We start from the raw sequence: 55,865 nt of genomic DNA, 5'->3' as shown, positions 1-55,865 counted from the left end.
GCGGCTTGGGCTCGCGCTATGAAGGCAGGGGTATCAATGCGCGCCACGCCGGCACAGGCTGGGCAGCCACTACCCTTCATGTGGTGCGAAGGCTTTTGCTCAAATTTTCCGTGTTCAGGGCAATTGATAGCAACATTGTGGCTGTTGCCTATATAAATCGTTTTTGAGTAATCATAGCGATGGCCATGGGTTTCTTTGGCCCTAGCAATGAAGGCATGCGTATCAAGGGAGCGGCTTATTGACCCCTTCTCTTGCCCACAAAATCTACACCCAATGCCTTTGCCATGGTCGCTGGGCCGCTGCTCGAAAAAGCCGTGGATTGAGCAGGTAATTACCACTTTAGTTTGTCCATTTACATACACCACCTTCTCGTAGCCGTACTTGCCCACCCCGTGCACGGCCTGAGCCTTGGCAATAAATTCCGCAGTTGTTAAAGCCTTAGACATAGTTTATCAAATATCAACACCAATTTTTAATACAAACGTGCCCACCCTGGGCAGCGCGGCAAGCAACGGCTCTACTTCCCCGTAGCATTCCGTAAGGCCCGCAAAAGGCAGGAAAGGCCGGCAGGAATAGGGCTTCAGTTGCATGTGCAATCGTTCCTCTAAGTCGAACACCCGCCCCGCGCTCCAGCTCCCATACCGCGCCACGGTGCGCCACTTGTACCCCGCGAAGCGCAAGCGGGCGAAGCGGGCGGCTAAATTGAAGGTTATCCCAATTTTGTAGAACGGTTGTTCGCCCTCATTCCCGTACAGCTTTACGACATAGAGCACGGCCTTGCGCCCGTTCTGCTTGCTGAGCCACTGCGCCCGGCCCATGCCGCCCCTGCGCTTCGTGGCGGGGGCGGTTGCTAGTTTGGCCGCTGCCATTACCACGCGGCTATCATTTCAAACGACTGTGTACCGGGCCCGGGCATCAGCTTGCGGGGCGCGGGGCTGAATACTTCAATTGCGGCTGGCTGGGTGGGCAATGGCGTAACGCTAAACACGCGGTCAAACTCATTTACCAATGTCGTATCAAGGATTTTGGCGTACACCTTTTCCGTCATTTTCACGGAAGAGTGCCCCAAAAACTTGCTCACGACTTCCATGCGAATGCCTAGATTCAGCATCATGACGCCCGCCGTTTTACGCCCAACATGGGTTGTCATCTTGTCGGCTGAAAAGCCACACACGGCGCCAATTTCTTTTAAATAGCGGTTGTAGACGGCGTTTGCCGGAACCGGTAGCTCGCCCTTGTACTGGCTTAGCAGCCGCTCCGCTTCTGGCAACAAGGGGATGACGCATTCGTAGCCGTGGTGCATGGTGGATTTCTGGCGGCGCACCCGTAGCAACCGCCGCAAATTGCCTTGCGCGTCGGTTTGGTATTCCGCGTCCCGTGCCACATTCAGCGCATAGAGGTCGGCATACGCCAAGCCTGTCCAGCACTGGAATAGAAAGCAGTCCCGTACCCGTGCCAAGTAGTCTGGCAAGCAAGTGGCGCGCAGAATGCCGATTTCGCCCACGGTCAAATACTTGATTTCTCCCGGCGCAGTCAGTTTGTATTGATACAGCACCATTGGGTTCTTGTCCAAATGTTCCCGCCGCACGCCCCAAGTCAGGACTTGGCTGACGTTTTGCAGGTTCTTGAGCGCCGTGTTCCGCTTGTGGCCCTTCGCTTTCATGAGCCAGTACAGCAGCTTATCGGCCATGTTGATGGTGAACTCTTCGGGCCGTAGCTCGGTGAGTTTGTGGGCCTGCAAAAAGGCGCAGATATTGCCAAACCGCACCTTGTGGGCCGTGGCCGTAGCAGGGCTAATTTCAACGCCCACAAGGCCTTGCTGCTCAGCTAAAAACTGTTGAAACAGTTCTATCATGTTGAGCATGGCCCCGTTGGTCAAGTACACGCGCTGCACCCGCTTGGCGGTGATGGGCTTGTTTTGCCGGTCAAGGTCGGCAACGATGTCCGTGAGTCGGTCACGCATTTTCACTAGTGATTCGTTGGCCGTGCGGGCGGCTGGCGTGCGTCCCAACACGCGGCTGGCCGCTCCGTCCCAATCGCCATAGGTCGTTTCGATACCGGTAGCAACCTCGATTCGGTCCCTTCCCATGACGCTCAAGCGACAATAAATGCTACCGGGGGTGCTGGCCTCCCGTTCCCCCGCGTGGCGGCGCACCTGCTTGCGAAACCAGAACAGAATATTTACCCGCGTTCTCATGATTGTGGCCCCTCTCCAACTTTTGCGGTGGGCACTTCAACGGCGGCGTTCATCGGCCCAGCGGCGGCTTGCTTGGCGGCCTTGCTCATTGCGGCAGGAGCGACACGGGCGCGGCGCGCGGTGCCTCTTTGGCTGGCTTGTTCGCGGGCCAATGCAGCCAGGGCCTTGCCCTGCTGTTCGGCAAGGGTTCGGGTGTAGGCGTCCCATTCGGCCCGGCGCTGGGCACTTTCAGCGTCGCGTTGGACTTCTTGCCGTTGGGCGGCTTGCAAATCGGCGCGGACTTCCAACCCGATTTCGCCCAACGTGGTGTTCAGGTTGTGCTCCAGCCGGGCAATGCGTTTGCCAAAATTCTCGGCCAATAGCTGCGCGATTTCGGTGCCGTCGTTCAAGCACACCGCAATCGTAACGGGGCCGCTCTGGCTGCGAATTGTTACTTCAAATACGCCTTCATCGGAAGCCAACAGCAAGGCAGCCCATTGGGCCACCAGCTTGTTGTAAATCGTTGTTTGGCGGGTAGCCGATTCCTGGCTAAAGTTCTGCTGATAGTCGTACATGGCGGGGCGCGACTAGCAAGCGTGAGATAGACCAACTAACTCCACCGCCGTGCTGGCCATTTCGCCGCCCCCAAAGGGAGCGGCTATGTAGGCAGTGAGGCGGGTGATTTCAAGGGCGGCGGCATCTTTCGTCAGCCGGTTGATACCCAGCAATACCCGCGTTTTGTGGCGGCGGGTAACAACGGCGTGGTTCAGCAAGCAGATAATTTCCTGCTTTTGTTCGCCCGTGGCATAGGTTGCGGGCGCCCGTTCTTCGCGTTCCGCAAGCTCGATTACCGAATTGCGGTACCATTTGGCCAGCGTACTAGTATTCTGGCACTTGGCTACGCTGGCAATAGTGCGGTCAATCTCGGCTTGGGTGGCGTAGGCCGAACCTAAAACCAATTCGAGGATGAGGGCCTGCAAGCCGGTTACCTGGGCTTGCTTGGTGGTGGTTTGGGGGGAGGCTGTTGAAGCAGCTTGACCTGGCATTACATTTTTCATGTAATTTTGTGGTTGGATTGGGGGTTGCGTAGTCCCCACCCTGTAGCGGCTGTTGAAGCGGCCGTTGCGTGAAGGCCAGGCGTTGAAGCGCCTGGCCTTTTTGCGTTCTACTTTGGTGAGGCGTCCCGTTTGGACATAACAAATGTACGCAAAAGTCTAGACATTGCAATGACATAATGAAAATAAACATTATTTTTTATTTGCGAAGTCTAGACATATATTTGCACCCATGGAACCCAAAAAGAGCAATAAGCCGCGAAGCCCGCAAATCAATGTTAAAATGACTGATGAGGAACGGGTACTGTTTTCGCGGGTAGGGCGCGCCCGCGGCCTCAGTATTTCTGCTTTGGCACGCTCCCTTATGCATGAAGAAGCATTGCGCCTCAGCATGTCTATTAATGATACTGAAGCGCAACTAGTAGAAGCGCGTCGTAGAAAGATTAATTTGATTTTGGGGGAAGATTTAAACGACTAACTAAATGTCCCGCCGCACTCCCTTTGCGGGACGCACCCGTTCCCGCCGCGTCACCCGGCGCAAATACCCCGAAGAATGGGCGTGGTGGGCCGCGTCCGGCTGGCAGATGATGGTAGAAGAGGGGGAGGCAGGCGCATTGCGCCTGAACAGCTACAAAGCACTGCGGGGTGCTACCGTGTGGGGCGGTTCGGCTACGGCCGAACAAGCCAGCACAAAGCAGGGAATCAGCCGGTTTTTAGTTGAGACGCTTTACTACCACTTGCACCCGCGCAAGGCCCGCAAGGCATTTGAAGCCACAGGAGCGGTGTGCAGCGAATCGGAGTTGGTGGCCTTCATTCGCCAGCGGCGGCGGAATGTTCAGCAACTAGTACCAAGCTCTGCATTAATTCTTACATAGGTAAGGCTTGAAGGACGGAATTGTTACCCGCTGTAGTTCACAATCTTGGTCGTGCCGTCGGCGTAGGTGAGCAGCACCCTATCGGGTCCGAGCGCGGCCACGGTGGGCGTGTCGGCCATGCGCTGGTTGCTGGCTTCAATGGCGGCCAGGCGGGTATTCATCTGAGCAAAAGCCGCGTTAACCGGCTGTTGGGCTTGGGCCTGCTGGCGCTGATTGTATTCCTGCTGTTGTGCGCGTAGGCGGGCGGGCAAGGCGTAATCGGGTAAGGCTATCGGTTGACGTGGCAACAACGGCGGCGGTAACAACTCGCGCATGGAGGGCGCGGACCAATCAATTTCCCCTGGTTTGCCTTCGTGCAGGGCCTTGAAGAGGGAGTAATAGTCCTTTGTCAATTCCTGGTTGGCTACAAATTCCCCCTTGTGCACCACGCCGGCCTCTTCGTATTTGCCGCCCTTTTCCGTAAAGCCGCCGGTGTAAAAGCTGCCGCCGCCGATTTGGCCGGCGGCTTGGAAGGCTGTAATCTTTGAAGCGGTAAAGGCCCCTACCAACACGGCGCTCAAGGCAATGCCTGCCGCAATACCCGCGCCGGGCAGAATAGCATCGAGTTTAGACGTACCCGCAAAAACGTTGGAAACGGCTGTGATTAGGTTGCCCGCCTGCGTGATGGTGTCAAGCAGCACTTGGGCCTTAGCTGCTTGGCGTTGCTCAATCAGTGCCTCTTTTCGTATTTGGCGCTGCTCTGCAATAGCGGCCCGCGTAGCGGCAACATTTGCGGCACTACCTTCTTCACGGTACTGCAATTCTTGATTAAGCTGGTTTTGCAGTTCGCCAATGGCAGTGGTGGCGTCGGCTGCCTTTTGGGCGGCGGCTTGCTGCTGGGCTTGTAGGATTTGGCTAATTGAGCCGACTACGGACGCTGTTACTTCATCTAATGCCTCCCGTAGCTCTGGGCTATCGGCTTTGCCGAGAATAAGCCGATATAGGTCGAACTTGCCTTCTGACTTCTTCTGCATGGCTAGCAAGCCATCGTATGTGTTTTGGGCTACTTGCAGGGCGTCTTTATTGGCCGTGCTCGGGTCCGAGTCCAGCACGCGCCGCTTGAGGTCGATTTCCTTTAGTGCATACTTCAGCTTTACAGCAAACAAGCCTTGTTGTCGTACTTCTTCCGCTTTTACGGGGTCGGTAAAGTCGAGCGCGGCTGATTCAGCTACCGATGAAGCTAGCTTCTGTTCTTCGTCCAACCGCTTTTGCTCTTGGTCTAGCAGCAATTTGGCCCTCTCCCGCCCGTACCTTTCAATAGCGGCCTTGAGTTGCGCGGGCTGGCTGGCGTATTTATCCTTCTCCTTTTCAAAAGCCAAGGCCAGCGCGTCCAACTGCTTTTGGTCTCCCTCTTTTTGGAGGTCTAATAGTTGGTCCTGCTTTGTGCGCTGAATAGCCAACAGGCGTTCGTAATGGGCATCGTATGCTCCCTGAATAAGCGTGTTCTCTTGCTCTAGTTGTACGGCATCAAATGCATTACCTTGCCCAGCCGCTTTCTTTGAGGCCTTGAGCTTCCGGCTGGATTCGTAAATGTTGGTCAGGTCTAGTTGAAACTGCCGTTCAGATGCCTTTTTTGCGTCATCTTCTTGTTGTTCGGCGGCTTTTAGGGCAAGCTCCTTGTAGGTCTGCTGTTCGCGCAGGTAGGCTTCTAGCAGTTGGGCCTGTTTGTTCTCGCGTTTGTCCGCGCTCTTATCCTGCTTGCCTTGAAGTTCGGCAATTAGCTTATCGGTTTTTTCTAGGTCAGCTTGATACCCGGCCAACCGTTTGCGGTAGCCCGTATCGTCATAGTCATTCGTAGTCAGGCTTTCCAACTGCTTTTGCACTTCGGCCCGGTGGGCTTGCAGGGCGTCAATCGACTTCGTGAGGGCTGCCGTGTTACCCGTTAGGGCGCCGGTGGAAGCAGCCGTAGAAATGCCCAACGCCTGCATAAAAGCCGCCTTTTGGCGGGTTAGCTCGTTGCTTTTATCCTCTTCTGTGTTTAGCGCAATTTGCGCCTTGCGGTAGGCTTCTGTCGCCTGGAACAACTCCCTGACAGCCGGGGAAACCGTTGATATAGCCACCTTGCGGCCGGCAATTTGGTCCAAGGTGTTTTGAGCCGCAACCGCAAGCGGCAAGCCCTGGTTCTCCTTGCGAATATCCGCGCCAAACCCAATGCTGCCGTTGTCATTTATGGCCCGTATGCCGTTACTGCTTTCAACGTTGCGTTGCCGCTCAACATAGAGCCTGCCCAACTGCTTGCGTATCTCAATTTCCGCCTCCAACCGTTTGCGTAGGGCGTCGGCTGTTTTGGCGGCCTGGTCGGCAATCTTTTCCTGCTGTTTTTCGAGCACTATGCGATTGACCAAAGAGGCCGATACCTTGTCAATGGCGGTAGACAATTCATCGTTACCCACCTTTTCAGCGTTGATGTTGCCCAGCAAAGCGGGGTACTCGGCCTGCAATTCTTTGATTAATCGGGTGCGCTCGGCATTGCCCACGTTCAGGCTTGTAATGGCAACTAGCGATTCCTCAAGCTCTACTTGTTCTTGCGCCGTGGCATCGGAGGCTAGTTTTGCCGAGCTCACAAATTCGGCCACGTACTTAATGGCCGGGGCAAAAAATGCGCCCAACTTCGCGCTGCTTTCTTGCAAGAAAGTATTGATGCGGGAAATATTTGAGCCTAGCTGCGTGGCTGCGTTAGCTGTGGCGTCGCCATAGGTGCGCTTGATTTCTGCCGCGAACTTGGGCAAAAAATCTCGCGCCGTGATGGTGCCCTTTTGCAGCATCTTATCAAGTTCGGCCGTCGTGACCCCCAGGGCCTTCGCGGCTTTGGCCGTGGCGTCGGGTAAAACATCCCCAAGCTGGCCTCGCAATTCCTCTGCTGTGAGCTTGCCTTTCGACATAATTTGCTGCACTGCGCGGAGGGCTTGCTCTAGTTCAGCGTCCGACTTTTGCAGCACTTTCGCTTCACCGGCAACCGCCTCAAAAATATCCCGCGTTTCGGCGGCGGTAAAGTTGGCTTCTTTGCCCGCCGTAAATATGCCCGTGTAGGCTTTGCCCAATGTGAGCAAGGGCACACCTAGTGCATCGGCCTGGGCTTTGACGTAAGCGAACTCCCTGCCGCCTTCCCGCACCGAACCCGCTACGCCCACAAGCGTGGCTTGCAAGCCTGAAAGGGCTGCAAAATTGCTTATTCCTTGCTTTATTTTATCTACAACGGCATTGACCGTTACCAAGCCAGCGGCCAACGGGCCTACTTTGCCCAGCAAGGAGCCAAAGAAGCCGCCTGACGAACCCGCGCTATCGTTAGCGGGTTGCTGCCGAGCCGTGGCCGCTTCCTTTCGTGCGGCAGCTTCCGCCTTCACCTGAACATTCAGGTCCTTGGCGGCGGCGGCGGCTTCCTTCGTGGCGTTGGTTTGCAGCCGGCGGGCATCGCGCACGGCCAGCACGGCGGCGCGCTCCTGCTCGGTGGCGGCGCGGTTTTCCAGGATGGCCGCTTTGGCTTCGCGGATGCGGGCGGTATTCTTCTCAATCTCCCGGCCCAAGCGCTTGACCTCATCGGCGCTGCCGCTCGCTTTCTGGGCGGCGGCCAGCTCGCGGTTGGCGGCCGTGAGTTGGCGCACGGCTTCACGGGCGCTGGCCGTGGCGGCGGCGGCGGCGCGGTACTCGGCCGTCGTGCCGGCCAGTTGGTCGGAGTAGGCCGTGGCGGCTTTGGCGGCTTCGGCAAAGGAGTTGGTGGCCACGGCCCCGGACTGGCGCAGGCCCTCGCGCAGGGCCACGTCGGCTTGCCCTATTTTAGCCAGGCCCGCCACAATCTCGGACGGGTCAAAGGAATACAGCTGGCCTAAGTCGGTGGGCATGGCGGGGCGGTTAGTGAGCCGACAGGCGGCGGATGGATTCTTCTTTGTTGCGCTTCATGCGGTAGAAGTCGCGGGCATCGAGTTGCAGGGCGGCTAAGTAGCGGGCGGGGTCGTCCTCGCTGAACCAGCTCAGCAGCGCGGCCCAATAGGAGCTCAGCTGCTCTATTCGCTCGGCTGCGGTAAGGAGGCGGGCGTCAGCCCTGCCGGCGTCAAGGAGTGGGCGTAGCTGCCGTAGCCAGTTTTCATGCAGCGAATGGCTGCGAGCAAGAAAAAACCCGAGTGGACGCCCTCCCACGCGCCGTAGCATTTGGCCTGCATGGCGGCGAAGTCGTACTTGCTGGGGTCTTCTTCCGGGGCGTTGAAGAACATGCCCACGATTTCCACCTCCCGCACCCGGTTGGCGCCGATGATGTTAATGCCCTGTCGGAGCAGCTCCACGGTGCTGGCCGCCTTCACGAAGTCGAGCTTGTTGAAGCTGGCCTTGAGCGTGTCCAGCCCGTCGATGATGCCGGGCAGCTTGGTATCCAGGCCGAACTCAATGCTGAGCCGGTCGTAGAAGCGGGAGCGGCCCGTCAGCAGGCCGTCGAACATGGTGTAGGTGACGCCTTTGGCCGTGAAGCTGGTGGCGTCCGGTTCGGGCGTGATGATTTCCGGGATTATTGGCGTATTCATATTGCGTTCTTCCGGCTATTTTGACTTCCCCAAAGGGGCTGAACATTTGTATAGTGGAAGCACGCCATACGGTCTGCTTCAATGGAGAAATCAAAGGCTCGGCACGGGGCTATGTGGTCCAGTTCCCACCCCGGCTTGCCTGTCCTCCGTCCGTAGTTTTCAACGGTCATACCAGGGCCTAGGAGCGATTTAATATACTGTTCGAGCTGCTTGGCATCGCAGCCTAACAGGGCTCTGGTTTCTGAGGCAGAAATAGCTGCCTTAAGGGCTCTGCCCATTCTTATCTTTAGATTAAAGAAAAGACGAGCAGCAAAATTATTTCGCTGTGGCCCTTTTGAATATGCTGCTGCCTTTTCTGCTACTATAGCCCTTTGCTCGGGGGTACGAGAGTCCCTCAATGCTTTGCGTTGCAGGTATATCCGCTCCTTATTTGCAAGGGCGAAGGCTATGCGTTGCTCCTTGCCACCATTTAAATACCGATGAGCCCTTGCTTCACGCATTTCCGGGGTATTGTTTGCCGCCCGCTTGGCCGCCTCGCATTCTTTGCAGTGCGATTTTATTTTAATCGCGGACGATGAATTACACCCAAACGCCTCGAAAGGCTTGAGTTTTTGGCATTTTGAGCATTGGGCATTGCCGTCAACGACAACCCTTCTTTCGGCGTGACTCGTGCTATTTTTCATACCACAAGATACGACTATTGCCATTGTACAGCAACACAATGTTACTATAATCTTGCCCATTTCGTGATTTTGTTTAACACCATTGCCGTGATTATTGAAAGGGATATGTAGACAAACCAAAGCCCGGCGAAGCACGCCCACCAATACCACGACTGCCTATAGTCTTCGGGCCAATACAAAATCAGGTAGCTCCATGTGGCTATTTGCCCTGTAACACACACAAAGCATCCCCACAGCGGCTTGAACCACTCCTGTTCGTCCAGCTCGGTGCCGTGGGCGTGGCGCCACTGGCGCCGCAGCCAGGCTTGCACCGGGGAGAGCAGCATCCCATCGGCCACCAAAATAGAGGCGAAGCAGACGCCTACCGCCGCCGTGCCCAGCACATGCAGAAAGAAGGTCGTATCCATCAGAGAATCGGCGAAGCAGGTGGCAACAGGCAGGCGGTGCGGTCTAAGTCGAGCGTCGGCAAGGCCGGAAGCAGGCAGGCCGGGGCGTACTGGTAGCGGCACTTTAGTTCCAGGCCCAGCAGCTGGTACGGCGGGTACAGCAGGGGCGTGGTGCCCCCGCCGAAGCTGTAGGCGCTCAGCAGGGCGGCCCCGGCGGGCAAGGTGCTGGTCGTGATGAACAGGCCCCGGTAGTCGCCTGTGTCGAAGCGGCGGCGCACGCTGAGCGCCTGTTCCACTTCGGCCTGCAGGCGGTTCTGCGGCAGGGCGTGGCTGAGCTTGAAGGGATTGAGCCATAGCAGCAGGCGCAGCGTGGCTTCGCGCTGGGTGGCTTGCCCTTGCCCGGTGCTGATTTCGCCGCCGTCCTCAAAGAAGACAATCGAGCCGGTGTGCTCGTCGGGGGTCAGGTAGCGCCCGTCGCGCTCGCACTCGGCGGCCGTGTAGGCAGCGGGCACCGGCAGGCGTTCACTGCGGGGCGTGTCGCCGTCCATGATGGTGCGCTCGTGGACCCGCGCCAGGCCCGTTACCCGGTCCAGAAACGGGAGGGTGGCTTGCAGGCGCTCGGCAAGGTGCTGGGCTAGGTCGGTCGTCATGCGGGCTTAATTGCGGAGGGGGGAATGCACGAGGTAGCCGTCCAGGTAGGCTTTCCACTGCGCGGCTACTTCCGCGTAAGGCGCCAGCAGCCAAATCGAGCTTTCAGTGCTCATAAAAATGACACACTTAGCGTTGCCGTTTTTGAAGTCGTCACCCGCCGGCTCTTCAATCCGGCATACATCCGCCCACAGGATGATGGTCAGGTACTCGAACTCTTCCTGTGTGGACTCGTCGCGGGCAATGCGGGTGCTTTCAAAGTAGGGCTTCATACCTGGAAGTAGCTGTTGATGATTCGGGTTACTTCCCGCTGCGTGACGGCGGCAATCTCGGCCCGCTCGGCAGCGTTGGGAGCCAGAAAGTCGCCGCGCTGCTTGGTGTTGTAGCCCACCTTGTCAGCATCTTCTTGGGTGCTGGCCACGATGCGTGCTTGGGCCACGGCCCCGGATACGCCCGCCGCGCTGGCCTGCAGGCTGCGGAACATGCGGCCCGTGAAGGTGAGGTTCACGTAGGCCGTGGGCAAGCCCAGGGCGTCGCGAAAGCCTTTGTAGGTGCCGAGCTTGTTCTTTTTGATGTAGGCCCGCCCGCCCGCGTTGAACGCCTTGCTGGTGAAGAGAAACGAGGGCACGGGCGTCGTGGAGTACCCCGGCCCGGCCACGCCCTGGCTTTGCACCCGGAACGTGACCAGGGCCAGCGCCGTCTGGGCACGGAGCAGGGCCAGCCGGGGGGCGGCCTGCACGACGCCCTGGCTGGCCTGTTGGGCAAGGTCCTGGAGCGTGGCCATTAGCGCGTCACGGTGGTGGTAGGATGCCAGCCGGACGGCGTGCAAACAAAGCAGGGGTGCTGCACCCGGCCCAGGCCAGCGGCGCTGGTGAGCCACCTGAGGTGCTGCTGAACCAAATCGGCGTAGCGGGCACCGAGGGCGGGCAGGGTTTTGGGTTCGAGCATCGTGTAGCGGCTCACGCTGGCATCAGCCAGCAAATCCACCACCATGAGTTCGGCGGCTTGGTAGAGCAGCGCCTGGGCCACGTACAGTTGCAGTTCGGGGTACTCGCTCACCGCGTAGCACAGCCCATCGGCGGCACCGGGCGCGGTGCATTCTTCGGCTACGCTCAGGGTGAAGCCGAAGCTGCTTGTGGCCGTGGTGATGCCGGAGAGGGAAGCGGCCACGGATTGGCCCCAGGGCCCGCCGCCGCTGCAGGGCGGGCAAAACAGCTTCGTATCAAGCGGGCGCACGCCTTCGGGCAGCAGGGCCTCCAAGGTGTGCGGCTGCCCATCGAGGGGAATGAGGATGCCGGCAACGGCTTGCGCGGGAGCGTTGGTGCTGGTGAGCGTGCCCACGGGCTGCCCGTCGAGCAAGAGCGGCACGGCGGCCACCGTGGCGGTGGCGTCGAGGCGCACGGTGCTGATTCGGTAGGCCCCGAAATCGCGCACCACGGTTTGCAGGGTGAGCCGGGCGAGCGTGAGCGCCGGCAGGGCCTGGCCGTTGCCGGGCTTGCCCAGCACGCCGCGCCGTTCGTAGCGGGCGGCTCCGAGGGCGGCCCGGCCCTGCAGGGCGGTGCGGATGCGCAGGGCGGCCAGTTCGCGGGCGCGGCGCAGGCGGGCGTACAAATCGCTCTTGGGGTTGCCGTTGCTCACCCGGAAGCTGAGGCCCTCCACCTGGTCGAGGTAGAAGCCCGTGGCACTGGCCGTGAGCGCGGCGGCGGCTTCGGGGTCGGGGGGCAGCGGGAAGCAGTCGGAGCCGGCGGCGCTGATGCCCACAAGGGCGGTTAAGCAGGTGTTGTCGAACGGGGCTTGCGGCATGGCACAAAGGTGCCGGCCCGGCCCTACGGCCCGGAAATGCCGGACGCAAAAAGCCCCGGCCGTTGCGGGTCGGGGCTTTTGTTACGGCGCTACTGCCGGGCGGTCTAACCGTCCTTGAGCAGCAAAATGCCGGGCCGAACAGCGTCCACGCCAGCGGCTTTGTGCACGCCGATGTGGGCCTTGAGCTTGCCGGTGTGCACGGTTACGGGGTGGCCGTTGACCATGACGCAGGCCTCCTCAAACACCACGTCGTAGAGCATGTCCGTGATGTTGTTGGATTTGAAGTTCGTCCAGATTTGGCCCTTGGCGGTTTCGCGGGGCGTGCTGGGCAGAAACGACTTGTAGAACAGGCCCAGGGCGCCGGGCTTCACCAGGAAGGTGTCCTCGGCCAGGGCGGCATCGGCAAAGCCTTCCAGGTCAAAGTACTCGCGGAAGAACGCCACGCGGGCCGCGTCGCCGCCGCCTTCGGGGTTGGCCCCGTCGAGGCGGGCGTTGAAGTAGTCCACGAACAGCTGGCCGCCGTCAATCATGTAGGGGCTGCCCATCTGATTGAGGCGGGCCATTTTCACGAGCTGAGCCACCAGCTTGCGGTTGTAGTTGGCCGTGGGCACGGTGATAACACCGTCCGCGCCCACGGTGCCCACGCCGGCAGCGGTGCCGGCCTTGGGGGCGTTGTGGAGCACCTTGGCGCGGGCCAGGGTTTGGGCGTTCACCCAGGTGTCGAGCTTGGCGGCTTTCACCGACAGGAGGCGCGACAACTCGGCCTGGGCGGCGCGCTGCACGGATTCCGGGCCGCCCTGGATGCCCAGCCGGCGCATGGTTTCCTCGCTAATCTGGAACGTGATTTCCTTGCAGATGGGGGCGTCGATGCGCGTGGTGGCCGCCTCGCCTTCCGCGCCAACCAAGGCGCAATCGTCGGTGCAGTCCTGCACGTCGCCCGTGTCCACGCCCCACTGCACGTCCACGAAGTCGGTGGGCGATGCCTGCAGGCGGCCTTGGATGCCGGTGGCACCCGTGCCGGTGCGCTGGTTGGCCTGTACGGCGTTGGCCGTGATGACGTGGGCGGGGTCCGAGAGCAGGGCTTCGGGGTCGGCGTACACGCCACGGGCGTCGGCCTTAACTTCGGTAATATAGAGGGTGGAGAGGGCCATGATGGTCTAAGGGGTGGGCAAAAGGGTGGCTGGCCTACGTAGCCGCCTGCGCCTGCCAGTAGCCCCGCAATTCGGTCAGGGCATCGGCGGGCAGGTTGGGGTCGTTGGCCAGGGTGATGTACTCCTGCTCCGACTTGGGCAGCGCGCCCTTGAAATGCGTCAGCACGGCCGCCCCCTGGCCGGCGGCCACTTGTTCGGGGGTGAGGCTGGCGGATTGGCGGGGCTGGCTGACGGGCAAGTCGAAGCCGGATTCCTCAACGGCACTGCGCACGTAGTCGGCAAAGCTGACGGGGTGGCCGTGGGCGTTGGGCAAATACACGCCGTCTTGCTGCAGGGGCTTAATCGTGCCGTCTTCCCCCAACTCGTACTTGCCGTTTTTGATTTCGGCAATCACGCGGGCCTTTTGCCGGGCGGCTTTCACCGGGTCGGCGTTGAAGTTGGGGTTTAGCTCGGCGAGATGGGCTTCGGCGGCCTGGGCTACCTTGGCGTCCTGCTGCTCCTTGCGGAATGAGTCGATTTGCGCCTGCAGCTTGGTTTCGGCGTCTTTGCTCGCGGTGGAGATGGCCAGCATCTTTTCGTTTTCGGCCTTGGTGAGCGCGGCTTTCACCACGGGCAAACGCAGGGCGTCGTCATCGGAAAGGGCCTGGCCGGCTTTCTGGCGGGCACTGGTTTCTAAGGCATCGAGCGCACTGTCCAAGTCATCAAACGAGGCATCGGCGGCCCCGCGCTTCCGCAGCGCAGCTTCTACCGTGCTGGTCGCTTCTTTCTTGGACGCTTTGTGGCCGGCATCGTACTGGGCCTTGCGGTAGGCTTTGAACGTGTCGGTGAGCGTGGCAATGCCTTCATCGGATTTTGCGGCTTCCGCAACCTCATCGGCCGGTTTGTTTAGCGTGGCGGCCACCACGCTCAGGAGTCGTTGGAAATCTTCCATTGCTCAATAATTGTATTTCAGGGGGCGAAACCGGCCCCAAGCGGGTGTTTTGGGTAAGTTGTTGGTCTTGCCCCGGTAATTTCGGAGCCTTTTGCACTGCTTTAGTCGGCAGATTTGGACTTTTCCACTTTGACGGCCGCCGGCTTCGGGGCCTCGTCTTCGATGGCCGTTACTTCGTACTCGCTGAAACGAGTGCCAAAGACGGCCTTCATGGCGTCGAGCTGGGCCGTGGTGACGTGCTCAGCGGGGGCGGCGCCGTTGCGCAGCTTCACGGTGTGGGCGGGCTTGCTCATGGCTACTTGGCGAGGGGGGCGGGCTTGGCCGGCTTGATGGAATAGCCGCCTTTGTCTTCGCCCAACAGGGACCAGGTGGATGCGGAGAACTCTTTTTCGGTGCCGTCTTCGTGAACGGCGACCACGGTATCCGGGGTGGGGGACTTGGGCATGGGCTTGGGAATGAGGTGAGGAATGAGGAATAAGGGATTCAGCAGCCACAAAGCACCGGGGGCGGCCCTACCGCCGCAAAGCCGGGCCTACCTTTGCGGCCTATGCGATTCAAGGCCGTAACCCGGCGCACCTTCACTGCCCGCTACGTGCGCTCCCTGCTGCCGCCCGTGCACGTTGCGCCCGCGCCGGGCGGGGTGGTGCTCACGCTGGATTTGAGCGCCCTGGTGAGCCGGCTGGCGATGCGCGAGGCGCTGAAGCAGGCGGGGGTGCGGCCGGGCGGGGTTTAGCTGGCCTTGATGCGCAGCACGCCGTCCGGCCCTTCCTCCAAATCGGCCCTCATTCGCAGGGCTATGGCGTTGGGCAGGCTTGATGAACGGCGCCTCCTCTTATATGTTTCGGATTTTACTTGTAATATGTGTTAGCAAGTGTTATCTTTATTGTATGGAAATCAATGAAATATGGCGCGCGGTTGTTGGCTTTGCTGGTCGATATGAAGTTTCGAATGTGGGCCGCGTGCGCTCGCTCCCAAAAGGGCCTCTTGGCAAGATTCGCTACATTGGCGGCCCTGCGCAAACTGGCTATACAAAGGTTTTATTGAGTCGGGATGGGAAGCATCACCACTTTAATATTCACACTTTGGTGGCGTCTGCCTTTATTGAAAAGCCCGCCTCTGAATCGCCTTTATGCGTCAATCATAAGGACGGCAATAAGGCCAACAACTCTGTGAGTAATCTCGAATGGGTCACCTATCAGGAAAACTCAATTCACGCGGCAAAGAATAGGCTTAGCAAAATCGGTTCTGAACACTACGCGGCAAGGTTTACCGATGAGGAAGTGCTTTTGATTAGGGAGGCATTTCGAACAACGTCATCCGTCGAATTAGCTACTAGGCATGGCATTACAACAGGTGCAATGTCTGCCTTAATACAGGGCAGAACTTGGAAACACCTTCCCGTACTGAACTACAACGGAAGAGTTGGGAAGCTATACAACCCTCGTCCCGACTTCGAAGAGGCTGCCCGCAAGGTTCACGGTGCTACCTATGATTACTCGCAGGTCGTATATTTTCGAACGAATGTGCATGTGACTATCATTTGCCCCACGCACGGCGCGTTTAGTCAAACACCAAATACTCATATGCAGGGCAGCGGGTGTCAAAAGTGCTGGGCTGCACGGCGGGCTTCTCTACGTTCGAAGAACTAGCTTACCAGCACCGTCTTCCATCAAGTCAGGGCGGCGGCTTAATGCGATACTGTTGCTGATTGCGTGGAACGTGTGCCGGCACGAATAGCCACCGGCCTGCACCAGCGGCTCGTAGGGGTCGGGCCTGCCGTCGAACTCGCCTGCGGCTTTGTTGCGGTAGCCGCCGTAGGCATCGGCGCTGGTGCCGAACCGGGCTATCTCGGAACGCAGGAACACGCGGCCGTTGCGCACCTTGCAAAAGGCGCGGCTGCTCTTAATCAGGCCGCCTTGATACAGGTAGGCGGATAACCCCAGTTCTTCCGCTGCAACGTGCTGCAGGGTGCGGTCGGCTTCGTTGTAGGTGTCATTGGCCTCCTTGTACAGCCGCTCCATCAGCCCCGTGGCCCCGTTGCCGCCCGTGACGAGCGTTTCGAGCCCTTGCCGGTAAGCACCCAGCCCGACGCCCGTGGCCTGCGCCTGATAGGCGTAACGCAGCAACTCCCGCTGGGCCGTGGTGTCGCCGACGAGCGTGCTCAGGTAGCCGCCGGGCACGGGCACGCCGGCCGCCGTGATGCCGAGCCGGGTTTCGAGCAAGCCCGTCAGCGGCGCCCGTAGCTGCCGGTAGTTGGTCAGTCCCAGGGCGGCAAAGTAGTCGAGCTGCAGGGCCGGCAGCAGCAGCAGCGACTGGGCATAGGCCACGGCCAGCGGCACGGCCACGGCAGCGGTGTACTCGGCCAGGAGCTGCGCAATCAGGGCGGGGTCAGCCAGGGTATCTTCTAAGCGGTTGAGCAGGCCCCGTAGCATTTCCCGCTGGGCCGTGGTCAGGTCGCGGGCTAACTGCGCCTGTAGGGCTTCTACGGCGGCACTGCGGGCAGCGGCGGCTTCTTCGGGGCTTAGCATTAGCGGGCGGGCTTACGCTGTAGCCGCTACCGGGGCGGCGCTAAAGGTGGGGGTGACAAAGGCACCGGGCCGGGCGGCTCCCGTGCTGCTCAGTTCGGCTACCAGGGCCGCGACTTTGGCATCCACGAGGTCCTGCTGCGCCTGCGGGGCCAGGTCGTAGAAGCCGGGGGTAGCGCGTTCCAATTCGTAGAAGATGCTGTCCTGTTCGGTGCGCAGCAGGAACTTGGGCGTGGGGATGGCATTCATGGCCCACAGCTTCAATACGTGCTCATCGGAGAGGCCGATGTAGGACACGAACCGCTGCTTGACGGTGAAGCGCCGCAGCTTTTCGGGGTTGTCGGCCAGCTTGCGGCGGGTGATGTCGATGTACAGCTCCTGCATGAACATGGCATCCAGCCCCGCCTTGGCAGCCCCGTCGTACACGGCAATCAAGTCGGACAGCTCGGGGGCTACCAGCTCGTAAGGGAACTTGTAGACCGCTACCAGCCCGGCGGCAATGTCGTTGTAGCCCGCGATGACGGCGGCGTGGTAGGTGTAGGTGCCGCTGATAAAGTCGCCCATCGGCGCCAGGGCCGTGTTCTTCTGGGCCGCTTCGGCCAGGCGCTCCGTGGCCGTGGTGACGAGAGTGGCCTTGCTGAGCGTGTCGGTGTTGAAGAGCGTGCGCTGGGCCCGGGCTACTAAGTAGTCGGTGAACTTGAGCTGAAATTCGGCTACCTCGATGGGCGGGCGCTCAAAGTGGACCATCTTGGAGAGGTCCGGCATCTTGCCCAACTCCTCCAAATCGCGGGGCAGCGGGAAGGTGACGACCTCCAGGGCCGATTCCTGCACGGGGCTGCGCTGCGTGCCGTGGCACACGCCACAGGTCTGCTGGGTGCTCGGGTCCTTGCCCGCCACGCAGGCCCCGGCGCTCATGGCCGGGCACGGGGGCACGAACATGGACTTGTGCGGGTGAATCGTGCGCTTGAGGTTGATGTCCAGCTCCGAATCCAGGTGCAGGGACTTGACCAGAAAGCAGATGGCCGGGTGCAGCGGGCTCACGTAGGTACGGCCCTCGGTTTCGGCATCAAGCGCGTAGCCCAGCGGGGAAGCGGGCACCCGCCCGGCGCGGTGCTCTAGGATGCGGTACTGCCAGGCCACGGACCCGGTTTCGCTCAGCACCGTGCCGGCTACCGTGGCTCCTTCCGGCATGGTGTTGAGGGTGGTGCCGTTCTCGCTCAGCACGGGCCAGTAGTCCACCGACTCGTTGGCTAGGTAGACGGTGTAGCGCCAGCCGGCTGTGCCGTTCGGCGTGCTCACCCGCACGCGGGCCGTGACGCTGGTGATGTTACCGGCCTGCCGGGTGAAGTCCACCACGGCGCTGCTGGGCAGCAGCACGGGGTAGGGGCGGGCGCGTTCGCGGCGGAAGTCGAAGGCCCCGAACTCGGTGAGCAGCCACGCGTTGGGGTCGCTCATGGCCACGGCCCCGACTACGTGGTCGGCCAGGTAGTCTTCGAGCGGCTTGCTGTGGTAGTAGCCGTCGGTGAGGGTCTGCAGCAGGGCGGCGTTGCGGGAAGCGGCAGCATCGGAGAGGCCCGCGTAGTCGAAGCGGCGTTCCACCTGCGAGCCCTTGAGCCGGCTCACCTGCTTGAACGGCGTGCGCAGCTCGTTCCACACGGCGGGCAGCGTGCTCACGGTCAGGTTCAGGCGGGCGGCAAATTCGGCGGGGCTTTCGCGGGCCACGAAGGGCTGCAGCAGGGTGGCAATCTGCCCGGTTTCGAGCTTCTTGCAAAAGGCCGCGTAATCGACGGTGCGCTGGTAGTCCGGGTGCGTGACATTGCCCAGCAGGCGGGGGGCGGCGCGGGCAATGGCTTCGGCTAGATTCATAGCGGCAAAGGTTAGTAGCAGGCCCTACGGCGTGGAAACAGGCCCTTACTTCCCGTCCCGGTAGGCTTCGTATTCGGCCTTTAGCACGGTACAGATATAGTAATCTCCGATGTCGGAAAAGTGCGCAATCGGCTCGTACCACGCATCCAATTCAGCATCGTAGACGCGCTTTTTGAGCTTGCCGTCAATTGCTTTTTGCACCATCTTCCAATCGTTGATGAGCAGCACGCAGTCCGGGTCTACCTGAATGGAGCACTTGGGTATCTTGCCTTCAAAGAGGGCGTTTACGAAGTTGCGGCGGCGGTCCACGCCTGGGTTTTTCTTGAGCCAAAAGTCCCCACTGCCCGCGTTGAGGCAACCGGCTATCTTTTGTCCGTCCGTGTCGGTGAAGCCCGCCAAGGCGGCCCGCACGTCCTTGAAAACGCTTTCCCCGCGCTGCTCCCCAATCTTGTTATTGCGCAGCGAGGCGTCGCCCGTCAGGTACACGGCGCTGCCGTCCCACTGGCGGGCCTTGCGGTCCTTGAGGAACTGTTGGCCCGTCGATTCGATGCCGCTGTTGGGTGGCTTTATGGCGTACTCCTGAAACACGCGCAACAGGATGCCGCCGCCGGGCTGCGGTTCGGTCTGGGCGCAAAACATGGCGCAATACGGCAGGGAGTTGGCGTCCCAGCTTTGCACGATGTTGAGGCCGGGCAAGTACGGGGTGGGCTTGACGACCTGCTTTTCCTGAAACTTGTGGTAGAACTCGTTGCCCGTGCGCTTGGTCGCCCACTGGCCCAAACACCAGACGTGGTAGCGGTACTCATCGGCCATTTCGCCCGTGAGGGGGTCGAGCGTGCCGTAGGCTTCGTAGGTAGCGGCCCGCTCGGGGGGGCACCAGGGGTTGTTGTGGTACGTGGAGTGGACGACCTCATAGGGCACCTGCACGAGTTGCCCGCTCACGTCCACGGCCAGTTGCCCGCTGAAGGTCAGCTCGTGCGGGTGGCCGGTCTTGTCGAAGAACTTCTGATAGAGCCAGAAGGTGGTATAGTCGCCGGAATGGTCGGGGTTGAAGGTGTAGATTTCCTGCAGATAGGAGCCCGGCACGCTGCTGCGCAGGCTGGTGCTGATGACATCGGCCTTCTTGCCGTCGGCCTGGTTCGCTTCCTCGTACCAAGCGTGGGTGGGGTTGCTCAGCGACTTAATCTTGTCCATGTCGTCCATGCCGAACGGGACGAAGCTGTTGCCGTTGTCGCGGCACCAAATGCCCAGCGGGCTCACGCCCCACTTAAAGAGGTGATGCAGGCCCCAGCGTTTGGCCACGGTTTCGAGCGTGGCCACCTGCGAAGGGCCGACGGTGTTGAGGTAGCGGCGCACGAGCACGCACTTGAAGTAGGGCAACTCCAAGCAGTCGAGCAGCAGCTTGAGGGCCACGAAGTCGCTCTTGGTGCTGTCGCGGCCGCCCCACAGCAGCAGGTGGCGGGTGCGGCTGCGCAGGTAGGGCCAGAAGCGGGGGCTGACGGCATCGGGCCGGAGCGTGAGCTTAAGCCGTTTCTTTTGGGCTACCACCGATGACGATTTCTACTTCCGTGCCTGCGGCCTGCCGGTTATCCTTCTCATAGAGGCCGTGCATCCGGGCCGCACGGTCAATGGCAGCGTCGGCGGCGTATAGTTCTACTTTTGGGCCGAACTCGCCAAAGGAAAGCGACTTAATCCGGCCCCCCTCGCGGGCTTCGGCCAACTTCACCAAATCAAGACGCGCCCGCTTTACCAGCACTGGTGGGCCGGCAATGGTATGGGTAGCCAGCGAATCGTTTTCGAGCTGGAGTTGAAGCCGAATGATGGCCCGGCGGCGCTTACGTTGTTTGAATTTGTGCTCGTCTAATTCCTCTTCCTGTAAATTGGCGCGCTTGGCGTATTCTTCCTCAAATGCTATTTCAACCAGAATCTCTTCGATGTAATCTTGTAGGGGCTGTTGAATCTTGGTTGATTCTTCAACGTTCTCAATCTTAAGAAATTCGTTAACACAACTTTGCGCAATCTCGCTGTTGAGCTTGGTTGCCAAGGCGGCGCTAATGGAGTAAGCAGCCAGCCGTTCATCAATGGCCGCCCGTATCTCGACATTCTTCGACAATCGAGAGCCAATCGAATACGCGTACTCTTCCGAATAGCCGGCCTCCTTTGCAGCTTTTGTGCAATTCCCTGACACGCAGAACGCCGCAATAAACCGCTGCTGACGAGCGGTGAATTTTGGCGCTTCTGCTTCCTCTTCGGGCAAGTCCTGTGGCATCATACGGCTCAAAGGTGCAGCAGCGTACCCACGGCCCCAAAGCCGCCGCTGAACAGCAGGCCCTGCACCCACGGATTCACCCGGCGCGGGGCGGGCTTGCGGCGCGGCAGGGTTACCAGCACCAGCTGCTTGGGTTCGGGCAGCAGGTCGGGCAGGTAGCCGGGGCGCAGGCGCCCGTAGTTCTCGCTCGTGAGGCGCCCCAGGCCAGCGGCCCGGTACTGCGGCTCGTCGTTGAGCAGGACGGCCAGCGGCTCGCGCTGGAGCAGCTTGCGTTCCTGCCGGAGCACGGCCCGTGCCACGGCCACCAGGTCGGGCGTGTCGGCACTGAGCAGGGCCAGCACTTCTTCCTGTTCCTCGTAGCGCAGCTTCTGCAGCAGGGCGGGCACGTCGTAGTCCAGCCGGTCCGTGGCGGCGGCCAGGCGCTTGGCTGAGAGGTTGGGGCCGAACAAGGCCAGCAGCAGGGCGTCCGTGTCGGTGCTCAGCGCGTACAGGTGCCGGGTGTAGAGGGCCAGCAGCCGGCGCTCGCGGGTGTAGGCCTGCGTCCGGGTCAGGTTCGCGGCGCGGGCGGCGGCGTTGGCCTGTTCGGTGCGGTAGGGGGTTTTGCTGCGGGTCGGCACGGGCTTTGGCGGGGTGGGGAAGCGCACCACTGCCCAAAGGTCCCACGGGCGGAAAAGCGAATGGCAGCCCGTGGCCTGCCAAAGTTCCACGGCTGCCGCTGCCAGTTGCTCAGGGCTTAGACGGGCAGCAGGGTAAAGGTGCGGGGCTCGCCGGCCACGGGCAGCAGCAGGTACTTGCCGGCGGGCGGGGCGTGGCCGGCGGCGCGGCCCCGGTACTGGCCGGGTTTGCTCGGGTGTGGGTTGAGCAGGTGGCAGGCGGCGGCGCTGAGCTGCACGGGCGGGGCGTGCGTTCGGGCCGGGTGGAGAGCGGCGGGTGGAAGCAGACGCCGGGGGCCAGGGCGGTCAGCAGGGCAGCGGCTTCGGCGTTGGGCCTGGGGTACTTCCCATCGCCAAAGGCCCGCTGTCTAACAACTCGCAGCAGGTAAACATGGTGCGCAACGTGGGCCGTCGCATTCAAGCGGCCGTGGAAACCTATTTCCGCCAGCAGAACGCCGCCGACCAGCTGGCCGGCTACCAATGGGAATTCAACGTTATTCAGGACGATAAGCAGCAGAACGCCTGGTGCATGCCCGGCGGCAAAGTGGCCGTGTACACCGGCATACTGCCCATCACGCAGGACGAAAACGGCCTGGCCGTGGTGATGGCTCACGAAGTGGCGCACGCGGTGGCCAAGCACGGCTCCGAGCGCATGAGCCAGGGCCTGGTGCAGCAGCTGGGTGGCCAGGCATTGTCGGCGGCTCTCTCCACCAACGCCCCCGCCACGCAGCAGCTGGCGTTGCAGGCGTTTGGGGTCGGCTCGCAGCTGGGCCTGCTCCGCTACGGCCGGAACCAGGAAAGCGAAGCCGACCACCTGGGCCTGATATTTATGGCCCTGGCCGGCTACAATCCCGACGGAGCCATTTCCTTCTGGCAGCGCATGGAAGCCAGCGGCGGCGCGCGCCACCCGAATTCCTGTCCACTCACCCCTCCAACGGCACCCGCATTGCCGACATTCAGCGCGAGCTTCCCGAAGCCCGCAAGTACTATAAGCCCCGCTAGTTTTCAATAATTACCTATCCGCATAGGCCCTGTCATGCGGAGAGATTCTAAGTAACGGTTCGGAGTTGATGTACCTTGGCCTGCTATTTGACCTCCCGTTCTCTCCCGAACCGTTACTTATCACCTTCTGCGCATGAGTTTCATTTCCCGCCTGCTGGGCTTAGGCTTGCTGAGCATCCTGTTCTTACTGGTAATGTCCTGCGAATCGACGAAATCGACGACCACTGAGTTCGGCAGCCCCAACCGCGTCAGAGGTGCCGTGCTGGCCAAGCCCGAGAGCCGCCAGATTGTGCACTTCACCGATAGCACCGCTGAATACAAAACCTCCCGCAGCGACCTGGCCAAGGCCTTTATCCGGGAATTTGGCGACGGCACCGTCATCGACAAGGTGCAGGTGCGCAAAGCCCCCGTTGACGCCGGTGGGCCCGTGACCTACTACCTCATTGGCATGGGCCTGCGCAGCGGCAGCTTCCGGGCCATGGCCCTGCCCCTTACCAGTGGCGGCGACGACACCTACTACCTGCGCCCCGGCGCCGAGCGCTACATTCTCAGCAGCGTGGGCTGCCCCGCCTGCTACTTCAACTTCGATAACGGCCGCATTGTAGGCGCCATCTGCGCCGAAAACGCCCCTGGCAGCCACTGCGACCTCAAAGTAGAAGTCAACAACTCCCTTTTCACCGCCCGATGAACACCACCGGCAAATGGCTGCTCCGCGCCGCCCTCACCGCCCTGGCGCTGCTCATCACCACCGACACCAACCGGCCGCGCAAGCCGGCCCCAACGCCAAAAAAGCCCGCTGAATAGCGGGCTTTTTTGGCGTTGGCCACCTTCGTTCAGCTTTGGCTAGTGCTCAACTCGGACCTGCTGGCGCACGGTCTGGCCGGTCGCATTGGGGTAGTGCAGGATGTAAAGCCCCGTTGGCAAGTGCTTCGTGTTGAGGTGAACCAGGCCGGGCTTGGCGGTGCGGCTGCTCACTGGTTGGCCTTGCAGGTTGTAGAGAACTACCTCCCCCCCGCCCTGCTGCACGTATAGCTTGTCATCGGCCGGGTTGGGGTAAACGGCTTCGGGAGCCGGCATGGTACGGTAGGCCTCCGCCTCGCACGGCTGCCCGTCGATGCTGCTGGCCGCATACAGCGTGCGGGTTGCGATGAGGCTGCCGCAGGCAGAAGAAGCCGTTACACTCACGCTTATGCTCTGGCCGGGCCCGGCGTAAACGTATTGATGGTCGAGCCGCCACTGCCCACGGCTACGCCATTCACCTCCCAGCTGTAGCTGACATCAGTTGCCTGCTGCTGGTCGATGGTGGCGGTGAACTGAATGGGTTGATTCGCGCATACCTGGTCGTAGTAGAAAACCGACCCCGGGCTGGGCGTCACGGCCAGCACCCGGTCGCCCAGTCCCACGATGACGGAACCAGTGGCGGAGCTACTCCCGCAACCACTGCCGCCGGCTACCACGTCCACCAGCACGGAGCCGGAGGAATAGGGAGCAGTGGAGGCAGTTACTGTAATTTCGGGCCCTTGTGTGATATACCGGTAGCTGCCGGGCGCGGTAGGGGCCACCGTGGTCGGCGTGAGAAACGAGCTAGGCAGCGTCCACTGGTAGCTTTGCGCACCGGGCACAGGGGCCACCCGCAGGGTCTTTGTTTCGCCCTGGCACAGGTTGGGCAGGGCGGTGAACACCACTGGGGTGAGGTTACTGGAATAGGCCACGGCCAGCGAGGCCTGCGATGTGCTAAAGGCTGCAGGGCTGCAGTTGTAGTCGGCCGTCACGCCAACCGTGCCGGCATTGGTGCCGCTGGGCACAAGCACGATGCTGGCCCCGGTAGCGGCGCCCTGCGGCACCCAGCCGCTAGGATACGACCACCTGAAGCCGGTAAGGCCCTGGCTCTGGCTGGCCGTGGCCGTGTAGGTGCGCGGGGTTCGGTCGCCGCAATACGCTAGGTTAGGCCCGGCGGTAATGGCCACTGTGGGCGTGCGCTGAATGCGAAAAAAGCCCGGCGAACTGATAAGCCGATACGGCTGCGAGGGATAATACGTCTGGTTGCAGTTGCTGCTGTATTTGAACGTGCGCAGGTCCACGTCGCCGCCCGGCGTGGGGGTGAGCCTGATGGTGCGGGTGCCTTGGTAGAGGCGGAAGTTGCCGGGCGTGGTAACGAAGGAAGGAATGAGCGTGGCGCCCGTCACGCCCCAACCGGCCGGTACTTCCCAGAGGTAGGCCGGGATGGGTTCGTTGGGTACATTGGGAAAATTTTCGGCCGGCAATGTGATTTCAACCGGCGACGTGCTGCAGAACGGCACGGCCAGCGAGCCACTGGCCACCGGCTGCCCGGCCACGGAGCGGATGCGGGCGACTAATGGCCTATTGATGTCGTCGTAACCAGTAATGTCACCGTTTGAATTGCGTCTTGGCACCTCAATATTTACCGTTATTCTACCACCGTTGGGCGTATCATCCCACAGCACGGCACAATTAATGTTGCCACCACTGCTGAGCGAAGGCGAATTGGTGAGCATGCCGCCCAAAACACTCACGGGGTTGTTACCTGCTTTCACACGCGACCCCGCCGGAATGCTGGAGAGTATGTAAGTATCAGCTTCGCCCGGACAAACCGTAATTGTCGAACCCTGTGACCAGTTCTGCGCATGTGCTATGGTACACATGCCAAGCATTGCCATAAGTGCACCGATGCATTGATACAACTTGAAGTAAATTTTCTTCATGGAACAATAGATTAAACGGTGAGAAAAAGTGGATATTTTTTGCTAGCGGCCAATCTGGCAATGCAGAGTAACCTGATTGATTAACTGGAAGCGCGTTCTGAATGATTGGTCTGTTATTACTAGACCAGGGTCCCTGGTTAGACTGATAATTTGCCTTGTAACAAGGTCGGTTTGTGTAATGCGGCCACCAATCGTCTCTCTGAAATAGTATACTTTGATAGCCGATTCTGCACTTGCGTACAGGTAAGTACGAATAGCATAGCGTAATCCAACGAAAGGGGCAACTGCCGCATTGAAGCTGCGAAACTGGTCCAATTGTCGGTACTCAGAGGGATTTACTCCCTGGTTGGCGTTGCCCAGCGACTGCTTCCTAGCATCACGGGTAAAACGCGAAAAACCTGCGCTCACATCGGCTCCCAGCGTGCCAGTCCAACGCTTAGAGAATGGTTTAGTCAGCTCCCGTCCTACACTTGCGCCCAGTCCTAACGTATTCAGTATGTATTCCTCGTTGACTTTCACCATCGTAGTAGGTGGAGAAGGATTGTCTTCATCCCGACGACTATAATTTTGGTTCAGCACCACGCCGAAGCGCCACAGTTTATTTGGCGCGGTCTGCCGCTTATACAGCAGCCCCACCGGCAGGCTGCGGTTATTGCGAAAAAAGCCGTCGAGCACGGGGCTGGCCGTCAGGCCCAGGTGGTGCCGGTAGAAGCGGGCGGTGTCGGCGGCGGGCGCGGCCGTTTGAGCATGGGCCGTAGCGGTCAGGGCCAACAAGCAAGCCATTGGGAATAGGCGGGTAATCAACATGAGAAGGAAGAAAAAAGTGGGAGGATGCAGCGATGTGCCCCTGGCAGAACCCGATGGCAAATGTGAGGAGTGAACAAACCACAAAAAAGGACAAAACAGTCGCAGTTGTGACTTGTATTTAATTCACAAAAAAAAATTTAACCTTGATTACAAAACGCAAATGCCCTTTTAGCAGCTTAACGCGGGGGTTAACTTAAACAGTATTGTCCAACTATACTTCAATTGTGACATTGGTCTGATTGCTGAATCAAAAGCCCGTCGGTATTTGTCTGCCGCTAGATTATCCTTTGTTCCCAGCGCCGCGCCGCGCGGCCGCCCCTGGGTGTGGGCAGCCACGCGGCGCGGCGAGGAAAAAACGAAATCCAGCAGCTACCCCGTCACCGTTGCCGCCAGCGCCGCCAGGTCCAGCCCGTCGAACGTGCCGGACGACATGAGCAGCAGGTTGGCGTTGGCCCACTCCTGCTCGCGCAGGAAGGCGGCCAGCTCGGTGCTGTCGGTAATCACGCGCAGGTCGGGGCGCTGGAAGGCTTCGACCACGGTGGCGGCGGCCAGCGGCGGCAGGCGCTTGTGGGCCAGCACCTGCGGGTTGAAGTACACTACCGCCACGTCGGGCGCATCGAAGCAGTGGGCGTACTGCGGCAAAAACGCCGGGTTGAGGCTGCTGAAGGTGTGCAGCTCCAGGCAGGCCACCAGGCGCCGCTGGGGGAACTGCTTTTTCAGAGCCGTAGCCGTGGCCTTGAGCTTGCTCGGGGCGTGAGCAAAGTCCTTGTACACCACCGACGTGGCGCCTTCCTTCACCAGTTCCAGGCGCCGCGCCGCACCGGGGAAGGAGGCAATGGCCTTGAAGAAGTCCTTGCCCTTTATGCCGAGCTGCTTGCAGACTTCCTTGGCGGCCGAAATGTTGCGCAGGTTGTGCTCGCCAAACACCTGAATAGCTACTTCCTCGTCCTTCTTATTGAGCAAGTACGTGCGCCCGTCGCGGATGACGTGCTCGTGCGGGCCGTAGCCCACGTAGGTCACATCGGGGTTGCTGGGCACGGCAATGAGCTGGGTTTGCTCGTCGTCGCGGTCGTAGATGAGCACGCCGGCCTTGGGCGTCATGTCGGCGAAAATGCGGAACTGCTCCCGGTAGTTTTCCTCGGTGGGAAATACGTTGATGTGGTCCCAGCTGATGCCGGAAATCACGCCGATGTGGTGCTGGTAGAGGTGGAACTTGGGCCGGCGGTCCACCGGCGACGACAGGTATTCGTCGCCTTCGATGATGATGATGGGCGCCTCGTCGGTGAGCTGCACCATGAGGTCGAACCCCGCCAGCTGCGCCCCCACCGCGTAGTCGAAAATACGGCCGTGGTAGCGCAGCACGTGCAGAATGCAGGCCGTGATGCTGGTTTTGCCATGCGAGCCGCCGATGACGATGCGCTGCTTGTCGCGGCTGGCTTCGTAGATGTACTCGGGGAAGGAGTAGATTTTGAGGCCTAGCTCCTGGGCCCGGAGCAGCTCGGGGTTGTCGGGGCGGGCGTGCATGCCCACAATCACGGCGTCGAGGTCGGGCGTGATGTTGCCGACGTCCCAGCCCTCCTGCGCGGGCAGCAGGCCGGCGGCGGCCAGGCGGCCTTTGGCGGGCTCAAAAATCTCGTCGTCGGAACCCGTGACGTGGGCGCCGCGCCGGTGCAGGGCCAGCGCCAGGTTGTGCATGATGCTGCCGCCCACAGCGATGAGGTGAATGGCTTCTGGTTTCGGGCTGCGGCTCGTTGCTTCCAAAGTTGTCGGTTGTGGTTTTCGGTTGTTTGTTGTCGGTTGTTAGGAGTCAATTGTGAGTTTTAGAACAATCCTAACAACTCACAACAAACAACTGACAACCGACAACTGACAACCCAAATGTGGGGCCGCGAAAGTACACAATCCGCGCCGCCGGAGCCCTGCCATAACCAAAAGAATCGACTTCCGCCGCCTATCTTTTTCCCCTCTCCCGGGGTTAGCTTTGTATACATGGTGTGGGGCCGGACTTTCGAAAAAAAGCCCGGCCCCACTTTATCGCTGCCCTATACCCCTGAGATTCTATGCAAGACCGGATGGACGACCGCCTGAAGCAATCCGCAGCCCGAGCCAAAGCGGCTCTTGGGCCCCGCGGCGCTGCCGGGATGGTCCCCTTCAACGCGGGCGCGGCCGGCAAGCTGCCGCCCCAGGCTCCCGAGCTCGAAATGGCCGTGCTTGGCGCGCTCATGCTGGAAAAAGATGCCCTCACCTCGGTCATCGACCTGCTCAAGCCCGAGAGCTTCTACAAGGCGTCGCACAAGCTCATCTACGAAGCCATCATCCGGCTGTTTGATAAATCGGAGCCCATCGACCAACTCACCGTGGTGCACGAGCTGCGCGAAATGGGCGCCTTGGAAGCCGCCGGCGCCCGTTTGCCGTGGCCAGCCTCACCTCCAAAGTCAACTCGGCGGCCAACGTGGAATACCACGCCCGCATCATCACCGAATCGGCCATCAAGCGCGAGTTGATTCGCATTTCGAGCGACATCCTGCGCGACGCCTACGAGGACACCACCGACGTGTTCAACCTGCTCGACAACACCGAATCAGCGCTGTTTGAGGTGTCGGAGTCGAACATTCGCAAGAACTTCGACGACATGCGCAGCCTGATGGGCAAGGCCATCAAGGAGCTCGAAGAGAAGAAAAACCAGAAGGACGGCCTCACCGGCGTGCCCACCGGGTTTACCGCGCTGGACCGCGTCACTAGTGGCTGGCAACCCTCTGACCTGGTGATTATTGCGGCTCGGCCAGGCATGGGCAAGTGCCTGGGCAAAGGCACGAAGGTGCTGATGTTCGACGGCGACCTGCGCAACGTGGAGGACGTGCTGCCCGGTGAGCTGCTGATGGGCGACGACTCGACCCCGCGCCGGGTGCTGAGCATCGCGCGGGGCCGCGAAAACATGTACTGGGTGCGCCAGAACAAAGGCGACGACTACCGCGTGAACGAGAGCCACATTCTCTCCCTCAAGCGCAGCCGTAATGAAGGCCCGCATCGCCACGGCGACGTACTGAACATCACCGTTAAGGAATACTTGGCCAAAGGTCCGAAATTCCGCTCGAACTACAAAGGCTACAAAGTGCCGGTCGAGTTTGAGGCGCAGGAGCTACCTGTGAACCCGTATTTTTTGGGCGTATGGCTCGGCGATGGCGCCAGCGACAACTGCCGCATCACGGGCCAAGACCCGGAAATCATTGCTTACCTGCACGAGTACGCCGCTACGCTGAACATGCAGGTGACGGTGGGCGTGGTAGAAAACCGCTGTAACAGCTACGGTATCACCCGCGGCCGGCAGGGCGGCAACATTGCTGAATATTCGTTACAGGACGAACTCCGCCAGTTGGGCGTGTTGGGCGACAAGCATATTCCCCGCGCCTACGCCATCAACTCCACCGAGAACCGCCTGCGCCTGCTGGCTGGCCTTATTGACAGCGACGGCCACCTCGACCCGGTTTCCAACGGCTACGAAATCACCCAGAAAAACCAGCGCCTGGCCCGGCAAATCAAGTTTTTGGGCGACTCGCTGGGCTTCCGCACCTCCCTCACGAAGAAGCGCGCCACCATTTCCAGCATCGGTTACGAAAGCGAAGTGTGGCGCGTGCGCCTCTACGGCGACATCAACCGCGTGCCGGTGCGCGTGGCGCGGAAAAAAGCCCAGCCCTGGGCCTCGCCCGTGGACTGGCGCCAGACCGGCATCAGCGTGGAGTTCGACAACGTGGATGACTACTACGGCTTCGAAATCGACGGCAACCGGCTCTTTCTGCTCCAGGACATGACCGTGACGCACAACACGGCCTTCGTAGTGTCGGCCATGCGCAACGCGGCGGTGGAGTTTAAGCGGCCGGTGGCTATTTTCTCGCTGGAAATGTCCTCGCTGCAGCTCGTCAACCGTCTGATTTCGGCCGAAGCGGAGCTGGACTCTGACAAAATCAAGAAGGGCACGCTGGCCGACCACGAGTGGCAGCAGCTCAACCACAAGATTACCGACCTCTCGGCCGCACCCATTTACATCGACGATACGCCCGCTTTGAGTATCCGGGAGTTGCGCACGAAGTGCCGCCGCCTGCGCTCGCAGAAGGACGTGCAGCTCATCATCGTGGACTACCTGCAGCTGATGAGCGGCAACACCGACGGCCGCGGCGGCAACCGCGAGCAGGAAATTGCCAGCATCTCGCGGGCCCTCAAGGGTATTGCCAAGGAGTTGAACGTGCCCGTGCTGGCCCTGTCGCAGCTCTCGCGCTCGGTGGAAACCCGCGGCGGCGAGAAGCGCCCGCAACTGAGTGACCTGCGCGAATCGGGCTCCATCGAGCAGGACGCCGACATGGTAATCTTCCTCTACCGCCCCGAATACTACGGGCTCGACCAGGACGCCGAGGGCAACTCCACGGCCGGAGTGGGCGAGGTCATCATCGCCAAGCACCGCAACGGCTCGCTCGAAACCGTGCAGCTCAAGTTCATCGGCCGCTTCACCAAGTTCGCCGACCTGGACGGCGAAGGCGCGTTTGACACCAGCGGCTACCAGCCCATGGGCCTGCCGGCCAGCAACTTCGACAGCGAGCCCAGCAGCTTCGCGCCGAACACCATTCGCCTGGGCTCGAAGATTAACGAGTCGCCGGTGCCGTTCCCGAAGGGCAACATGAACAAGCACGAAGACCCGCCTTTTTGACGCTTCACTTAATGAAGAATGAGGAATGAAGAATGGCTGCTATTAGCCGCTCTCAATTCTTCATTCCTCATTCTTCATTTTATGACCTTACTCCTGCTCTGCCTGTTCGCTTTTCTGGCGGGGTTTGTCGATTCCATTGTGGGCGGCGGGGGGCTGATTCAGCTGCCGGCCATGCTGCTGTTGTTGCCGGGCGTGCCGGTGCCCACGGTGCTGGGCACCAGCAAAGTGGCGGGTTTGTCGGGGACGGCGGTGGCGCTGCAACGCTACCTGAGCGGCCCGGTAAAGCTGGACATTCGCTGGCGCACGGTGGCTGTCACGGCGCTGGTGGCGGGCGGGTTTGCGCTGCTGGGCTCGCGGGCGGTGAGCCTGCTGCACAAGGAGGCCGTGCGGCCGCTGGTGCTGGCCCTGCTGGTGCTGATGGCCATTTACACCGCCTGGCGCAAGGATTTTGGCAGCCTGCACGCGCCAAAACTCAAGGGAGGCCGCGAAATACTGATTGGCGTGGTGCTGGGCGCGGCCATCGGTTTCTACGACGGTTTTTTTGGGCCGGGCACGGGCAGCTTGCTGCTGTTTGCCTTCGTGGGCTTGTTTGGCTACGATTTTATCGCCGCTTCGGCCTCAGCCAAGCTGGTGAACGTGGCCACCAACGTGGTCAGCCTCGCTTACTTTGCCAGCACCGGGCAGGTGCTCTACAAGGTGGCGTTGCCCATGGCGGCCTGCAACATGCTGGGCTCCACGCTGGGGGCGCGCATGGCGCAGCGGCACGGCACCGGCTTTGTGCGGGTGCTGTTTCTGGTGGTAGTCAGTGCTTTTATCCTGAAACTGGGCTGGGATACGTTTGGGGCGTAATCAGCGCACTTACCCATTCCCTACAGCTTTACGCCCACGGTGAGAAAGAAGCTGCGGCCGTCGGAGGGCAGAATACCGGGGCCCGGGTATGCCGTGGCCCGACGCGTGAAATAGCGAGCATCGGCCAGGTTGTTGACGCTGGCTTCGAGCTTGAGCCAGCTGTGCTCCCACGACACCGAAGCGTCCAGGATTTGGTAGGCCGGGATGGTCCCGATAACCGCCGAGGCCCCACTGGCCGGCGCATTGGTGGCGTCCGAAAACTGGTCGGATAAGTACAGGTATTGCAGCGATGCCTTGAAAGGGCCGTACCCGGCGCGGGTTCCCAGCTTCAGGTTGGCGGCGGGTACAAACTCCACCTGCTTGCCTTTCACGTCCCGCAGCTGGCTTTCCAGGTAGCGCCCCCGAATGAGGGCCACGTTGCCGAATACGGACAGCTGCGCCCGGCCAGCCTCGGTCGATTCCTGGTTCAGCAGCTCAATTTCACCGTAGGACTCCACGCCGATGATGAGGGCGCGGCCAATGTTGGTGCGGCGGCGAAACACGTTGTTTAGGTTGTCAAAGTCCTGGACTTCGCCAATGCGGTTGGCGTAATTGAGCGCAAACACGCTCACGTCGTAGGTCAGCACGCCGGTTTTTTCGCCGCGCACGCCCAAGTCGGCGGAGTAGCCGCGCTCGTCCTGCAGGTTGGGGTCGATGACGGACGAGGGATTGACAATCTGCATGTCGCTGAACGTGATGGAGCGGTAGTTCTGCGACACGTTGCCGTAAAACTCCAGCTGCTCGCGGGGCTTAAAGCTTACCCCGATGCCGCCCAGCACAAAGCCCCGGTTACTCACGCGGGCCTCGTTCTGGGTGCGGGTGGCAATGATGTTGTCGGCCCGGTCGCGAATCACTTCCCGCAGCACCCCATCGGCCTGCGTGCGGATGTACTCGTAGCGCACGCCCGGCGTCACGGAAAGCTTGTCGGTGAGGTAAAAGATGTTTTCGGCAAAAAGGGCCACGTTGTGGTTGGGAAACCGGTAGTCGGAGCTGTTGCGGGTACTGGTAAACCGGTCGGGCTCCACAAAGCGGAAGTCGGCGCCCCGGCCGGCCGGGCCAAAGCCCTGCTGGCTGTGGGTGTTGCCGCGGTAGTAGCGCGTGCCCAGCAGCAGCACAGCGTCTTTGCTCCGCACCTGGTAGCGGGTCAGGAAGCGGGCTTCGAGGCCGTAGTTACGGAAGTCGCCGCTAATCAGGTCGCGGCCCACCTTGTCCTCGTCGCCGCGGGTCACATCGGCGGGCCGGAAACCCAGCGACTGCCGCGACGCTACCAGCCCAAACGCCAGCATGTTGATTTTGGAGCGGGCGTTCAGCTTCCAGTCGGCGCTGGCGTTGAACAGGTTCCAGTCGACCGCGAACCAGTTGCGCTCCCGGTTCGACTGGCGCGGGTCGGTGTTGAACTGGGCATCGGTGAGGCCGCCGGGCTGCTGGGCCAGGTAGTCCATGTGGGTGTATTGCAGGCCCACCTTCACGTTTTCAGTGGCTTGGTAGCGCACGTCGGCGTAAGCAGTTTTACTGTCGAATTCGGAATTGGGGCGCCAGCCATTGCCGCGCTTGTACTGCACGAAGGTGTAGTAGCTCAGCTTGCCCACGGTGCCGCCCACGCTGTTGAACGAATTAAAAAAGCCGAACGAGCCCACCGTCTGCCGGGAGGTGATGGCGGCTTTGCGGTCGGGGTCGGGCGCGCGCATCTCAAAGTTGAGCAGGCCGCCAAACTGGGTGCCGTACTGCAGCGAAGCAGCCCCGCGCACCAGCTGAATGCGCTGCACGGCCTCGGTGGGCGGCGTGTAGTAGCTCTCGGGGTAGCCCAGGGCATCGGCCGAGATGTCGTAGTTGTTCTGGCGGACGTTGAAGTTGGATGTCCGGTTGGGGTCGAGCCCGCGGCCGCCGATGCTGAGCTGCAGCCCGCCGCCGTCGTTTTCCCAGATGTTGAGACCGGGCACGCGGGCGTATACCTGGCGGGCGTTGTTGGTGGCCAGGTTGGCCACCAGGTTTTCGGGCACAATGACCTCCGATTTTTTGGCGGCAAAAATGGCCATGCCCTCCACCTCGCGCAGCCGCGTCTGGCCAAAGGTGGTTTGGGGGGCCGCCACCACCACCTCGCCCAGGGTGCGGTCGCGGCTGGTCAGCTCAAAGGTGAAGCCGTCGGCGGGCAGGCGCACTTCCATGCTGAAGGGCTGGTAGCCCAGCGCCGACACCCGCACCAGCTGCACGCCCGCCGCCAGGCCGGTCATCTCAAACCGGCCCGTGCTGTCGGTGAGCACCATGCGGGCCAGGCTTTGCACGTACACTTCGCCACCGGCCACGGGCTGGCTGCTGCCAGCAGCCAGCACCCGGCCACGCAGCGTTTCCTGGGCCCGGGCGTCTATCCCCAGCAGCAAGGCTGCCAGGAGCAGCAGCGCACTATAAACCTGTAATCTCATCGTCAAAGGGTAAAATCCAGGGCTTGGGGGCAAAGCTTTCGCTTTGACGGGCCAAGTCCACGGTGGGGTCAATGTAGGCCTTGCCCAGGCGGCCGTTCAGGCTCACGTAGGTATCGGCGTAAATCTGGGGCTGGTGCACGCCTTGCCGGGCGTAGTAGTCGCGCAGGTAATGGGCAAACTGCAGAATCATGTCGGCCTGGGTGGCCATCATCTTCTCCTGCAGCACGCTGAGGTGTTCGGCGTTGTTCACCAGACGGGCGCGCCCGGTGGCCGAGTCCACTACCTTGAACTGCACCTGGCCCATTTTTTCCATAAGCATCACCCGCCAGGAAAAACGGTAGCCTTCCTCTGTCCAGAACAACTCGCGCGGATACAGCGCGTAGCGAAACGGCACCAGCAGCTGCACCACAAAAAACAGCCCCAGCCCGGCAAGCAATGTCCGCTGCACCCGCGGCCGGTACACCAGCGGCACCACCGCCCGCCCAGCCGCCAGCGGCCGGCCCAGCACCCGCCGCACCCGCTCCAGTAGCCGCTCGTGCCATTCAGGCGGGAAAAATACCAGCGCGGCCACTATCATCACATACGGAAACATACCGATGGGAAACAGAATAGCCGTGAGCACGTGAAACACCACTACCGCCGCGTAGGCATAAGGTCGGGTAATCCGGTTCAATAAAAAAAACGGCACCGTGAGGTCGTAAAACGCCCCAAACCAGCTGAACACAAAGGCCGTGATGGGGTAGCTGAACAGAAAGCCTACCAGCGGCAGGTCGTTCTTGGCCGGCAGCCAGATGCGCAGCGGCTGGGCCGCCAGCAGCCAATCGGAGTTGAGCTTGGCCAGACCGGCGTAGAAGTACACAATGCCCACCAGCAGCCGCAGGGCATCCAGGGTCCAGCGGGGCACGTGGGTGTGCGCCCGCTCGGGCTGGCGCCGGGCATCCAGGGAGAAGTAGCCGCCGGCCGGCAGCAGCACGAGCAGCAGCGCCGCCAGACTCACAAAATAGTAGTGGTTCAGGTACGTGCTTTTGTCCATCAGCTCGATGTAGGTGAAGCTGATGAACAGGCCCGCCGCTGCCACGCGGTAGTGCCAGCCCAGGGCCACCAGCAGCGCGCATACCCCGCAAAGCGCAAAAAGCCCGTACGTATACGGGCCCAGCGGCCGGATGAATTCGAGCCCGTAATAGGGAAAGAAGAACCTGGGCTGCAGGTACAGCTCCGCAATCCAGCCCTTGGCCCAAAAGCGAACGACGCTGGCCAGTATCAGCACGCCAAAGGCGATGCGGAATACTGCCAGCGGCGCGGCCGGAATGTAGCTTTTACGGTAGCTTGAAAGCACTGAATTTCTGTCGACAATCCGCTTTACCCAGGAATTGATGGCGTCCTTAATCGGTGATTGGCAATGCGCCTCCCCCGAAACACACCTCTATTTCCGGCCATGCCCGGGCGCTAGTCGCCGTCGTTGTCTATGTAGGTAATGCTCACGCTCATAGCCGAAGTCATGTCGACTTTCAGCAGGCGCACGGCTTTCTGCATCTCGTTGTAGGAGAGCACCGCGGCGGCCGGGCGCGTTTGCAGCGTGGTGTGGAGGTCGGGCCCAAGCGAAGCCAGCTGCCGGGCCGACACGTCGAACTGCGCGTTGATGAGTTGGCTCAGCGGCTCGCCCGTGCGACTGTCTTTGGCGCCTAGGGCGTCAACGTAAGACTTCAGGGAAGGCTGGCCGGCACGGCCGCTGAACAAGCGCTGCACCGTGGTGTGGGCCACCTGGGCCAGCTGCAGCGGCAGGGCACCGCGGTGGTAGTAGGCCTCCATTTTGTTGGGAGCGGCCGCGCCCGTCATCACGCCGGCCGGAATCCCTACTTTGCCCGAGCGCAACGCCTGCTCGTAGTAGCGGGCGTAGGCATTCACGAGCAGCGACAGCGAACCGCCGGCGCTGGTACCGGTGCCGCTGATGAACGTGGCGCGGTACGGGCCGTTCCACTGGGCCTGTACGCTGGTCAGAAGCTGGTCCATGGTGTTCACCACGTCGGAGAGGTAGCGGCGCTGGTTGGGAGCCGCCACGTACGACTGCACAATGGCGTTGTCGTCGGCCGCGATGCCGTTCAGCAGAAAGTCGAGGGCCGGAAAGCCCTGCTGCGGAACCGCCGTGGCCAGTTCAAGATTGTAGGAGCCCGACGCAATGTTCTGGCGGATGCCGGCGGCATCGGTGGGGTAAATATTGAAGCGGTTAGCGAGCGAAACGCTGGCGGCAGGACCGAATTCAAACGCTTCCACGCGCTGCCACTCCACGTACGCTTCGCGCCAGGACTGCCGCAGCGCCTGCAGGCCCGAGGCGGTGGGCGCAGCAGTAAAGGCGGTGGTCTGGCCCTTCAGAGCCGTGAGCTTGCTGCCAAAACCCTTGTAAGCCGGAATCACCAACGTGTCGGCCCACTGCGTGAGCAGGGCTTTGCGGTCCAGGTCCGACGTGCCACCCGCCGACGATTCGGGACCTTCGATGACGTCCTTGCAGCTGGACACACCACCCGCTGCGAGCACGACCGATAAGGAAAAAAGCAGAATTGACTTTCTCATGGCACTATTAGGAAACTGGTATTATTGAGTCGGGAAACGGGCAACTGCGCGGGGCGTGTTGGGCCGGTTTAACCAGAAAGGCGGTGCAAATGATTTTAAAGCGGCCGGCTTTACAGCGAAAACTTGGTGTTGATGGCGGCAATGGCCGCATCGGCTTGCGCCGCCGTGAGCGTCCAGGCACCTTGGCTGCTCGAGGTCAGGCCTTTCAGCACAGAGTCGGCCCAGGCGGCATCAGCGCCAGACTTGGTGCAGAAACGCAGCGAGTACACAAAGCCCAGGCCTTCGCCCAGCGCGTGCGCCTTGGCGTCGAGCGCGGGGTTCGATTTCCAGCTGGCGAGGTAGGACACGGCCGACCTGGCAATGGTTTTTTCCAGCTCGGTCCGAACGATGTCAGCCTGCGCTTTCAGGGTGGCGTCGTCGTTGTTCACAATGGCCGCGCGTCCTTTCAGCAGCGCCATGTACACTGCCGGCGAAGCCGGGCCGTTTTTCTCGTTGAGGTAGCCGGCCAGAAACCGCTCGCGGGGCGTGATGGCAATGTCCGTGACCATGGTCGCGTTGGTGGTAAGGTAGCCGTAGGCCAGGTCCCAGTTGTGCTCGCGCTCGGTGTAGGCTTTGCCCGCGGCCACCTTGCTGTTTTCAGCCGTGAGGGGCGCATTGGCCAGCAACACGTTACCAATCTGGTCGAGCAGCACGGCCCCAATCAAGCCCTTCTGAATAATCTGATTGACTTCGTAGCCGTTGCCATCAACGAGATAGCGGCCCAGGCGGCCGGCATTGCCGGGCGTGGCCACCTGGTTCACCGACTGGCTGGCGGTGGCCAGCTCGGTCAGCTTGGCATCGAAGTAAGCCCGCACGGGGGTGGCACCAGTCTCGGGGAAAGAAGCGGCCGTTTTTTCGCGGAGCGATACGCCGGTAGCCGCCGCCACATTCAGCGGAGCCGCCGCAAACGGAGCATTTGCACCACTATACAGGTTGCGGAGCTTAGCAATGTCCAGCGTGGCGGGCGTGGCTGGGGCCTGCACGGCCACGGTGGCCATGTAGTTGTTCAGCTCACTGAACATATCGAGCCGCACGGCCGCCGTACCCAAGTCCACCGTCGAAGCGCCGCTGGCATCCCTAAACGAGGTGGTGTAGGGAGTGGTACCGGTAAGGGTAGCATAATCCATTTTGGCCCGCAACGACTGGCTGGCTGGGACCACGGAATCTTCTTTATTACACGAAGTCAGGCTGAGCGCGGCGGCAACCAATACGAGGGTGGAAGTACGGCTTAAGAGGGTCATAAAGGGTAGTGAAACGAGAAGGGTAGCAGGCCAGCAGCTTCCGGCCTTGTTTAGAACCATTCTAAACTTCTACAAAAGTAGGGTCTATTTAGAATCGTTCCAAATAAAAACCCAACTCTTATCGCTTTTGTTTTCCCGCTCCTCCGGCTCACCCCGTGCGCTTACCCTGCGGCCTCCTCCATCACGGCTACTTCCTGCGGCATTTTCAGCTCAAACACCTCGGCCAGCAACTCATAGGAGTGTAGCCGGTCCTGGAAGTCCGCGGTGATGGTCACGGCCGTGATTTCGTCCACCTGGTAGTCGGCGGCCAGCGCCGTGAACTGGGCGTGTACCTGCTCGGGGGTGCCGCTCACCACGCGGCTGCGGTTTTGGCGCAGGTGCAGCTGGTCTTCGGCCGTGAAGCGGTAGTTGCGCACTTCCTCGGGCGTGGGCAAGGCCCCCCGCTCGCCCTTGCCGAAACGCAGCAGCAGAGTTATAGGAAAAGGATGAACATTTGGGAATTTAGCTGTTACGCACCCAAACAATCATAAATCCATCTCCTTAATGAGCGACCACAACACCGTCATTCTCCAGGTAGCCGACGGCACCGAAATGCGCGCCTACTCGGCCTTCCCAAGCAGCACGGGCCCCGTGCCCGGCATCATCCTGCTGCAGGAAGCCTTTGGCGTGAACCACCACATCCGCAGCGTGGCCGACCGCCTGGCCGCCGCCGGCTACGCCGTGATTGCCCCCGAGCTATTTCACCGGACCGCACCTGCCGGCCTGGAAATTGCCTATTCCGATTTCGCCACCGGCGCCATGCCGCACTACAGCGCCATCAACCACACCGACCTGGCGGCCGACCTGCAGGCATCCTACGACTGGCTGCAAACCCAGGCGCTGGTGATGACCGATAAGATTGGCAGCATCGGTTTTTGCCTGGGTGGCCAGGTGTCGTTTCTGGCCAACATCGTGCTGCCCCTGGCGGCAGCCGTGTCGTACTACGGCGGCGGCACCCACACCCTGAAAGACCGCGCCGCCGACCTGCACGCGCCGCACCTCTTCTTTTGGGGTGGGCTCGACGAGCACATCAGCAAAGAGCACGTTGCCGAAGTAACGGACGCCGTAGAAGCCGCCGGCAAGCCCTTCATCAACACCATTATTTCCTACGCCGACCACGGTTTCCACTGCGACGAGCGGCCCAGCTACCACCCGCAGGCCGCCGCAGAAGCCTGGGCCATGACGCTGGCGTTTTTTAAGGAAAAGCTGGGCGCGTAGACAATAACCACTAGGCTTAAGGAACGTCATGCTGAGCTTGCCGAAGCATCTCTACCGCAACAGTAAATAAATTACTTGCGCGGTAGAGATGCTTCGGCAAGCTCAGCATGACGTTCTTTTTTTTGTTTCCAATTCCACGTTAACCTCTGCAAAAGCTCCTCACGCTGCAACCGGCTTTGCCGCTGCTTGCCGGCCTAAATACTGCGCCATGCTGCTGGCCAGCACAATCTGCAGGGCGTGATACAGCATGAGCGGCAGCAAAATGAGGCCCGTGGCGGCACTGGCCGGAAACAACAGGCTGGCCATCACGCTGCCGTGCACCAGCGACTTTTTGGAGCCGCAGAACACCGCCACCACCTGGTCGGCCCGCGAGAAATGGAGCAGGCGGCTCAGACTCCAGATGAGGCCGAACACCACCAGGTACAGTCCCACCATGCCCGCGCCCAGCTTGAAAACGTCGGCCGGCAGATAGCGGCTGAAAATGCCTTCGGCAAAGGAGTCGCAGAAGGCAGTGAACACGATGAGCAGGATGGTAATTTGGTCGAAGACACGCAGGCCGGCCTTGTGGCGCTCCGCAAACGCGTGGAAGCGGGCGTTGAGCAGCACCCCCGCCCCTACAGGCAGCACCACTTGCCAGAGCAGCTGCACGGTCAGGCCCCAGAGTTGGCTGCTGTTGGCGCTGGTGCTCAAAAATATACTGGCCAGCAGCGGCGTGAGCACAATGCCCAGTAGGCTGGAAATACTGGCGTTAAAAATGGCCGCCGGCAGGTTGCCGCCCGCAATGCTCACCATCACGACGGAGGTAGAAACGGTGCTGGGCAGGGCGCAAAGGAAGAAAATGCTTTGCCAAAGCAGTTCCCCCTTATCGGGCCCAAACAACGGTCGCACCAGCAGCGCCAGTGCCGGAAACAGCACAAACGTGGCCGCCTGCACCAGCAGGTGCAACTTCCAATTGCGCATGCCGGCCCGCAGCTTCTCAAAGCTCAGCTTCAATCCATAAAAAAAGAAAACCAGCGCCACGCCCGCGGTGGTGATGGGTTTCCACGGGATGGGGCTGGTTTTGCTGCCCAGGCCAGGCAGAAAGTAGGCCAGCGCCACCACGCCTATCAGGGCCAGCAGAAACCAATCGAGCCCGGCGCGGGAAAGTAAAGCGGCAAAACGGTTGGGGGCAGGCGCAGCGGTAACGGGTTGATTCATGCCTCAAAATAAGCCAGTACTGCCATAAGGATGAGCTAACCGCCCGGAAGCAGCAACGGCGCCCGGCTCTCAAAGCCGGGCGCCGTTTGGGCAAAGTAGCCGGGACAGGCGCTTACTGGTCGCCGCCGCTGCCCAGGCCGGGGGCGGGGTTGCCCTGCACGCCCTGCACGTTGGGCACGCCCATCTTCTCTTCGCGCTTGCGCTGGTATTTCTGGAATTGCGCCGGCGTCAGGACCTCCTTAATGGCCGAAAGGCGCGAGCTGCCAATGCTTTCCACGACGCCGGCCAGCTTGCGCGGGTCAGTGCGGTAGCGGACGCGGGCCGTCTCCACATTATCAACCCCGCGGCGGTTGATGGCACGGATTTTCTCGGTTTGCTGGGGCGAAAGGCCCAGGTTCTGCTGCATGTTGGCCGTGAGGGCGTTGGCCTTCGCATCAATCATGGCATCGGAAGGACCTGCCACGGGGGCCGCCGAAGCAGCCGGCGTGGTTTTGGTTTTAACGCTGGGCTGGCCCTCCGGCTTCACCTTGGTTTTGATGGTGTTGGCAGCAGTTGGGGCCTGCGCCAGCACGGCTGGGGCAGTTGCCAGGGCCAGCAACGACGAGAGCAGCAACAGTTTCATATACATGCGGGGGGGGGGGAAATCAATACCAATTGTAAACAAGCGTAGGCGGGGGCAAATATCGGGCGAAACCCCGCTTGCTCCCTTCCCAACGCGCCTCCAACCACGTTTCGTGCCAGAGCCCACCGAAAAAACGCCGGTCTTGGCGGCGCCGTGCAACCTTTAGGCCGCATTTGGCATACAACCATCTATGAAACACGACAAACGCACCAATAAAAACTGGCTGCTGGCCGCCGGCCTCGGCGCGGCAGCCCTCGCCGCCAACTTCTGGAGCAACCGCCGCGGCTCCTACGACCTGAGCCGGCGCGTCGTGCTCATCACCGGCGGCTCGCGCGGGCTGGGCCTCGTGCTGGCCCGGCAGGCCGTGGCCGAAGGCGCCCGAGTGGCCATTTGCGCCCGCGACGAAGCCGAGCTGGCCCGCGCCCGCCAGGACCTGCTGATGGCCGGCGCCGCCGAAGCCGACGTGCTGACCCTGGCCCACGACATCACCAACCAGGCCGAAGTACAGACCATGGTGACGGAAGTTGAAAAGCGGTTCGGAACCATTGACGTCCTCATCAACAACGCCGGCATTATTGTGGGCGGGCCGCTCGACAACATGGATTTGCGGGACTACGAGGACTCCATGGCCATTCACTTCTGGGCGCCGCTGCACGCCATGCAGGCCGTGCTGCCGAGCATGCGCCGCCGGGGCGAGGGCCGCATCGTGAATATTTCCTCGCTGGGCGGCAAGGTGGCCCTGCCCCACATGACGCCCTACAGCGCCAGTAAATTTGCCCTGGTGGGCTTGTCCGAAGGCTTCCGAGCCGAGTTGCGCCAGCACGGCATCAGCGTGACCACGGTGTGCCCCGGTCTGCTACGCACCGGCAGCCCCGGCCACGCCCTGGTGAAGGGCCAGCAGAAAAAAGAGTTTGCCTGGTTCAGCATCGCCGACTCGCTCCCCGGCCTCACGATGAGCGCCGAGCAAGCCGCCCGCCAAATCTGGAATGCCTGCCGCCGCGGCGACGGCGAGGTTATCCTCTCGCTGCCCGCCAAGCTACTGGCAGCCTTCCACGGCTTGCTGCCCGGCACCACCACCGACATCCTGAGCTGGCTCAACCGGGCCCTGCCCGCCACCGGCGAAAGCCCCGCCGCCAACGTGCGCCGCACCGGCTACGAGAGCCAAAGCGCCATTACCAGGTCGCCCCTCACGGCCCTCACCCGCAAGGCCGCCGTGAAGAACAACGAAGTATAGAGCTACGAATAGAAACAATAAAAGCGCGTCAGCGAGCAGCCCAGGCTGCCTGCTGACGCGCTTTGGCGTGAATTGATAATTTACAAAGTGCCGCGACGCTTCTTAATCAGGCGGCTGCCACCCGCCGGGCGGGCTTTCATTTTGCTGCGCGAACCATCAAAAAGGCCGCCTCTGTCAAACAGGCCGTGGTGGCCGTAACGCCTGTACACCGGGCGGTGGTTGCCCGGCATTATTTTTCCCTTGGGGAGCCGGGCCGCAACGGCATCAGTACCAGCAAACAACCCCAGCAGGCAGGCGAATAAGAAAATGGTGCGCAGCATATCGGTAACGGAATTGATGAAAGTCGGAGATGCTAACCCTAGCAACAGGCGGGCCATAAAAGGCCCTGTTCGCATTTATCAACCTTTCCAACCGCAAAATATTGCACTCAACAGCCGACACCAACCCCGTTGTACTGCGTGCTACCCGGCAATAAAGAACATGATGAACCGCTGGGTTGAATCATCATTTATGGCGATAAGCAATTTATTACCAATGGGTTTTACGAATCACAGCAACTTCTTCCCCCTGGCCATGCAAATTACTTTTATCAACTATGCTATTATTTAATTCTCCGTGACATTTTTTTCGTTCGGCACCTGTCCGCTCGTCGTCTCAGGAATCTACCACAGCAGCCCCCAGGGCTTCCACCAGATTACAAACCGGGTGCGGGCTGGCACTTGGGGCAGGTGTAGGTGGCCCGGCCGCCCATGTAAGTCTTCTCTATTTTCACCTTTGGATGGCGCGGGCAAAAGGTGTGGGCGTCGTGGCTGGTGGGTGTGGCCGACGTGTCCCACTCGCGGGCGTGAATGAGGAAGCTGGCCGGGAAATGCCGGTAGTTGGCTTCCTGGTTGATGGCGGTGGTGAGCACCAGCTGCACGGCCGCGTGCAGGGCGTTGCCTTCCTTTTCGGTGAGTGACATACCCAGGCGCTCGGGGTGGATTTTGGCCTGAAACAGCACCTCGTCCACTATCCAGTTGCCGAGGCCGGCGGTGATGCCTTGGTCGAGCAGCAGGGGCTTGAGCAGGGTTTTGCGGCGGGCCAGTTTCTGGTACAGCTCGGCGGCAGTGATGGCGAGGGCGTCGGGGCCTATTTTCTTCGCTTTCTGGTGCGCGGCGGCACTTTCGGCCAATCGGATGCGGCCAAATTTGCGCGGGTCGATGAACGCCAGACGCAGGCCGGATTCTTCGAGGTGCAGGGCCACGCGGGTGAAGCGCGGGGCATCAGGCTCGTCGCGGTAGGCGCCCACATCGCCGGTCATGCCGAAGTGCAGCACCAGCACCTGGCCATTATCGAGTTCCAGAAAGCAGTTCTTGCCCAGCCGGCTGTGCCCGAGATGGTGCGGCCCACCAAACCGGCCCGGAGCTGGTCTTCGGGCGTGGCCAGTACGTGGGCATCGTTCACCTGCAGGGCGGCAATGGTCTGGCCCACGGCCAATTCATCTATAAAGCGGCGGTAGGTTTCTACTTCGGGTAATTCGGGCACGGACGAAAGATGAGAATTTGAGCGTTTCAGCATGACGTTCTTTTTGACTATTCCTTAACAACCCAAATCCGCTCCCGGTTACAACCCCAGCTCCTACAAATCCCCGCGCAGGCTGCCTTCCAGCACCACCACGCCCGTGCCGCCAATCTGCACGGCCTCAATGGCCTCGCGCGGGCCGCTGATGCGCACTTGCACAGTACCGGCACGGCCCATATCGTGGCCCTGCTCGGCCATAAAATCGGGCGAATTGAGGTAGCCGTGGTGCCACAGGTACGCCGCCATGCCGCCCGTGGCCGAGCCCGTGACGGGGTCTTCCGAGATATCGGGCGGGGTGCCAAAGTGGCGGGCAAAGGTGTGGCCGGCCGGCGTGGCGCCCCCCAGGCAAAACAGGTGCGGGCTGAAAAAGTCGCTTTCGGCGCGGTAGCGGCCCAGGCCGGCGGCATCGGCTACGTGGGCGCGGCGCAGGGCGGCGTGGTCGCGGAGCAACACCATCAGCTGCGGGGTGCCGGTGCTCACGGTTTGGATGGGCGCGCCGGGCAGCAGGTCGTCGGGCGTGAGGCCGAAGAGCGGCAGCACCACTTCGGGGGCGTGCACGGCGCCAAAAACCGGCCGGCGCTGGGTCATCCAAATCAGGGGCAGCTGGCCGGCCGCCGCGGGCAGCACATCTACCCGAATGGGGCCGTGCAGCAGGTGCAGGGTCAGGACCAGGGGCGAGCCGTCGGCGGGCAGTACCACGCGGCCCGCGTGCAGCAGGGCTGCCACGGTGGTAATGGTGGGGTGCCCGGCCAGCGGAATTTCTTCGGCCGGCGTGAAAAACCGCACCGTAAACTCCGTGCTGCCGGCATCGGCCCAGTCCACAAAAGCCGTTTCTGACTGGTTGAACTCGCGGGCCAGCTGCTGGCGCCGGGCGGGCGTCAGCGCATTGGCATCGAGCACCACCGCGCAGGGATTGCCGCTGAGTGACCGGGTGGTGAAAGCATCGAGGAGCAGGAACGGCAGTTGGGGCATGGTGCAAAAGGGTTGGGCGAGGCGCGAAGGAACGCCAGCGGCACCCAAACAAAAAAGCCGACCGGTCGCTGGGACCAGTCGGCTTATGGCTAAAGCAATGTCGCTGATAAGTTTACGATGGGTCGTGCAGTTTGGCTACGCGCTGTCCTTCCTTGTCGTACACATCGCCGCGGGGCGTGATGAAGAGGCGACGCTGCTGGCTATCGGTAAGCACATAGGGGAAGGTCCCATTGGTAGTGCGCGTGATGCGGCCCACTACTTCGGCGTTGTCCTCGTCGTCCACGCGCACCACTTTCAGGGCGTTGGTGAGGTAATAGCGCTGGCTGGGGTCGCTGCGGAAAGTGAGCTGGCCCACCAGGCGCACGGCACCAGCCGCCGATTCGTTGCTGGCCACCACATCTTCGTCGTCGGCCTGGGTGGTGGGCAGGCGGCGCATCAGCTGGCTATTGGCGGCGGGCTGGCGGCGGGCGGCTATCACGGCAGGCGCGGCCGAGGGAGCAGCGCCACGGTTGCTGGCCGCAATTTGGCCACTGGCGCGCTGCCAGCCCTGGCCAATAGCGGCAGGCGCGGCCGTGCGGCCGGGGTGCGTGGCCGAACCGCCGCCGTCGGGCACGGTGGCCATGGCCGCCTGGGCCTGGGCCAGGTTGGCGCCCAGCTTGCGCAGCACGAAACCCGAGAATTCGTCGGCTTCCAGTTCATCGGCCGGCTGCGAGCCGCCGGCGCGCAGGGTGTGGCCGTTGAGGTGGTGGCCCATTTCGTGGGCCAGAATGCTGATGCCCGCCCAGTCGGTGTGGCCGGCCTGGTTTACGGCGTTCAGGAAGTCGGGATTATACAGCAGAAACCGCTTGCCGCCGTAGACCACGGCGGCAGCGTTGTCAATCTCGCGGGTGGCGCGTAGCTCGAAGCGGGCTTTGAGGCCCACGGCATCCGTGATTTCGCGGATAACGTCGGTGGCCGCCGGGGCGGTTTGGGCCTGGGCAGGCGTTGCAAACGCCAGGGGCAAGACCAGCAGCAGCGGCGCGGCCAGACGGGTAAACAAACGAGGGAGGAAAGTCATAGCGGAAAATCAGAGGTGAATGACTACTAACCTACTAAGGCAAGCGCAGTGCCAAATTATGACCCTGACACAGCGACAAGGCCCAATAAGCGCCTGCTTATTCAGGGCACCGGTGGAGGAGTTTAACAGCCATTCCAGCAGCCCTTTGCTCTCAAAACGCCTCTGCCTGGTTTTCATTGCCAAAGGCAAGTTGAAAGCACACGGCGAAGCACATCGGTAGCTGGTTAAATAACGATTTGCGGCGGCTGGCAGTTCATTTAGTAAGAGTCGGCCCGGGCCGAAACGGTTGCGTCTGGGCGCGGCCGCGGCGGCCCGGGCTAGCTTTGCAGTACCGGCCGCCGCGGCCGCGTTTCATAGAGTCTTCAGGCATGAATCAAGCACATTGGCACCTCATCGTTAACCACATCCCCATTATGGGCAGCTTGTTTGCCCTGGTGCTGCTGGCCGTGGGCCTGCTGGGCAAAAACACCACCCTGGTGCGGGCCGGCCTGGTGGCCGTGCTGGCAGCGGGCGTGCTGTGCCTGCCCGCGCAGCTCACGGGCGAGGGCGCGTCCGAAATCGCGCTGAACCTGCCCCGCGTGAGCCGCGCCCTCATTGCCAACCACGAGGCGGCGGCCGAACAGGGCTTTTGGGCACTGGAGGGCGCAGCGGCCCTGGCCCTGTTTGCCTTGCTGCTGCTGAGAAACGCCTCGCCGCGCGCCCGCCTGGTGGCCGTGCTGGCACTGGTGGCCACGGGGCTTAGCTTTGGGCTGCTGGCCGCGCGGGCAACCTGGGCGGCCAAATCCGCCACACCGAAATCCGCGAGGGCTTTGGCACGCCCGACGAACTCTAACGCCTCCCTACTCCCCGCTTCTATGGCATTCCCCTTCTTCGGCGATGATAAATCTCTGGTGGCCAAACTACTGGCTACCCTGCCCCAAACCGGCCGTATTGAGTGGATAGGGCAGCGCCCGGCGCGGCGCGAGCCGTTGGTGGCGGTGCTGGAAGCCGAGCTAAAGACCGACTCACACCTGCTCGGCGACCACGCCCGGCCCAAGGCCGGCGGCAAGCGGCAAATCACCCTCATCCAGCACGAGGCCCTGGCGTCGGTGGCCAGCTTTCTGGGCCTGCCCGAGCCTATTGCGCCCGGCCGCCTGCGCCGCAACCTGGCCGTGAGCGGCCTGAACCTGCTGGCCCTGAAAAACCGTCAGATTCAAATCGGCGAAGAAGTGCTGCTCGACATCACCGGCGAGTGCCACCCGTGCTCCCGCATGGAGGAAGAGCTGGGCCCCGGCGGCTACAACGCCATGCGCGGCCACGGCGGCCTCACGGCGCACATTGCCCAGGGCGGATTTATCCGGGTGGGCGACGTGGTGCGAGTGGTTGGCTAGCTGTCAGATACTATGCAGTTTGTGAGAAGGAACTAAAGGCCCGGACGTGGACGTCCAAGCTATACGTTGTATTTTCGAAAAGGGAGTGTCCTTATTTTGCAGAAATACGTACCTAGCGCCACAGGCGACCAAGTAGTTAGCTTGTTTGAATTGGTATATTTTTTAATTTTAATTTTCCATCTTTCTATGTACACAAACTTACTTTCGCTGCCGCCTGCACGGCCGCTTCGGCGGTTTATGGCCACTGCCTTAGCCACGGCATTAGTGTTGATTGGGACCATATCGCAGGCGCAAACCACCATTTGGGCCCTTGGTACCACAAGCCAGGAAGTACCCAGGAACAACCCGTTTTTCCCATCGGGGGCGGCGCTTGGAGCGCAGGGTATCTTCCCGTTCTCGCCCACCAAGGACAATGGCATCCAAGGGCCTGCCTCACAAATCCAAGGCCTCAGCGCTGGTCAACGGCTTGTGGGCATGGACTACCGCCCCAACACCGGCCAACTGTTCGCACTGGGCTACAATGCGTCGGCCAACACGTCCAATGCCCGCCTGTACACGTTGGTGCCTGCCACTGGGGTGGCCACCCCAGTCGGAAGCGCTGACTTTACGCTGGCTTTGGGAGGTCCAACCGAGCGAATTGGTTTTGACTTCAATCCCACTTCGGACCGCATCCGCGTGGTGAGCACCAACGACGCCAACTACCGCCTCAACCCGGTAGACGGCACCGTAGCGGCCACCGACATCAACCTGAACTATGCCACGGGCACACCTGCCAACCCCGGAGTGGGCGCTATAGCCTACGATAATTCCTTTATCGGGAGCACCAGCACCACGCTCTACGACATGGACGAACTGAACAACGGTATTCTGTCGACTCAGAATCCACCGGATGCAGGCACCCTGAATACGATTGCCACCATCAAGCTGCTGGGCTTTGGCATCGGCGATGCCATCGCATTTGACATAGACATCTATTACACTGGCACAGTCAACGTGGCGTACCTGTCGGAGGTGACGGCTCCCAACTCGTCGGGCCTTTCCAGCAGCAACATCTACCGACTTGATTTAGCGACGGGCCTTACCTCGAACAAGTTCAACATAATTCCAGCCACCTCGACGGCTCCTTTCAACGTCGTCGACATCGCTGTGCCCATAACACCCCCGGTGTGCGACGCGCCCACGGGTCCGGTGGCCAGCGCCATCACCAGCAACTCGGCTACGGTGAGCTTCACCGGCAGCAACTCGGCCACCAGCTACACCGTGACGACCTCGCCCGCCACGACCACCCAAACGCTGCCCGCCTCGGCCACATCGGCCAACTTTACGGGTCTGACGCCCGGCACCGCCTATACAGTGAGCATCGTGAGCAACTGCTTTGGCGGTATGCTTATGTCCGACCCGGCTACCGTGACGTTTACTACCACAGCTCCTCCGGCTTGCAACGCGCCTACCAATTTGGTGGCCAGCGCCATCACCAGCAATTCGGCCACGGTGAGCTTCACCGGCAGCGGCTCGGCCACGGGTTACACCGTGACGACCAGCCCGGCCACGACCACCCAAACGCTGCCCGCCTCAGCTACCTCGGTTGACTTTGCGGGCCTGATGCCCGGCACGGCCTACACGGTGAGCATCGTGAGCAACTGCGCCGAAGGGACTACCTCCGCGCCCGTTATAGTCAATTTCACCACCACGACGGCCCCTAACCCGGCCCCAACCATCAGCAGCCTCAGCCCCAGCTCGGCCACGGCCGGCGACCCGGCCTTCACCCTCACGGTGAACGGCACGGGGTTCATCGCGGGCTCGGCCGTGACCTTTAACGGCACGGCCCGCGCCACCGCGTTCGTATCGGCCACGCAGGTTACGGCCAGCATTCCGGCTTCGGACATTGCCACGGCCGGCACCTATGGTGTGACGGTGACCAACCCCGCTCCCGGCGGCGGCACCTCCGCCCCGGCCACGTTCACGGTGAACCCGGCCCCGGTGGCCAACAACCCCGTGCCGGCTATCAGCAGCCTCTCGCCGGCCAGCGTGACGGCTGGTGCCGCGCCCCAAACGCTGACAGTGAACGGCAGCAACTTCCTCAACTCATCGGTGGTTAATTTTAATGGCACGGCCCGCACCACCGCGTTCGTTTCGGCCACGCAGCTCACCATCGGCCTCACCGCTGCCGACCAGGCCACGGCTGGCACCTACAACGTGACGGTGACCAACGCGGCGCCGGGCGGCGGTACCTCCGCCCCGGCTACATTCACCGTGAACCCGGCCCCGGTGGCGTGCACCGCGCCCACCAACTTGTCGGCCGGCAGCGTCACCAGCAGTTCAGCCACGGTGAGCTTCACCGGCAGCGGCTCGGCCACCAGCTACACCGTGACGACCAGCCCGGCCACGACCACCCAAACGCTGCCCGCTTCGGCTACCTCCGTGAGCTTCTCGGGCCTGGCACCTAGCACGGCTTACGCGGTGAGCATCGTAAGCAACTGCGCCGGCGGCGCAACCTCCGCGCCGGCCACGGTTTCCTTCACCACCACGGCAGCCCCGCTGACCGACCTGGTGGTAAGCTCTGCCCAAACCATCTCCGGCATTTACAACAACGTGACCGTGACGAGCACCGGCGTTGCCACGCTGGGCGGCACCCTTACGGTAAACGGCACCCTCACGGTACAGGCCGGGGGCGCGTTGGTACAAGCCTGCCAGGTACTCAATGGCCCCGGCAGCTTTGTATTGCAGGCCGGAGCTAATCTTGTTATCTGCGATGCGGCCGGCATTGCGGCCACTGGCGCCGTGGGCGCCGTGCAGGTAACGGGCACTCGCTCGTTTAGCCCCGACGCCAACTATGGCTACAACGGCACCGCGGCCCAGGTAACCGGTTCCGGCCTGCCTGGCCGCGTACTAAGTCTGGTGGTGAGCAACGCCGCCAACGTGACGCTAAGCCAGGCGTTAAGCGTGAGTCAGGTACTGCGCCTCGAAGCTGGCAACCTAGCTACCAACGGCCAGGGCCTAACCCTGCTATCCACAGCTACGGGCACGGCGCTGGTCGACAACCGCGGCGGGGCAGTAATTGGCACCACCGCGGTGCAGCGCTACATCACCCCCACAAATCCGGGCCTGGGATACCGCCACTACGCTTCGCCCGTGCTCAGCACCACGGTGGCCGATTTGACGGTGCCAGGGGTGTTTGCCCCCGTGGTGAACCCGGCGTACAACACACTGGGCAACACCATTACGCCGTTCCCGAACGTATTTGGCTACAATGAAGCCCGCGTGAACACCAGCGGTAGCGGCGGCTCCATCGACTTTGACAAAGGTTTCTTCTCGCCCACGGCCACCAGCGACGTGCTGGAACCCACGCGCGGCTACACCGTCAACATCCCGGCCCAGGCCACTGTCGACTTTGTGGGCACCCTGAACAACGGCATCCTGACAGCCGGCGCCCTCACCCGCGGCGGCCAAACCGAGAGCGGCTGGCACCTGCGCGGCAACCCCTATCCTGCTCCGCTGGACTGGTCTTCGGTGCTTAACAGCGGCCGGGCCGTCAACATCGAAAATGCCCTGTACGTGTACAAGAGCGACGGCCGCACGCCGTATAGCGGTTCCTACGCCAGCTTTGTGAACGGCCAAGCCACGAACACCGGCACCAACGTGCTGCCCGTGGCCCAGGGCTTCTTTGTACGCACCGTAGCGGGCCAGACCGGCAGCATCACCTTCACCAACGCCGACCGCCTCACTACGCCCAACGCCACGCCTTTCCAGCGCGGCACCGCCGACACCCGCCCGCAGCTCACGCTAGCCTTGAGCAGTGCCACTGCCCGCACCCAGGCCGTGGTGTACTTTGAGCAAGGCGCCACGCCCGCCTTCGACAACGCCTTTGATGCCCGCGCCCTGCCCGCCCCCAACGGCCTGACGCTGGACACCGAAACCGCTGCTGCTGAGGCGCTGGCCATCAACGGCCAGCCCACCCTCACCGGCGCCGATGCGCTGCTGCCCCTACGCGTAGCCGCCCTCGCGGCCGGCACCTACACCCTGGCCGTTGACAAGCTGGAAAACCTGCCGACCAACTACCGCGCGTACCTGCGCGACGGCCTCACCGGCACCTATACCGACCTGGGCACCACGCCCACCATCACCCTGACCCTGAACGCCAATGGTACGGCGGGCGGGCGCTACGCGGTGCTCTTCACCACCCAGGCCCGTGGGTTGGCCACGGCCCCGGCCGCTCTGGCCCGGCTGGCCAGCGTGTACCCCAACCCAGCCCGCGGCACGGCTACCCTGCTGGTGCCCGCCACCTTGCGCGGCAACCAGGCCACGGCCGTGACAATCGTTGACAACGTAGGCCGCGTGGTGCTGAGCCGCACCCTGGCCGCCGATGCCAGCGAGACGCTGGAGCTGCCCTTATCCACCCTATCCTCGGGTGTGTACACCGTGCTGGCGCGCACCGCGTCAGGCTTGGTAGCCAAGCGCCTCGTGGTTGAATAACCAGCGCGCAACCAGCGGACGCAGCTGCTGGCCTGCACACAAAAAAACGCCCCGGCTTTGCAGTCGGGGCGTTTTTTTTATGTATGATATGCATTATTCACTGCTATTACGCAGTAGTGGGCTGGCACGCGTCGGTGTAACGTCAGCTGATAATAAACCTCCACCGCTCATTTATGGTATGTACGACCCCATGCCACGCCTCGCCACTTCCGACCACTACACGCTCACGCTTCCCGAAGGGCACCGCTTCCCCATTGCCAAATACGCCCTGATTCGCGAGCAATTGCTGTGGCAGGGCATTGCAACGGCCGAAGACTTCTACGAGCCCGGCCTGTGCGCCGAGCCCGACGTGCTGCGGGTACACACGGCGGACTACTGGCACAAAGTGCGCGACCTGCGCCTCAGTCCGGCCGAAGTGCGGCGCCTGGGCCTGCCGCAAAGCCCGCAGCTGGTGCGGCGCTCGCTAAGCAGCAGCGCGGGCACCCTGCAATCGGCCCTGCACGCGTTGCAGGACGGCGTGGGCCTGAACCTGGCCGGCGGCACCCACCACGCCTTTGCCGACCGGGGCGAGGGGTTTTGCGTGCTGAACGACCAGGCCATTGCCGCCGCGCACCTGCTGGCTAAGGGCTTGGCCCGGCAGGTTCTCATCGTGGACCTAGACGTGCACCAGGGCGATGGCACGGCGGCTATTTTCCGGAACGAGCCCCGGGTATTCACGTTTTCCATGCACGCCGGGGCTAATTATCCGCTGCGGAAAGAGACGTCGGACCTGGATATTGCGTTGGAGCTTGGCACGGGAGATGGGGAATACCTGCGTCTGCTGCACGAGGCGCTGCCGAAGCTGCTGGCCCAGGTGAAACCCAATTTCGTATTCTACCAGGCCGGGGTAGACGTGCTGGCCACCGACAAGCTCGGGAAATTGAGCCTCACGCCCGCCGGCTGCCGGCTACGCGACGAATACGTGCTGGGCCTGTGCCGCGAGCAGCAGCTGCCGGTGGCCGTGAGCATGGGCGGCGGCTATTCCGAGCGGCTGGCCGACATCGTGGACGCGCACTGCAATACGTTTCGGGTGGCGTTTGAGCTGTGGCCCTAGCCGCCCCCGGCCCCCTTCCTACCTTTGCAAGTCATGAAAAACGCTGCTTCTGCGCACCCCGCGCCTGTTACCGTGCCCGTGCGGCTCGAGGAAAAACCGGCGGGCTCCCCTGCCCAACAAGCTTTTCGGCAAGCTATTCTGGACGTAGAGAACCTGCGCGAGCGGCTGCGCGACCTGCGCGCCGAGCAGGCGGAGGCGCGCCGGCGCTACTGGCAGCAGGTGGGGCCCGCCGCCACGGCCGTGGTAGCCGCCCGGCGCAGCCTGTTTCCGTCCCTGGAAGAGGCCCTGCTGCTGGGCTACTTCAGCCGCCTGGAAGAGCAACAGATTACGGACCTGATTGTGGGCAATGCCCGGGCGCTGGAGGAACGGTTTGGCGAAGAAGAAGGCGAAATACTGCGCAAATACGCCCCCACTACCCACCGCCACCCCGCTGCCCAGGCCCAGCAGCGCCGCAGCGCCGGAACGCCCGAGCACTACACCCCCGACCCTACCCTGCCGCCGCACGAGCAAGCCGCCGCCGCGGCCCGTGCCCGCCGCAAAACCAAAGCGCAGCGGGCCAAGGAAGACGCCGAGCAGGCCGACCAGAAACAGCTCGAATCCAACGCCAAGACCATCTACCGCCAACTGGCCCGCACCCATCACCCCGACCTGGAGCGCGACCCCGAAAAGCAAGCCGGCAAAACCGCCCAGATGCAGCGCATCACGGAGGCCTACGAAGCCGACGACCTCTACACCCTGCTGCAGCTGCTGGCCGAATCGGGCCCGGCCGATGCCGACTCCGACGACGTACTGGCCCGCTACACCCGCGCCCTGCTCCAGCAGCAAATCACCCTGAAACAGGAAATGAACGAGGTGAAATACGGCCCCAACGGCTTTGTGGGCACTTCAACCAAAAAGCAGGAGCTGGAGCTGCGCCAACTCAAGCGCGACCTGCGCGCCGAGGCGGAGTACGTGCAGCACGTGGCGCTGCTCATGCGGGAGTCAGATGGCTTGCGCGAAGTGCTGCGGCAGCTGGCCGCCGAAGGTTTGGGCAGCATCTAGCGCAGCTGCTACTGCATGGGCTCCCGGCCCGGCACCAGTTTTCAGTTGAAATCAATCGCTGCCTCCGGGCTGGTTTTTGGTAATGTACGCCAACCGGCCATCGGTGAACAAGTTGTGGAAATAGACCACGGCGATGGCAAAGACCACGGAGAACAAGCTGAGCAGCGCATTATAATACACCGGCGCCAAAAGCGAAAACCGAATAAATACCGTGACCAGCACGAATGCGGAGTACCGGAAAATATCCGGGTAATGTAGCGTATACCGGAAGGCCACGAGCATAAATAGCAGGTCGCCAAAAATCAATATCATGTAGAATCTGTCCGCAGACTGCACCCAGTGGCTGCTGCTAAACATGTGGAAAACATCGTACCCGTACATGCCCAGCAGGGTGATGAGCACCAGCAGCGCGATGAATTGTTTCAGCAACACAAATTGCAGTTTATCGCCCTCCTGCGTGATGGCGCGGTGCCGCTGAATTCCGTAATAAACCGAAAGCAGCAGGAAAACCAGCAGGGCGCCCACGCCATCGGCCACCATTTTATACACCGATTCGAGCTGGCTTTGCAGGGGAAGCTGGAAATTATAATGTGAGAATTCTTTGAAGGAAGACCGCAGCAAAATCAGGCTCAGAATTTCAATCTGCTTGCCGATGGAATTGGCAATGGATGCGGGAATAACGAACACCAGGCTCACCATTTCAAAAAACAGCAGCAGCGTAAACGATATTTCCACGGCCTGCAGGAAATGGACCTTGCCCCACATGCCCGGCAATGCCAGCATGCCGGTGTAGTTGACCACGGCCAGCGCCATGCTCAATATAAATGCCGTCACCAGCGCGACACTTAGCAGATAAGCCGTCCGTTTGCTCTCCCAAATAAGTTGCAAGGGCAAATAGGTTGACCGTACGATGCGAGCCAGCAGTAGCATAAGCAGTAGTTTGTCAATTACAGATAGTTGTAATTCATATATTTGTAAACAATAATGAACGCAAAAAAGCCAGCCACTCAGGTAAAAAACCTGAACAGCTGGCTTGGCGGGCAGAACCCTCAAACAGATATTCTTACCAGGCGGCAGGCGCGGCCCAAAGGGCCGCGGCCGGAGCAGGCGTGCTTACGCGCCTTTTGAGGCCAGAATATCAACCATTTCAATGTGAGGTGGGCTGGCCCACAGGTCGGCGTGGGTGCCCAGGGCAGCGGCTACCTGGCCCGCTAGGTGGGCTTTGCGGCCGGCTTCGTCGGGGAAGGTGTCGAAAATGCCAAACGTGGACGGGCCCAGGCGCAGGGCGTACCAGGTGGTGGTGGCGGGCTCAGCCTCCACAATGGGAAGGGCACCGGCTAGAAAATCGGCAACGGTTTGTTCGTGGCCGGGCTTCACTTCGAGGCGGACCAACAGGGCAACTTTTACCATAAGAGAAAGGTGTTAAGGGTGAATTTCCATGCTTAACAAACGCAGCGGCATTTCGGCTGACGCCGGCGCCGCGGCGACCTACGCAATGAACGCCACGGCGGTTTGGATTACGTCGGCGTCGCGCATAATGCGGTTGTGGCCCAGGCCCTGGGTGGAGTGGAATACCGCACCGGGCCAGACCGCCGCAATTTCCCGGCCTTCTGAGTACGGAATAATTTCGTCGTCCTCGTCGTGCAGCACCAATACTTTTTCGGCCCCCATGCGCGGGCCGGCGGCCGTAGCGGCAAACGAATCGGCAGTGCGGCCAGTGGTTTTCTGAATGTGCGCGGCAAACCGGTCCACGATGTCGTTCGACAAGTATAGAAAATCGGCGAAGCGGCCGGCTACCACGCGCGGGCTCACGGGGGCACTGAGCAGCACCAGCCGCGGCAGCGGCGCCCCGGCGGGCCGCACCGGCAGCCCCGCCACCGCGGCCGCCCCAAACGAATGCGCTACAATGGCGCGCACCTCCCCCGCGGTGTCCACCACCGCCTGCACTGCTCCACCAAAACCCGTGAGCGTGGTGTGCCGGCCGCTCGAGGCGCCGTGCGCGGGACCGTCCAGCGCCACCACGCGGTGGCC

57 protein-coding genes and 1 pseudogene (1 of these 58 running past the window's edge) are annotated in these 55,865 nt (G+C 61.5%); 16 read left to right on the top strand and 42 right to left on the bottom strand.

Features of this window, described 5'->3' with window-relative positions:
• The 5 genes in view from BEN47_RS21190 to BEN47_RS19595 are tightly spaced (at most 50 nt apart) and all read right to left on the bottom strand, a layout consistent with a single transcriptional unit that may run on beyond the window.
• Positions 1–446, bottom strand: partial view of a DUF723 domain-containing protein gene (locus BEN47_RS21190; RefSeq protein WP_125921829.1) — the start only. It extends 679 nt beyond the left edge of the window; the window shows 446 of its 1,125 coding nt (coding positions 1–446); its start codon is at positions 444–446; its stop codon lies off the left edge, out of view.
• Positions 447–452: 6 nt separating this feature from the next.
• A complete protein-coding gene (locus tag BEN47_RS19610) occupies positions 453–818 on the bottom strand; it encodes a GIY-YIG nuclease family protein (RefSeq protein WP_158011127.1) in 366 nt (121 codons plus the stop codon).
• Positions 819–868: 50 nt separating this feature from the next.
• Positions 869–2,197, bottom strand: a complete 1,329-nt coding sequence (locus BEN47_RS19605) for a tyrosine-type recombinase/integrase (RefSeq protein WP_083322620.1) — start codon at positions 2,195–2,197, stop codon at positions 869–871.
• Complete coding sequence (locus tag BEN47_RS19600) at positions 2,194–2,751, bottom strand: hypothetical protein (RefSeq protein ID WP_070731021.1); 558 nt, start codon at positions 2,749–2,751, stop codon at positions 2,194–2,196. The genes BEN47_RS19605 and BEN47_RS19600 overlap by 4 nt, the downstream gene beginning before the upstream one ends.
• Positions 2,752–2,763: 12 nt before the next feature.
• Positions 2,764–3,234, bottom strand: coding sequence for a hypothetical protein (locus tag BEN47_RS19595; protein ID WP_070731018.1), 471 nt, complete (start codon positions 3,232–3,234; stop codon positions 2,764–2,766).
• 229 nt (positions 3,235–3,463) lie between these two features.
• On the opposite strand from BEN47_RS19595, the gene BEN47_RS19590 reads away from it, so the two are divergent.
• Together BEN47_RS19590 and BEN47_RS19585 are read left to right on the top strand one after the other, a co-directional pair.
• Complete coding sequence (locus tag BEN47_RS19590) at positions 3,464–3,709, top strand: hypothetical protein (protein ID WP_070731015.1); 246 nt, start codon at positions 3,464–3,466, stop codon at positions 3,707–3,709.
• 4 nt (positions 3,710–3,713) lie between these two features.
• The gene (locus BEN47_RS19585; protein WP_070731012.1) at positions 3,714–4,106 is read left to right on the top strand and encodes a hypothetical protein; all 393 of its coding nucleotides are present in this window, start codon (positions 3,714–3,716) and stop codon (positions 4,104–4,106) included.
• A gap of 23 nt (positions 4,107–4,129) precedes the next feature.
• Here the strand turns inward: BEN47_RS19585 and BEN47_RS19580 are convergent, their stop codons facing one another.
• Positions 4,130–7,564 carry a tape measure protein gene (locus BEN47_RS19580; protein WP_158011125.1) on the bottom strand — a complete coding sequence of 1,145 codons (3,435 nt, stop codon included), beginning with the start codon at positions 7,562–7,564 and terminating at the stop codon, positions 4,130–4,132.
• Here BEN47_RS19580 and BEN47_RS21665 point away from each other — a divergent pair.
• On the top strand, positions 7,541–7,972 hold the full coding sequence (locus BEN47_RS21665) for a hypothetical protein (RefSeq protein ID WP_158011123.1): 432 nt from the start codon (positions 7,541–7,543) through the stop codon (positions 7,970–7,972). The genes BEN47_RS19580 and BEN47_RS21665 overlap by 24 nt on opposite strands.
• Positions 7,973–8,146: 174 nt before the next feature.
• Here BEN47_RS21665 and BEN47_RS19575 read toward each other — a convergent pair whose 3' ends face one another.
• The 11 genes from BEN47_RS19575 to BEN47_RS21660 all read right to left on the bottom strand — a co-directional run bounded on the left by BEN47_RS19575 (position 8,147) and on the right by BEN47_RS21660 (position 14,703).
• Positions 8,147–8,656, bottom strand: a complete 510-nt coding sequence (locus tag BEN47_RS19575) for a hypothetical protein (protein WP_070731007.1) — start codon at positions 8,654–8,656, stop codon at positions 8,147–8,149.
• The gene (locus BEN47_RS21185) at positions 8,653–9,339 is read right to left on the bottom strand and encodes a hypothetical protein (protein WP_125921828.1); all 687 of its coding nucleotides are present in this window, start codon (positions 9,337–9,339) and stop codon (positions 8,653–8,655) included. Before BEN47_RS21185 ends, BEN47_RS19575 begins: the two co-directional genes overlap by 4 nt.
• A 44-nt stretch (positions 9,340–9,383) precedes the next feature.
• Positions 9,384–9,746 carry a hypothetical protein gene (locus tag BEN47_RS19565; protein ID WP_070731003.1) on the bottom strand — a complete coding sequence of 121 codons (363 nt, stop codon included), beginning with the start codon at positions 9,744–9,746 and terminating at the stop codon, positions 9,384–9,386.
• Entirely contained in the window at positions 9,746–10,375 is a 630-nt protein-coding gene (locus BEN47_RS19560) for a hypothetical protein (protein WP_070730999.1), read from the bottom strand. The genes BEN47_RS19565 and BEN47_RS19560 overlap by 1 nt, the downstream gene beginning before the upstream one ends.
• Positions 10,376–10,381: 6 nt before the next feature.
• Positions 10,382–10,645 (bottom strand): hypothetical protein, encoded by a 264-nt coding sequence (locus BEN47_RS19555; RefSeq protein WP_070730997.1) that lies wholly within the window; start codon positions 10,643–10,645, stop codon positions 10,382–10,384.
• Entirely contained in the window at positions 10,642–11,157 is a 516-nt protein-coding gene (locus BEN47_RS19550; RefSeq protein WP_070730994.1) for a hypothetical protein, read from the bottom strand. The genes BEN47_RS19555 and BEN47_RS19550 overlap by 4 nt, the downstream gene beginning before the upstream one ends.
• Entirely contained in the window at positions 11,157–12,176 is a 1,020-nt protein-coding gene (locus tag BEN47_RS19545; protein WP_070730992.1) for a hypothetical protein, read from the bottom strand. Before BEN47_RS19545 ends, BEN47_RS19550 begins: the two co-directional genes overlap by 1 nt.
• A 104-nt stretch (positions 12,177–12,280) precedes the next feature.
• Positions 12,281–13,327, bottom strand: coding sequence for a hypothetical protein (locus BEN47_RS19540; protein ID WP_070730989.1), 1,047 nt, complete (start codon positions 13,325–13,327; stop codon positions 12,281–12,283).
• A gap of 34 nt (positions 13,328–13,361) precedes the next feature.
• Positions 13,362–14,258 (bottom strand): hypothetical protein, encoded by an 897-nt coding sequence (locus BEN47_RS19535; protein ID WP_070730986.1) that lies wholly within the window; start codon positions 14,256–14,258, stop codon positions 13,362–13,364.
• Between the two features lie 101 nt (positions 14,259–14,359).
• A complete protein-coding gene (locus tag BEN47_RS19530; protein ID WP_070730984.1) occupies positions 14,360–14,551 on the bottom strand; it encodes a hypothetical protein in 192 nt (63 codons plus the stop codon).
• Positions 14,552–14,553: 2 nt separating this feature from the next.
• Positions 14,554–14,703, bottom strand: coding sequence for a hypothetical protein (locus tag BEN47_RS21660; RefSeq protein WP_158011121.1), 150 nt, complete (start codon positions 14,701–14,703; stop codon positions 14,554–14,556).
• A gap of 102 nt (positions 14,704–14,805) precedes the next feature.
• Between BEN47_RS21660 and BEN47_RS19520 the strand changes: the two genes are divergently transcribed.
• Positions 14,806–14,991, top strand: a complete 186-nt coding sequence (locus tag BEN47_RS19520) for a hypothetical protein (RefSeq protein WP_070730981.1) — start codon at positions 14,806–14,808, stop codon at positions 14,989–14,991.
• A gap of 154 nt (positions 14,992–15,145) precedes the next feature.
• Positions 15,146–15,907: a DUF723 domain-containing protein gene (locus BEN47_RS20550; RefSeq protein WP_158011135.1), complete on the top strand. Its 762-nt coding sequence runs from the start codon at positions 15,146–15,148 to the stop codon at positions 15,905–15,907.
• Here BEN47_RS20550 and BEN47_RS19515 read toward each other — a convergent pair.
• The 6 genes from BEN47_RS19515 to BEN47_RS21655 form a co-directional block, all read right to left on the bottom strand.
• The gene (locus tag BEN47_RS19515; protein ID WP_070730979.1) at positions 15,890–16,786 is read right to left on the bottom strand and encodes a hypothetical protein; all 897 of its coding nucleotides are present in this window, start codon (positions 16,784–16,786) and stop codon (positions 15,890–15,892) included. The two genes, BEN47_RS20550 and BEN47_RS19515, sit on opposite strands and share 18 nt — an antisense overlap.
• Positions 16,787–16,798: 12 nt before the next feature.
• Complete coding sequence (locus BEN47_RS19510; protein ID WP_070730977.1) at positions 16,799–18,649, bottom strand: hypothetical protein; 1,851 nt, start codon at positions 18,647–18,649, stop codon at positions 16,799–16,801.
• 45 nt (positions 18,650–18,694) lie between these two features.
• Positions 18,695–20,197: a phage terminase large subunit gene (locus BEN47_RS19505; protein WP_070730975.1), complete on the bottom strand. Its 1,503-nt coding sequence runs from the start codon at positions 20,195–20,197 to the stop codon at positions 18,695–18,697.
• Entirely contained in the window at positions 20,172–20,921 is a 750-nt protein-coding gene (locus BEN47_RS19500) for a terminase small subunit (protein ID WP_070730973.1), read from the bottom strand. The genes BEN47_RS19505 and BEN47_RS19500 overlap by 26 nt, the downstream gene beginning before the upstream one ends.
• 5 nt (positions 20,922–20,926) lie before the next feature.
• The gene (locus tag BEN47_RS19495; RefSeq protein WP_125921827.1) at positions 20,927–21,535 is read right to left on the bottom strand and encodes a hypothetical protein; all 609 of its coding nucleotides are present in this window, start codon (positions 21,533–21,535) and stop codon (positions 20,927–20,929) included.
• Positions 21,536–21,651: 116 nt separating this feature from the next.
• Positions 21,652–21,810 (bottom strand): hypothetical protein, encoded by a 159-nt coding sequence (locus tag BEN47_RS21655; RefSeq protein ID WP_158011119.1) that lies wholly within the window; start codon positions 21,808–21,810, stop codon positions 21,652–21,654.
• Positions 21,811–21,848: 38 nt separating this feature from the next.
• Here BEN47_RS21655 and BEN47_RS19490 point away from each other — a divergent pair, with 38 nt between their 5' ends.
• A complete protein-coding gene (locus BEN47_RS19490) occupies positions 21,849–22,583 on the top strand; it encodes a M48 family metallopeptidase (RefSeq protein ID WP_070730969.1) in 735 nt (244 codons plus the stop codon).
• A gap of 123 nt (positions 22,584–22,706) precedes the next feature.
• Positions 22,707–23,261 carry a hypothetical protein gene (locus tag BEN47_RS19485; protein ID WP_070730967.1) on the top strand — a complete coding sequence of 185 codons (555 nt, stop codon included), beginning with the start codon at positions 22,707–22,709 and terminating at the stop codon, positions 23,259–23,261.
• A gap of 155 nt (positions 23,262–23,416) precedes the next feature.
• Here BEN47_RS19485 and BEN47_RS19480 read toward each other — a convergent pair whose 3' ends face one another.
• The 4 genes from BEN47_RS19480 to BEN47_RS19465 all read right to left on the bottom strand — a co-directional run bounded on the left by BEN47_RS19480 (position 23,417) and on the right by BEN47_RS19465 (position 27,864).
• Positions 23,417–23,758 (bottom strand): T9SS type A sorting domain-containing protein, encoded by a 342-nt coding sequence (locus BEN47_RS19480; protein ID WP_070730965.1) that lies wholly within the window; start codon positions 23,756–23,758, stop codon positions 23,417–23,419.
• Positions 23,759–23,760: 2 nt separating this feature from the next.
• Positions 23,761–25,089: a PKD-like domain-containing protein gene (locus BEN47_RS19475; RefSeq protein WP_070730963.1), complete on the bottom strand. Its 1,329-nt coding sequence runs from the start codon at positions 25,087–25,089 to the stop codon at positions 23,761–23,763.
• A gap of 249 nt (positions 25,090–25,338) precedes the next feature.
• Entirely contained in the window at positions 25,339–26,103 is a 765-nt protein-coding gene (locus tag BEN47_RS19470; RefSeq protein WP_070730962.1) for a hypothetical protein, read from the bottom strand.
• 369 nt (positions 26,104–26,472) lie between these two features.
• The gene (locus tag BEN47_RS19465) at positions 26,473–27,864 is read right to left on the bottom strand and encodes a UDP-N-acetylmuramate--L-alanine ligase (RefSeq protein ID WP_262490420.1); all 1,392 of its coding nucleotides are present in this window, start codon (positions 27,862–27,864) and stop codon (positions 26,473–26,475) included.
• 299 nt (positions 27,865–28,163) lie between these two features.
• Here BEN47_RS19465 and BEN47_RS22380 point away from each other — a divergent pair, with 299 nt between their 5' ends.
• From BEN47_RS22380 to BEN47_RS19450, 3 genes are all read left to right on the top strand, one after another.
• Positions 28,164–28,607, top strand: a complete 444-nt coding sequence (locus tag BEN47_RS22380; RefSeq protein WP_239691675.1) for a DnaB-like helicase N-terminal domain-containing protein — start codon at positions 28,164–28,166, stop codon at positions 28,605–28,607.
• Positions 28,517–30,802: a replicative DNA helicase gene (gene dnaB, locus BEN47_RS19455; protein WP_070730960.1), complete on the top strand. Its 2,286-nt coding sequence runs from the start codon at positions 28,517–28,519 to the stop codon at positions 30,800–30,802. The genes BEN47_RS22380 and dnaB overlap by 91 nt, the downstream gene beginning before the upstream one ends.
• Positions 30,803–30,883: 81 nt before the next feature.
• On the top strand, positions 30,884–31,651 hold the full coding sequence (locus BEN47_RS19450; RefSeq protein ID WP_070730959.1) for a sulfite exporter TauE/SafE family protein: 768 nt from the start codon (positions 30,884–30,886) through the stop codon (positions 31,649–31,651).
• 20 nt (positions 31,652–31,671) lie between these two features.
• On the opposite strand, the gene BEN47_RS19445 is transcribed toward BEN47_RS19450, so the two are convergent.
• From BEN47_RS19445 to BEN47_RS19425, 5 genes are all read right to left on the bottom strand, one after another.
• Positions 31,672–34,110, bottom strand: coding sequence for a TonB-dependent receptor domain-containing protein (locus tag BEN47_RS19445; RefSeq protein ID WP_070730957.1), 2,439 nt, complete (start codon positions 34,108–34,110; stop codon positions 31,672–31,674).
• Complete coding sequence (locus tag BEN47_RS19440) at positions 34,091–35,446, bottom strand: HTTM domain-containing protein (RefSeq protein WP_204378349.1); 1,356 nt, start codon at positions 35,444–35,446, stop codon at positions 34,091–34,093. The genes BEN47_RS19445 and BEN47_RS19440 overlap by 20 nt, the downstream gene beginning before the upstream one ends.
• A 110-nt stretch (positions 35,447–35,556) precedes the next feature.
• Entirely contained in the window at positions 35,557–36,678 is a 1,122-nt protein-coding gene (locus BEN47_RS19435) for an imelysin family protein (RefSeq protein WP_070730954.1), read from the bottom strand.
• A gap of 110 nt (positions 36,679–36,788) precedes the next feature.
• Positions 36,789–37,958, bottom strand: coding sequence for a DUF4856 domain-containing protein (locus BEN47_RS19430; protein WP_070730952.1), 1,170 nt, complete (start codon positions 37,956–37,958; stop codon positions 36,789–36,791).
• Between the two features lie 161 nt (positions 37,959–38,119).
• Positions 38,120–38,392 carry an LLM class oxidoreductase gene (locus tag BEN47_RS19425; RefSeq protein WP_070730950.1) on the bottom strand — a complete coding sequence of 91 codons (273 nt, stop codon included), beginning with the start codon at positions 38,390–38,392 and terminating at the stop codon, positions 38,120–38,122.
• Between the two features lie 109 nt (positions 38,393–38,501).
• Here BEN47_RS19425 and BEN47_RS19420 point away from each other — a divergent pair, with 109 nt between their 5' ends.
• On the top strand, positions 38,502–39,215 hold the full coding sequence (locus BEN47_RS19420; protein WP_070730948.1) for a dienelactone hydrolase family protein: 714 nt from the start codon (positions 38,502–38,504) through the stop codon (positions 39,213–39,215).
• Positions 39,216–39,374: 159 nt separating this feature from the next.
• Here the strand turns inward: BEN47_RS19420 and BEN47_RS19415 are convergent, their stop codons facing one another.
• Positions 39,375–40,412, bottom strand: a complete 1,038-nt coding sequence (locus BEN47_RS19415; RefSeq protein ID WP_070730946.1) for a bile acid:sodium symporter family protein — start codon at positions 40,410–40,412, stop codon at positions 39,375–39,377.
• Between the two features lie 112 nt (positions 40,413–40,524).
• On the bottom strand, positions 40,525–41,034 hold the full coding sequence (locus BEN47_RS19410; RefSeq protein WP_125921825.1) for a hypothetical protein: 510 nt from the start codon (positions 41,032–41,034) through the stop codon (positions 40,525–40,527).
• Positions 41,035–41,224: 190 nt separating this feature from the next.
• On the opposite strand from BEN47_RS19410, the gene BEN47_RS19405 reads away from it, so the two are divergent.
• Positions 41,225–42,268 (top strand): SDR family NAD(P)-dependent oxidoreductase, encoded by a 1,044-nt coding sequence (locus BEN47_RS19405; protein WP_070730943.1) that lies wholly within the window; start codon positions 41,225–41,227, stop codon positions 42,266–42,268.
• Positions 42,269–42,348: 80 nt separating this feature from the next.
• Here BEN47_RS19405 and BEN47_RS19400 read toward each other — a convergent pair whose 3' ends face one another.
• From BEN47_RS19400 to BEN47_RS19385, 5 genes and pseudogenes are all read right to left on the bottom strand, one after another.
• Positions 42,349–42,588 carry a hypothetical protein gene (locus BEN47_RS19400; protein ID WP_070730941.1) on the bottom strand — a complete coding sequence of 80 codons (240 nt, stop codon included), beginning with the start codon at positions 42,586–42,588 and terminating at the stop codon, positions 42,349–42,351.
• Between the two features lie 374 nt (positions 42,589–42,962).
• Entirely contained in the window at positions 42,963–43,511 is a 549-nt protein-coding gene (locus BEN47_RS19395) for an Fpg/Nei family DNA glycosylase (protein WP_239691681.1), read from the bottom strand.
• Positions 43,503–43,825, bottom strand: a pseudogene (locus tag BEN47_RS22375) (DNA-formamidopyrimidine glycosylase family protein); the annotation flags it as partial. The pseudogene BEN47_RS22375 and the gene BEN47_RS19395, both read right to left, overlap by 9 nt.
• Positions 43,826–43,885: 60 nt before the next feature.
• Positions 43,886–44,800 carry a PhzF family phenazine biosynthesis protein gene (locus tag BEN47_RS19390; protein WP_070730938.1) on the bottom strand — a complete coding sequence of 305 codons (915 nt, stop codon included), beginning with the start codon at positions 44,798–44,800 and terminating at the stop codon, positions 43,886–43,888.
• A 112-nt stretch (positions 44,801–44,912) separates the two neighbouring features.
• On the bottom strand, positions 44,913–45,857 hold the full coding sequence (locus tag BEN47_RS19385; RefSeq protein ID WP_070730936.1) for a M48 family metalloprotease: 945 nt from the start codon (positions 45,855–45,857) through the stop codon (positions 44,913–44,915).
• 368 nt (positions 45,858–46,225) lie between these two features.
• Here BEN47_RS19385 and BEN47_RS22740 point away from each other — a divergent pair, with 368 nt between their 5' ends.
• From BEN47_RS22740 to BEN47_RS19365, 4 genes are all read left to right on the top strand, one after another.
• On the top strand, positions 46,226–47,227 hold the full coding sequence (locus BEN47_RS22740; protein WP_317039537.1) for an MOSC domain-containing protein: 1,002 nt from the start codon (positions 46,226–46,228) through the stop codon (positions 47,225–47,227).
• A gap of 237 nt (positions 47,228–47,464) precedes the next feature.
• A complete protein-coding gene (locus BEN47_RS19375; protein WP_158011117.1) occupies positions 47,465–51,700 on the top strand; it encodes a choice-of-anchor Z repeating domain-containing protein in 4,236 nt (1,411 codons plus the stop codon).
• A gap of 190 nt (positions 51,701–51,890) precedes the next feature.
• Positions 51,891–52,793: a histone deacetylase family protein gene (locus BEN47_RS19370; protein WP_070731187.1), complete on the top strand. Its 903-nt coding sequence runs from the start codon at positions 51,891–51,893 to the stop codon at positions 52,791–52,793.
• Between the two features lie 33 nt (positions 52,794–52,826).
• Positions 52,827–53,834 carry a J domain-containing protein gene (locus tag BEN47_RS19365; protein WP_070730932.1) on the top strand — a complete coding sequence of 336 codons (1,008 nt, stop codon included), beginning with the start codon at positions 52,827–52,829 and terminating at the stop codon, positions 53,832–53,834.
• A gap of 51 nt (positions 53,835–53,885) precedes the next feature.
• On the opposite strand, the gene BEN47_RS19360 is transcribed toward BEN47_RS19365, so the two are convergent.
• The 3 genes from BEN47_RS19360 to BEN47_RS19350 form a co-directional block, all read right to left on the bottom strand.
• Positions 53,886–54,668 (bottom strand): hypothetical protein, encoded by a 783-nt coding sequence (locus tag BEN47_RS19360; protein ID WP_125921824.1) that lies wholly within the window; start codon positions 54,666–54,668, stop codon positions 53,886–53,888.
• Positions 54,669–54,947: 279 nt separating this feature from the next.
• Entirely contained in the window at positions 54,948–55,244 is a 297-nt protein-coding gene (locus tag BEN47_RS19355) for a putative quinol monooxygenase (protein ID WP_070730927.1), read from the bottom strand.
• Between the two features lie 78 nt (positions 55,245–55,322).
• A partial coding sequence (locus BEN47_RS19350; RefSeq protein WP_139147395.1) for an alpha/beta fold hydrolase occupies positions 55,323–55,865 on the bottom strand: 543 nt, incomplete at its 5' end.

Source organism: Hymenobacter lapidarius (assembly GCF_001816145.1).
GTDB lineage: Bacteria > Bacteroidota > Bacteroidia > Cytophagales > Hymenobacteraceae > Hymenobacter > Hymenobacter lapidarius.
The sequence above is the reverse complement of the archived record's forward strand: the minus strand, read 5'-3'. Positions and strand labels throughout refer to the sequence as shown.

Bases quoted from the DNA above. Each gene is read 5' to 3' on its own strand.
- BEN47_RS19610 (WP_158011127.1), bottom strand. From the start codon at position 818: ATGGGCCGGGCGCAGTGGCTCAGCAAGCAGAACGGGCGCAAGGCCGTG.
- BEN47_RS19605 (WP_083322620.1), bottom strand. From the start codon at position 2,197: ATGAGAACGCGGGTAAATATTCTGTTCTGGTTTCGCAAGCAGGTGCGC.
- BEN47_RS19600 (WP_070731021.1), bottom strand. From the start codon at position 2,751: ATGTACGACTATCAGCAGAACTTTAGCCAGGAATCGGCTACCCGCCAA.
- BEN47_RS19595 (WP_070731018.1), bottom strand. From the start codon at position 3,234: ATGAAAAATGTAATGCCAGGTCAAGCTGCTTCAACAGCCTCCCCCCAA.
- BEN47_RS19590 (WP_070731015.1), top strand. From the start codon at position 3,464: ATGGAACCCAAAAAGAGCAATAAGCCGCGAAGCCCGCAAATCAATGTT.
- BEN47_RS19585 (WP_070731012.1), top strand. From the start codon at position 3,714: ATGTCCCGCCGCACTCCCTTTGCGGGACGCACCCGTTCCCGCCGCGTC.
- BEN47_RS19575 (WP_070731007.1), bottom strand. From the start codon at position 8,656: ATGAATACGCCAATAATCCCGGAAATCATCACGCCCGAACCGGACGCC.
- BEN47_RS21185 (WP_125921828.1), bottom strand. From the start codon at position 9,339: ATGAAAAATAGCACGAGTCACGCCGAAAGAAGGGTTGTCGTTGACGGC.
- BEN47_RS19565 (WP_070731003.1), bottom strand. From the start codon at position 9,746: ATGGATACGACCTTCTTTCTGCATGTGCTGGGCACGGCGGCGGTAGGC.
- BEN47_RS19560 (WP_070730999.1), bottom strand. From the start codon at position 10,375: ATGACGACCGACCTAGCCCAGCACCTTGCCGAGCGCCTGCAAGCCACC.
- BEN47_RS19555 (WP_070730997.1), bottom strand. From the start codon at position 10,645: ATGAAGCCCTACTTTGAAAGCACCCGCATTGCCCGCGACGAGTCCACA.
- BEN47_RS19550 (WP_070730994.1), bottom strand. From the start codon at position 11,157: ATGGCCACGCTCCAGGACCTTGCCCAACAGGCCAGCCAGGGCGTCGTG.
- BEN47_RS19545 (WP_070730992.1), bottom strand. From the start codon at position 12,176: ATGCCGCAAGCCCCGTTCGACAACACCTGCTTAACCGCCCTTGTGGGC.
- BEN47_RS19540 (WP_070730989.1), bottom strand. From the start codon at position 13,327: ATGGCCCTCTCCACCCTCTATATTACCGAAGTTAAGGCCGACGCCCGT.
- BEN47_RS19535 (WP_070730986.1), bottom strand. From the start codon at position 14,258: ATGGAAGATTTCCAACGACTCCTGAGCGTGGTGGCCGCCACGCTAAAC.
- BEN47_RS19530 (WP_070730984.1), bottom strand. From the start codon at position 14,551: ATGAGCAAGCCCGCCCACACCGTGAAGCTGCGCAACGGCGCCGCCCCC.
- BEN47_RS21660 (WP_158011121.1), bottom strand. From the start codon at position 14,703: ATGCCCAAGTCCCCCACCCCGGATACCGTGGTCGCCGTTCACGAAGAC.
- BEN47_RS19520 (WP_070730981.1), top strand. From the start codon at position 14,806: ATGCGATTCAAGGCCGTAACCCGGCGCACCTTCACTGCCCGCTACGTG.
- BEN47_RS20550 (WP_158011135.1), top strand. From the start codon at position 15,146: ATGGAAATCAATGAAATATGGCGCGCGGTTGTTGGCTTTGCTGGTCGA.
- BEN47_RS19515 (WP_070730979.1), bottom strand. From the start codon at position 16,786: ATGCTAAGCCCCGAAGAAGCCGCCGCTGCCCGCAGTGCCGCCGTAGAA.
- BEN47_RS19510 (WP_070730977.1), bottom strand. From the start codon at position 18,649: ATGAATCTAGCCGAAGCCATTGCCCGCGCCGCCCCCCGCCTGCTGGGC.
- BEN47_RS19500 (WP_070730973.1), bottom strand. From the start codon at position 20,921: ATGATGCCACAGGACTTGCCCGAAGAGGAAGCAGAAGCGCCAAAATTC.
- BEN47_RS19485 (WP_070730967.1), top strand. From the start codon at position 22,707: ATGAGTTTCATTTCCCGCCTGCTGGGCTTAGGCTTGCTGAGCATCCTG.
- BEN47_RS19475 (WP_070730963.1), bottom strand. From the start codon at position 25,089: ATGCTCACCAATTCGCCTTCGCTCAGCAGTGGTGGCAACATTAATTGT.
- BEN47_RS19470 (WP_070730962.1), bottom strand. From the start codon at position 26,103: ATGTTGATTACCCGCCTATTCCCAATGGCTTGCTTGTTGGCCCTGACC.
- BEN47_RS22380 (WP_239691675.1), top strand. From the start codon at position 28,164: ATGCAAGACCGGATGGACGACCGCCTGAAGCAATCCGCAGCCCGAGCC.
- BEN47_RS19450 (WP_070730959.1), top strand. From the start codon at position 30,884: ATGACCTTACTCCTGCTCTGCCTGTTCGCTTTTCTGGCGGGGTTTGTC.
- BEN47_RS19445 (WP_070730957.1), bottom strand. From the start codon at position 34,110: ATGAGATTACAGGTTTATAGTGCGCTGCTGCTCCTGGCAGCCTTGCTG.
- BEN47_RS19435 (WP_070730954.1), bottom strand. From the start codon at position 36,678: ATGAGAAAGTCAATTCTGCTTTTTTCCTTATCGGTCGTGCTCGCAGCG.
- BEN47_RS19430 (WP_070730952.1), bottom strand. From the start codon at position 37,958: ATGACCCTCTTAAGCCGTACTTCCACCCTCGTATTGGTTGCCGCCGCG.
- BEN47_RS19420 (WP_070730948.1), top strand. From the start codon at position 38,502: ATGAGCGACCACAACACCGTCATTCTCCAGGTAGCCGACGGCACCGAA.
- BEN47_RS19415 (WP_070730946.1), bottom strand. From the start codon at position 40,412: ATGAATCAACCCGTTACCGCTGCGCCTGCCCCCAACCGTTTTGCCGCT.
- BEN47_RS19410 (WP_125921825.1), bottom strand. From the start codon at position 41,034: ATGAAACTGTTGCTGCTCTCGTCGTTGCTGGCCCTGGCAACTGCCCCA.
- BEN47_RS19405 (WP_070730943.1), top strand. From the start codon at position 41,225: ATGAAACACGACAAACGCACCAATAAAAACTGGCTGCTGGCCGCCGGC.
- BEN47_RS19400 (WP_070730941.1), bottom strand. From the start codon at position 42,588: ATGCTGCGCACCATTTTCTTATTCGCCTGCCTGCTGGGGTTGTTTGCT.
- BEN47_RS19390 (WP_070730938.1), bottom strand. From the start codon at position 44,800: ATGCCCCAACTGCCGTTCCTGCTCCTCGATGCTTTCACCACCCGGTCA.
- BEN47_RS19385 (WP_070730936.1), bottom strand. From the start codon at position 45,857: ATGACTTTCCTCCCTCGTTTGTTTACCCGTCTGGCCGCGCCGCTGCTG.
- BEN47_RS22740 (WP_317039537.1), top strand. From the start codon at position 46,226: ATGAATCAAGCACATTGGCACCTCATCGTTAACCACATCCCCATTATG.
- BEN47_RS19375 (WP_158011117.1), top strand. From the start codon at position 47,465: ATGGCCACTGCCTTAGCCACGGCATTAGTGTTGATTGGGACCATATCG.
- BEN47_RS19370 (WP_070731187.1), top strand. From the start codon at position 51,891: ATGCCACGCCTCGCCACTTCCGACCACTACACGCTCACGCTTCCCGAA.
- BEN47_RS19365 (WP_070730932.1), top strand. From the start codon at position 52,827: ATGAAAAACGCTGCTTCTGCGCACCCCGCGCCTGTTACCGTGCCCGTG.
- BEN47_RS19355 (WP_070730927.1), bottom strand. From the start codon at position 55,244: ATGGTAAAAGTTGCCCTGTTGGTCCGCCTCGAAGTGAAGCCCGGCCAC.